This window comes from Nocardia sp. JW2, assembly GCF_051843015.1.
Lineage (GTDB): Bacteria > Actinomycetota > Actinomycetes > Mycobacteriales > Mycobacteriaceae > Nocardia > Nocardia coubleae.
Genome location: NZ_JBPXLK010000027.1, coordinates 1 through 54,727, shown reverse-complemented (window position 1 = coordinate 54,727; position 54,727 = coordinate 1). Strand labels below are relative to the sequence as shown.

Annotated in this window: 60 protein-coding genes (1 of these 60 cut by a window edge); 26 read left to right on the top strand and 34 right to left on the bottom strand. The window is 69.2% G+C overall.

Annotated elements, in window-relative coordinates:
* On the top strand, positions 1-35 hold the end of the coding sequence (locus ACSVDM_RS26830) for a carboxymuconolactone decarboxylase family protein (protein WP_439268591.1). It extends 436 nt beyond the left edge of the window; the window shows 35 of its 471 coding nt (coding positions 437-471); its start codon lies off the left edge, out of view; it ends in the stop codon at positions 33-35.
* A gap of 12 nt (positions 36-47) precedes the next feature.
* Here the strand turns inward: ACSVDM_RS26830 and ACSVDM_RS26825 are convergent, their stop codons facing one another.
* Positions 48-851, bottom strand: a complete 804-nt coding sequence (locus ACSVDM_RS26825) for an NmrA family NAD(P)-binding protein (protein WP_439268590.1) — start codon at positions 849-851, stop codon at positions 48-50.
* A gap of 297 nt (positions 852-1,148) precedes the next feature.
* Here ACSVDM_RS26825 and ACSVDM_RS26820 point away from each other — a divergent pair, with 297 nt between their 5' ends.
* From ACSVDM_RS26820 to ACSVDM_RS26805, 4 genes are all read left to right on the top strand, one after another.
* Positions 1,149-2,237, top strand: a complete 1,089-nt coding sequence (locus tag ACSVDM_RS26820) for a 3-deoxy-7-phosphoheptulonate synthase (protein WP_357147690.1) — start codon at positions 1,149-1,151, stop codon at positions 2,235-2,237.
* 74 nt (positions 2,238-2,311) lie between these two features.
* Positions 2,312-2,536, top strand: coding sequence for a CopG family transcriptional regulator (locus tag ACSVDM_RS26815; RefSeq protein ID WP_181701128.1), 225 nt, complete (start codon positions 2,312-2,314; stop codon positions 2,534-2,536).
* Positions 2,537-2,541: 5 nt separating this feature from the next.
* Positions 2,542-2,949 carry a type II toxin-antitoxin system VapC family toxin gene (locus tag ACSVDM_RS26810; RefSeq protein WP_439268589.1) on the top strand — a complete coding sequence of 136 codons (408 nt, stop codon included), beginning with the start codon at positions 2,542-2,544 and terminating at the stop codon, positions 2,947-2,949.
* Between the two features lie 66 nt (positions 2,950-3,015).
* Positions 3,016-5,820: an ATP-dependent RNA helicase gene (locus ACSVDM_RS26805; protein WP_439268588.1), complete on the top strand. Its 2,805-nt coding sequence runs from the start codon at positions 3,016-3,018 to the stop codon at positions 5,818-5,820.
* Between the two features lie 137 nt (positions 5,821-5,957).
* Here the strand turns inward: ACSVDM_RS26805 and ACSVDM_RS26800 are convergent, their stop codons facing one another.
* Positions 5,958-6,500, bottom strand: coding sequence for a class I SAM-dependent methyltransferase (locus tag ACSVDM_RS26800; protein WP_439268587.1), 543 nt, complete (start codon positions 6,498-6,500; stop codon positions 5,958-5,960).
* 48 nt (positions 6,501-6,548) lie between these two features.
* Positions 6,549-7,133: a GNAT family N-acetyltransferase gene (locus tag ACSVDM_RS26795; RefSeq protein ID WP_439268586.1), complete on the bottom strand. Its 585-nt coding sequence runs from the start codon at positions 7,131-7,133 to the stop codon at positions 6,549-6,551.
* 112 nt (positions 7,134-7,245) lie between these two features.
* On the opposite strand from ACSVDM_RS26795, the gene ACSVDM_RS26790 reads away from it, so the two are divergent.
* Positions 7,246-8,142: a sigma-70 family RNA polymerase sigma factor gene (locus ACSVDM_RS26790; RefSeq protein WP_067640925.1), complete on the top strand. Its 897-nt coding sequence runs from the start codon at positions 7,246-7,248 to the stop codon at positions 8,140-8,142.
* Positions 8,143-8,182: 40 nt separating this feature from the next.
* Here the strand turns inward: ACSVDM_RS26790 and ACSVDM_RS26785 are convergent, their stop codons facing one another.
* A complete protein-coding gene (locus ACSVDM_RS26785; protein ID WP_067492380.1) occupies positions 8,183-8,398 on the bottom strand; it encodes a hypothetical protein in 216 nt (71 codons plus the stop codon).
* A gap of 173 nt (positions 8,399-8,571) precedes the next feature.
* On the opposite strand from ACSVDM_RS26785, the gene ACSVDM_RS26780 reads away from it, so the two are divergent.
* Complete coding sequence (locus tag ACSVDM_RS26780) at positions 8,572-9,750, top strand: pyridoxal phosphate-dependent aminotransferase (protein WP_439268585.1); 1,179 nt, start codon at positions 8,572-8,574, stop codon at positions 9,748-9,750.
* Positions 9,751-9,766: 16 nt separating this feature from the next.
* On the opposite strand, the gene ACSVDM_RS26775 is transcribed toward ACSVDM_RS26780, so the two are convergent.
* Positions 9,767-10,426, bottom strand: a complete 660-nt coding sequence (locus tag ACSVDM_RS26775) for a trimeric intracellular cation channel family protein (RefSeq protein ID WP_067492568.1) — start codon at positions 10,424-10,426, stop codon at positions 9,767-9,769.
* Positions 10,427-10,555: 129 nt separating this feature from the next.
* Entirely contained in the window at positions 10,556-11,200 is a 645-nt protein-coding gene (locus ACSVDM_RS26770) for a LysE family translocator (RefSeq protein ID WP_439268584.1), read from the bottom strand.
* 285 nt (positions 11,201-11,485) lie between these two features.
* Here ACSVDM_RS26770 and ACSVDM_RS26765 point away from each other — a divergent pair, with 285 nt between their 5' ends.
* The 3 genes from ACSVDM_RS26765 (at position 11,486) to ACSVDM_RS26755 (ending at position 15,368) form a co-directional block, all read left to right on the top strand.
* Positions 11,486-13,156, top strand: a complete 1,671-nt coding sequence (locus ACSVDM_RS26765; protein ID WP_067640929.1) for a DNA repair helicase XPB — start codon at positions 11,486-11,488, stop codon at positions 13,154-13,156.
* A 96-nt stretch (positions 13,157-13,252) separates the two neighbouring features.
* Positions 13,253-13,918 (top strand): DUF3239 domain-containing protein, encoded by a 666-nt coding sequence (locus tag ACSVDM_RS26760; RefSeq protein WP_067492389.1) that lies wholly within the window; start codon positions 13,253-13,255, stop codon positions 13,916-13,918.
* 58 nt (positions 13,919-13,976) lie between these two features.
* Positions 13,977-15,368 carry a M1 family metallopeptidase gene (locus tag ACSVDM_RS26755; RefSeq protein ID WP_439268583.1) on the top strand — a complete coding sequence of 464 codons (1,392 nt, stop codon included), beginning with the start codon at positions 13,977-13,979 and terminating at the stop codon, positions 15,366-15,368.
* Between the two features lie 2 nt (positions 15,369-15,370).
* Here ACSVDM_RS26755 and ACSVDM_RS26750 read toward each other — a convergent pair whose 3' ends face one another.
* Positions 15,371-16,222, bottom strand: coding sequence for a hypothetical protein (locus ACSVDM_RS26750; RefSeq protein ID WP_439268582.1), 852 nt, complete (start codon positions 16,220-16,222; stop codon positions 15,371-15,373).
* A 99-nt stretch (positions 16,223-16,321) separates the two neighbouring features.
* On the opposite strand from ACSVDM_RS26750, the gene ACSVDM_RS26745 reads away from it, so the two are divergent.
* On the top strand, positions 16,322-16,828 hold the full coding sequence (locus ACSVDM_RS26745; protein WP_133733952.1) for an LppU/SCO3897 family protein: 507 nt from the start codon (positions 16,322-16,324) through the stop codon (positions 16,826-16,828).
* A gap of 4 nt (positions 16,829-16,832) precedes the next feature.
* Here the strand turns inward: ACSVDM_RS26745 and ACSVDM_RS26740 are convergent, their stop codons facing one another.
* Positions 16,833-19,133 (bottom strand): helicase-associated domain-containing protein, encoded by a 2,301-nt coding sequence (locus tag ACSVDM_RS26740; protein WP_439268581.1) that lies wholly within the window; start codon positions 19,131-19,133, stop codon positions 16,833-16,835.
* A 39-nt stretch (positions 19,134-19,172) separates the two neighbouring features.
* Here ACSVDM_RS26740 and ACSVDM_RS26735 point away from each other — a divergent pair, with 39 nt between their 5' ends.
* Positions 19,173-19,364: a hypothetical protein gene (locus ACSVDM_RS26735; protein ID WP_067492396.1), complete on the top strand. Its 192-nt coding sequence runs from the start codon at positions 19,173-19,175 to the stop codon at positions 19,362-19,364.
* A gap of 64 nt (positions 19,365-19,428) precedes the next feature.
* Here the strand turns inward: ACSVDM_RS26735 and ACSVDM_RS26730 are convergent, their stop codons facing one another.
* Together ACSVDM_RS26730 and ACSVDM_RS26725 are read right to left on the bottom strand one after the other, a co-directional pair.
* Positions 19,429-20,037, bottom strand: a complete 609-nt coding sequence (locus ACSVDM_RS26730; RefSeq protein ID WP_067492397.1) for a transglycosylase family protein — start codon at positions 20,035-20,037, stop codon at positions 19,429-19,431.
* A gap of 368 nt (positions 20,038-20,405) precedes the next feature.
* Positions 20,406-20,633 (bottom strand): hypothetical protein, encoded by a 228-nt coding sequence (locus tag ACSVDM_RS26725; protein ID WP_439268580.1) that lies wholly within the window; start codon positions 20,631-20,633, stop codon positions 20,406-20,408.
* Between the two features lie 162 nt (positions 20,634-20,795).
* On the opposite strand from ACSVDM_RS26725, the gene ACSVDM_RS26720 reads away from it, so the two are divergent.
* The gene (locus ACSVDM_RS26720; RefSeq protein ID WP_174550347.1) at positions 20,796-21,218 is read left to right on the top strand and encodes a cold-shock protein; all 423 of its coding nucleotides are present in this window, start codon (positions 20,796-20,798) and stop codon (positions 21,216-21,218) included.
* A 186-nt stretch (positions 21,219-21,404) separates the two neighbouring features.
* Here ACSVDM_RS26720 and ACSVDM_RS26715 read toward each other — a convergent pair whose 3' ends face one another.
* From ACSVDM_RS26715 to ACSVDM_RS26705, 3 genes are all read right to left on the bottom strand, one after another.
* Positions 21,405-21,923: a DUF2771 family protein gene (locus ACSVDM_RS26715; protein ID WP_067492403.1), complete on the bottom strand. Its 519-nt coding sequence runs from the start codon at positions 21,921-21,923 to the stop codon at positions 21,405-21,407.
* Positions 21,920-23,740, bottom strand: a complete 1,821-nt coding sequence (locus ACSVDM_RS26710; RefSeq protein ID WP_439268579.1) for an MFS transporter — start codon at positions 23,738-23,740, stop codon at positions 21,920-21,922. Before ACSVDM_RS26710 ends, ACSVDM_RS26715 begins: the two co-directional genes overlap by 4 nt.
* A 107-nt stretch (positions 23,741-23,847) precedes the next feature.
* Positions 23,848-24,630: a glutaminyl-peptide cyclotransferase gene (locus tag ACSVDM_RS26705; RefSeq protein ID WP_439268578.1), complete on the bottom strand. Its 783-nt coding sequence runs from the start codon at positions 24,628-24,630 to the stop codon at positions 23,848-23,850.
* Between the two features lie 17 nt (positions 24,631-24,647).
* Between ACSVDM_RS26705 and ACSVDM_RS26700 the strand changes: the two genes are divergently transcribed.
* Positions 24,648-26,051: a DUF3027 domain-containing protein gene (locus ACSVDM_RS26700; protein ID WP_439268577.1), complete on the top strand. Its 1,404-nt coding sequence runs from the start codon at positions 24,648-24,650 to the stop codon at positions 26,049-26,051.
* A gap of 77 nt (positions 26,052-26,128) precedes the next feature.
* A complete protein-coding gene (locus ACSVDM_RS26695) occupies positions 26,129-29,158 on the top strand; it encodes a sacsin N-terminal ATP-binding-like domain-containing protein (protein ID WP_439268576.1) in 3,030 nt (1,009 codons plus the stop codon).
* On the opposite strand, the gene ACSVDM_RS26690 is transcribed toward ACSVDM_RS26695, so the two are convergent.
* Complete coding sequence (locus ACSVDM_RS26690; protein WP_084457265.1) at positions 29,155-29,781, bottom strand: TetR/AcrR family transcriptional regulator; 627 nt, start codon at positions 29,779-29,781, stop codon at positions 29,155-29,157. The genes ACSVDM_RS26695 and ACSVDM_RS26690 overlap by 4 nt on opposite strands.
* A 119-nt stretch (positions 29,782-29,900) precedes the next feature.
* On the opposite strand from ACSVDM_RS26690, the gene ACSVDM_RS26685 reads away from it, so the two are divergent.
* Positions 29,901-31,934: a neutral/alkaline non-lysosomal ceramidase N-terminal domain-containing protein gene (locus tag ACSVDM_RS26685; RefSeq protein ID WP_439268575.1), complete on the top strand. Its 2,034-nt coding sequence runs from the start codon at positions 29,901-29,903 to the stop codon at positions 31,932-31,934.
* On the opposite strand, the gene ACSVDM_RS26680 is transcribed toward ACSVDM_RS26685, so the two are convergent.
* Positions 31,931-32,191, bottom strand: coding sequence for a DUF2530 domain-containing protein (locus ACSVDM_RS26680; protein WP_439268574.1), 261 nt, complete (start codon positions 32,189-32,191; stop codon positions 31,931-31,933). The genes ACSVDM_RS26685 and ACSVDM_RS26680 overlap by 4 nt on opposite strands.
* A gap of 68 nt (positions 32,192-32,259) precedes the next feature.
* On the opposite strand from ACSVDM_RS26680, the gene ACSVDM_RS26675 reads away from it, so the two are divergent.
* Positions 32,260-32,691 (top strand): MarR family winged helix-turn-helix transcriptional regulator, encoded by a 432-nt coding sequence (locus tag ACSVDM_RS26675; protein WP_067492414.1) that lies wholly within the window; start codon positions 32,260-32,262, stop codon positions 32,689-32,691.
* Here ACSVDM_RS26675 and ACSVDM_RS26670 read toward each other — a convergent pair whose 3' ends face one another.
* Positions 32,692-33,078 carry a YccF domain-containing protein gene (locus ACSVDM_RS26670; RefSeq protein WP_067492416.1) on the bottom strand — a complete coding sequence of 129 codons (387 nt, stop codon included), beginning with the start codon at positions 33,076-33,078 and terminating at the stop codon, positions 32,692-32,694. It abuts the gene before it with no gap.
* Between ACSVDM_RS26670 and ACSVDM_RS26665 the strand changes: the two genes are divergently transcribed.
* Together ACSVDM_RS26665 and ACSVDM_RS26660 are read left to right on the top strand one after the other, a co-directional pair.
* A complete protein-coding gene (locus ACSVDM_RS26665; RefSeq protein ID WP_439268573.1) occupies positions 33,077-33,907 on the top strand; it encodes a TrmH family RNA methyltransferase in 831 nt (276 codons plus the stop codon). The genes ACSVDM_RS26670 and ACSVDM_RS26665 overlap by 2 nt on opposite strands.
* On the top strand, positions 33,904-34,194 hold the full coding sequence (locus ACSVDM_RS26660; RefSeq protein ID WP_439268572.1) for a DUF2537 domain-containing protein: 291 nt from the start codon (positions 33,904-33,906) through the stop codon (positions 34,192-34,194). The genes ACSVDM_RS26665 and ACSVDM_RS26660 overlap by 4 nt, the downstream gene beginning before the upstream one ends.
* Here ACSVDM_RS26660 and ACSVDM_RS26655 read toward each other — a convergent pair.
* From ACSVDM_RS26655 to serC, 3 genes are all read right to left on the bottom strand, one after another.
* Positions 34,168-34,884: a DUF6928 family protein gene (locus ACSVDM_RS26655; RefSeq protein ID WP_439268571.1), complete on the bottom strand. Its 717-nt coding sequence runs from the start codon at positions 34,882-34,884 to the stop codon at positions 34,168-34,170. The genes ACSVDM_RS26660 and ACSVDM_RS26655 overlap by 27 nt on opposite strands.
* Positions 34,885-35,010: 126 nt before the next feature.
* Complete coding sequence (gene sepH, locus ACSVDM_RS26650; protein WP_439268570.1) at positions 35,011-36,069, bottom strand: septation protein SepH; 1,059 nt, start codon at positions 36,067-36,069, stop codon at positions 35,011-35,013.
* A 386-nt stretch (positions 36,070-36,455) separates the two neighbouring features.
* Positions 36,456-37,577: a phosphoserine transaminase gene (serC, locus tag ACSVDM_RS26645; protein ID WP_067492426.1), complete on the bottom strand. Its 1,122-nt coding sequence runs from the start codon at positions 37,575-37,577 to the stop codon at positions 36,456-36,458.
* A 292-nt stretch (positions 37,578-37,869) separates the two neighbouring features.
* Between serC and ACSVDM_RS26640 the strand changes: the two genes are divergently transcribed.
* The gene (locus tag ACSVDM_RS26640) at positions 37,870-38,505 is read left to right on the top strand and encodes a hypothetical protein (RefSeq protein WP_439268569.1); all 636 of its coding nucleotides are present in this window, start codon (positions 37,870-37,872) and stop codon (positions 38,503-38,505) included.
* A gap of 366 nt (positions 38,506-38,871) precedes the next feature.
* On the opposite strand, the gene ACSVDM_RS26635 is transcribed toward ACSVDM_RS26640, so the two are convergent.
* Positions 38,872-39,993: a citrate synthase 2 gene (locus ACSVDM_RS26635; protein WP_067492434.1), complete on the bottom strand. Its 1,122-nt coding sequence runs from the start codon at positions 39,991-39,993 to the stop codon at positions 38,872-38,874.
* A 181-nt stretch (positions 39,994-40,174) separates the two neighbouring features.
* Between ACSVDM_RS26635 and pdxH the strand changes: the two genes are divergently transcribed.
* The 4 genes from pdxH to ACSVDM_RS26615 all read left to right on the top strand — a co-directional run bounded on the left by pdxH (position 40,175) and on the right by ACSVDM_RS26615 (position 44,187).
* The gene (pdxH, locus tag ACSVDM_RS26630; protein WP_439268596.1) at positions 40,175-40,831 is read left to right on the top strand and encodes a pyridoxamine 5'-phosphate oxidase; all 657 of its coding nucleotides are present in this window, start codon (positions 40,175-40,177) and stop codon (positions 40,829-40,831) included.
* A gap of 64 nt (positions 40,832-40,895) precedes the next feature.
* Positions 40,896-42,179 carry an MFS transporter gene (locus tag ACSVDM_RS26625; RefSeq protein WP_174550340.1) on the top strand — a complete coding sequence of 428 codons (1,284 nt, stop codon included), beginning with the start codon at positions 40,896-40,898 and terminating at the stop codon, positions 42,177-42,179.
* Positions 42,180-42,473: 294 nt separating this feature from the next.
* Positions 42,474-43,787 carry a citrate synthase gene (locus tag ACSVDM_RS26620; RefSeq protein WP_225281769.1) on the top strand — a complete coding sequence of 438 codons (1,314 nt, stop codon included), beginning with the start codon at positions 42,474-42,476 and terminating at the stop codon, positions 43,785-43,787.
* A 40-nt stretch (positions 43,788-43,827) separates the two neighbouring features.
* On the top strand, positions 43,828-44,187 hold the full coding sequence (locus ACSVDM_RS26615; protein ID WP_067492438.1) for an FKBP-type peptidyl-prolyl cis-trans isomerase: 360 nt from the start codon (positions 43,828-43,830) through the stop codon (positions 44,185-44,187).
* 54 nt (positions 44,188-44,241) lie between these two features.
* On the opposite strand, the gene ACSVDM_RS26610 is transcribed toward ACSVDM_RS26615, so the two are convergent.
* Positions 44,242-44,718, bottom strand: coding sequence for a hypothetical protein (locus ACSVDM_RS26610; RefSeq protein ID WP_439268568.1), 477 nt, complete (start codon positions 44,716-44,718; stop codon positions 44,242-44,244).
* A 284-nt stretch (positions 44,719-45,002) separates the two neighbouring features.
* On the opposite strand from ACSVDM_RS26610, the gene ACSVDM_RS26605 reads away from it, so the two are divergent.
* Positions 45,003-45,626 (top strand): hypothetical protein, encoded by a 624-nt coding sequence (locus ACSVDM_RS26605; protein WP_439268567.1) that lies wholly within the window; start codon positions 45,003-45,005, stop codon positions 45,624-45,626.
* A gap of 49 nt (positions 45,627-45,675) precedes the next feature.
* Here the strand turns inward: ACSVDM_RS26605 and ACSVDM_RS26600 are convergent, their stop codons facing one another.
* The gene (locus ACSVDM_RS26600; protein ID WP_439268566.1) at positions 45,676-46,257 is read right to left on the bottom strand and encodes a Uma2 family endonuclease; all 582 of its coding nucleotides are present in this window, start codon (positions 46,255-46,257) and stop codon (positions 45,676-45,678) included.
* A gap of 35 nt (positions 46,258-46,292) precedes the next feature.
* Positions 46,293-47,453, bottom strand: a complete 1,161-nt coding sequence (locus ACSVDM_RS26595) for a hypothetical protein (protein ID WP_439268565.1) — start codon at positions 47,451-47,453, stop codon at positions 46,293-46,295.
* A gap of 239 nt (positions 47,454-47,692) precedes the next feature.
* Here ACSVDM_RS26595 and ACSVDM_RS26590 point away from each other — a divergent pair, with 239 nt between their 5' ends.
* Complete coding sequence (locus ACSVDM_RS26590; protein WP_439268564.1) at positions 47,693-48,346, top strand: hypothetical protein; 654 nt, start codon at positions 47,693-47,695, stop codon at positions 48,344-48,346.
* A gap of 73 nt (positions 48,347-48,419) precedes the next feature.
* Here ACSVDM_RS26590 and ACSVDM_RS26585 read toward each other — a convergent pair whose 3' ends face one another.
* From ACSVDM_RS26585 to ACSVDM_RS26535, 11 genes are all read right to left on the bottom strand, one after another.
* The gene (locus ACSVDM_RS26585; RefSeq protein WP_439268563.1) at positions 48,420-48,995 is read right to left on the bottom strand and encodes an alkaline shock response membrane anchor protein AmaP; all 576 of its coding nucleotides are present in this window, start codon (positions 48,993-48,995) and stop codon (positions 48,420-48,422) included.
* The gene (locus ACSVDM_RS26580; protein ID WP_439268562.1) at positions 48,992-49,528 is read right to left on the bottom strand and encodes a DUF6286 domain-containing protein; all 537 of its coding nucleotides are present in this window, start codon (positions 49,526-49,528) and stop codon (positions 48,992-48,994) included. Before ACSVDM_RS26580 ends, ACSVDM_RS26585 begins: the two co-directional genes overlap by 4 nt.
* Positions 49,525-49,878, bottom strand: a complete 354-nt coding sequence (locus ACSVDM_RS26575) for an Asp23/Gls24 family envelope stress response protein (protein ID WP_439268561.1) — start codon at positions 49,876-49,878, stop codon at positions 49,525-49,527. The genes ACSVDM_RS26580 and ACSVDM_RS26575 overlap by 4 nt, the downstream gene beginning before the upstream one ends.
* On the bottom strand, positions 49,875-50,063 hold the full coding sequence (locus ACSVDM_RS26570) for a hypothetical protein (protein ID WP_067492453.1): 189 nt from the start codon (positions 50,061-50,063) through the stop codon (positions 49,875-49,877). Before ACSVDM_RS26570 ends, ACSVDM_RS26575 begins: the two co-directional genes overlap by 4 nt.
* A 1-nt stretch (position 50,064) precedes the next feature.
* On the bottom strand, positions 50,065-50,535 hold the full coding sequence (locus ACSVDM_RS26565) for an Asp23/Gls24 family envelope stress response protein (RefSeq protein WP_439268560.1): 471 nt from the start codon (positions 50,533-50,535) through the stop codon (positions 50,065-50,067).
* A 73-nt stretch (positions 50,536-50,608) separates the two neighbouring features.
* Complete coding sequence (locus ACSVDM_RS26560; RefSeq protein ID WP_439268559.1) at positions 50,609-50,944, bottom strand: hypothetical protein; 336 nt, start codon at positions 50,942-50,944, stop codon at positions 50,609-50,611.
* Positions 50,941-51,309: an Asp23/Gls24 family envelope stress response protein gene (locus tag ACSVDM_RS26555; RefSeq protein WP_439268595.1), complete on the bottom strand. Its 369-nt coding sequence runs from the start codon at positions 51,307-51,309 to the stop codon at positions 50,941-50,943. The genes ACSVDM_RS26560 and ACSVDM_RS26555 overlap by 4 nt, the downstream gene beginning before the upstream one ends.
* A gap of 5 nt (positions 51,310-51,314) precedes the next feature.
* A complete protein-coding gene (locus ACSVDM_RS26550; protein ID WP_439268558.1) occupies positions 51,315-51,887 on the bottom strand; it encodes an Asp23/Gls24 family envelope stress response protein in 573 nt (190 codons plus the stop codon).
* On the bottom strand, positions 51,878-52,441 hold the full coding sequence (locus ACSVDM_RS26545) for an RNA polymerase sigma factor (protein ID WP_067640979.1): 564 nt from the start codon (positions 52,439-52,441) through the stop codon (positions 51,878-51,880). Before ACSVDM_RS26545 ends, ACSVDM_RS26550 begins: the two co-directional genes overlap by 10 nt.
* A gap of 119 nt (positions 52,442-52,560) precedes the next feature.
* Positions 52,561-53,883, bottom strand: a complete 1,323-nt coding sequence (locus tag ACSVDM_RS26540) for a sensor histidine kinase (protein WP_439268557.1) — start codon at positions 53,881-53,883, stop codon at positions 52,561-52,563.
* Between the two features lie 41 nt (positions 53,884-53,924).
* Complete coding sequence (locus ACSVDM_RS26535) at positions 53,925-54,629, bottom strand: response regulator transcription factor (RefSeq protein ID WP_439268556.1); 705 nt, start codon at positions 54,627-54,629, stop codon at positions 53,925-53,927.
* Between the last annotated feature and the right edge of the window lie 98 nt (positions 54,630-54,727).

The window sequence follows — 54,727 nt, the reverse complement described above, 5'->3', positions numbered from 1 at the left end:
CGGCGGGCGACTACGTGGCAGGCCAGTTCGGCTGAGAATCCGGGTGCTCAGGCGAATCGGTGCCCGTATTCGGCCGCCCACTGCGCGAAGGTGCGCGCTGGGCGGCCGAGCACGTTTTCGACCGTCGGGTCGACGGTGCGGGACTCCGGGCTGGACTCGGCGTACCAGCCGATCACGTACTCGGCATCCGCGCGCGACACCCCGGTCGCCGTCAGCCGTTCGATCGCCTGCTCATGGCTGATGGTCACGAACGTGATCTCCCTTCCGGCGGCCTCGGCGAGTACGGCCAACCGTTCCTGCGGCGTGAGCGCCTGCGGGCCGGTGAGGTTGTAGGCGCGCCCGGCGTGCCCGTCCTCGAGCAGCGCGACCGCGGCCACCGCACCGATATCGGCCTCGTGCACCAGCGCGCTCGGATGCGCGTACGGTTCGCGCACCACGCCCTCGGCCCGGATCGAATCGGCCCAGGTGAGCGTGTTCGACATGAACTCCTGCGGTTCCAGCCGCGTCCATTCCACGCCGGAACGCTCGATCGCCTGCTCGACGGGACCGACGCCGCCACCCCAGACCGCCGTGATGCGCCGCACGCCCGCCGCCACCGCCCGGTCGACGAGTTCCTGGCCCACCTCGGCCAGACCCGCCGTCACGGTCACGTGCAATCGGTCGACACCGCTCCAGTCGAGCGTGCCCGGCTCGGTGTGCGTTCCGCCGACCAGTTCCACCTCGGGGCCGAGGAGTGCGCGTGCCCTTTCGGTATCGCGGGTGAGTGCCTTGACCTTCTCGCCGCGCTCGACGAGTTCACGAACCACCTGGCGCCCGGTATTGCCGGTCGCGCCCGTAACCAGTGTTGTCACAGTCGATTTCCTTTCCTCGGCACCCACGCTAGGAACTCAACAGAGGTTGAGGTCAACCGGCGCGGCGGTGTGATCGTGCGCACTTCGGGCAACCACGCGCGGGTCCGCGACGTTTCACCGGTGGTACAGTCCACGGCATGCAGCGCGCATATTTCTGGTTTAGCGAGCCGGCCCTGGGTGGGCCGGTCTGCGACCCTGCGCGCTGACTTCCTCCACCCCGAGCCGGATACCTGACCGGCTCGACGGGTAGCGAAATTTCCGTGGGTCGGCCTTCAACCGAAAAGGACCCACATTCTCATGACCACCGCAGTTGACGTAGACGCGCGGCACTCCGATCTCGACGATCAGCGCACCCTCAGCGTGAGCCCCTTGCGCTCGCCCGCCGAGGTCCGCCTCGTGCACCCCATCACCGACGAGCTGGCCGACACCGTGCGCTCGGGTCGCAAAGCCACCGTCGACGTGCTCAACGGCGACGACGACCGCCTGATGGTGATCGTCGGCCCGTGCTCGGTGCACGACCCCGTGGCCGCCCTCGACTACGCCCGCAAGCTCGCCGCCAAGGCCGAGGAACTCGGCGACCGGCTGCACATCGTCATGCGCGTGTACTTCGAGAAGCCGCGCACCACGCTGGGCTGGAAGGGCCTGATCAACGACCCGCACCTGGACGGTTCGTTCGACGTGAACACCGGCCTCGGTATCGGCCGCAAGGTGCTCGTCGACATCACTGCCCTCGGCCTGCCGGTGGCGTGTGAGTTCCTCGACCCGATCACCCCGCAGTACATCGCGGACCTGGTCTCCTACGGCGCGATCGGTGCGCGCACCGCTGCCAGCCAGGTGCACCGTCAGCTGTCCTCGGCGCTGTCGATGCCGGTGGGGATCAAGAACGGCACCGACGGTGACGTGCAGGTCGCGGTCGACGGTGTGCGGGCCGCCGCCGCCAGCCACGTCTTCCCCGGCACCGATCTCGACGGCCGTTCGGCGCTGATCCGCACCTCGGGCAACCCGGACTGCCATGTCATCCTGCGCGGTGGCAGCAACGGCACCAACTACGACGCCGCCTCCGTCGCCGAGGCCAAGCTGCGCCTCGAGAAGTCGTCGCTGCCCCAGCGCGTGGTGGTCGACGCCAGCCACGGCAACAGCAACAAGGACCACAACCGTCAGGTCGACGTCGTCACCGACATCGCGACCCGGCTCGCCGCCGGTGAGCAGGGCGTGGTCGGTGTGATGCTCGAGTCGTTCCTCGTCGCGGGCCGCCAGGACCTCACCCTCGGCAAGGCCGCCGACCTCACCTACGGCCAGTCCATCACCGATGCCTGCATCGACTGGGAGACCACCGCCACGCAGCTCGACCGCCTGGCGCAGGCTGTCGCGAAGCGGCGCGGGTAGCGCGACGAGCCCGAGAGCCCCGGATATTCCGGGGCTCTGGCCGCAGAGCCTGCCGGAAGGTATGCTGGCATACCATGAAGCGTACGACCATCAAGCTCCCCGACGACCTCGACAGCCGCGTCCGGCACGAGGCCGCGCGTCGTGGCATGACTGTGTCGGAGTGGACCAGAGAAGCGCTGGCTGCGCAGCTTCCCGGCCACGGTGTTCGCCGATTCGGTGCCGCGGGTGCGGGTCGCAGTGGACGCTCCGATATTTCCGAGCGGATCGAGGAAATTCTGCGGGGAGAGTGGGACCGATAGCGCGATTGCTGGTCGACGCGGGCCCGCTCTATGCCTACGTCGACGCGGACGATGCCCACCATCGGGCCTGTTTGGATCTACTCCAAAGCCACCGTGGCCCGCTCATCGTTCCAACGCTCGTCATCACGGAGGCTGCCTACCTCATCGGCACGCGGTTGGGCGCGGAAGCCGAGGTGCGCTTCCTCGGGGACTTCGCCGAGGGGTTGTTCGAGGTAGAGCCGGTGCGCCCCGGCGACTGGCTGCGAATCGCCGAACTCGTTGCGCGTTACCGTGACTGGCCACTCGGGACGGCGGACGCGTCGGTGGTCGCCACCGCCGAGAGATTGGGCATCACCGAGATCGCGACAGTCGACCGCCGGCACTTCGGAGCGATCCGCCCTGCTCATACCGAGGCTTTCCACCTTCTCCCGTGAGATCGGCATCGTCGGTGCGGTAGGCCGATGTCGGGTGCCGTCTCGCGGGCGGCACACTTGTGGTCGATGAGACTTCCCGAACTTCCCGATCTTCCGGTGCGGCCCGCGCTGGGGGAGATCACGCGCACCCTGGCCGATCGGGGTGTCGCGGTGCTTGTTGCGCCGCCGGGCACCGGGAAGACGACGCTGGTCCCGCTGGCCTTGGCTGCGGACGAGTACGTGGGGTCGGGGAGGGCGGTGTCGTCGGCTTCGGCGGCGGGCGGTGGGCGGGTTGTGGTGGCCGAACCGCGGCGGTTGGCGGCGCGGGCGGCGGCCGCGCGCATGGCCGGGTTGCTCGGGGAACGGGTCGGGGAGACCGTCGGGTATGCGGTCCGTGGGGATCGCAAGGTGGGGCCGCGTACGCGGATCGAGGTGGTGACCTCCGGTCTGCTGGTCCGGCGGTTGCAGCAGGACCCGGAGCTCGCGGGGGTCGGCACGGTGATCCTCGACGAGTGCCACGAGCGGCACCTCGACGCCGATCTGTTGCTTGCCCTGCTGCTCGACGCGCGGTCCGGTTTGAGACCAGACCTGAAGGTGCTCGCCACCTCCGCGACCGTCGCGGCCGATCGCCTCGCCGAGCTGCTCGGCGGCGGCGATCGGGCGCCGGTGCTGGAGGTACGGGGGCGGACGTATCCGGTGGAGGTCGGATATGTGCCCGCAGCGCCTCGGGAACGGGTCGAGGGGCATGTCGCGCGGGTGACGCGGATCGCCGTGGCCGAGTCCGACGGGGACGTGCTGGTCTTTCTGCCGGGTGTCGGCGAGATCAACCGGACGGCCGCGCTTCTGCGTGATCTCGATGTGGATGTCGTGCCGTTGCACGGCCGGCTGGCCGGGGCGGCGCAGGACAGTGCGCTACGGCCGGGTGCGCGTCGCCGGGTCGTGTTGTCCACTGCCGTAGCGGAATCCAGCCTCACGGTGCCCGGTGTGCGTGCCGTCGTCGACTCCGGGCTGTCGCGGGTGTCGCGGGTCGATCATCGGCGTGGGTTGTCCGGCCTTGCGACAGTGCGTGTTTCGGCCGCGGTCGCCGAACAGCGTGCCGGGCGTGCCGGTCGTGAGGCGCCCGGTCGTGCCTGGCGTTGCTGGCCCGAATACGAACACCACACCCTGCCCGCCTACCCCGACCCGGAGATCCGCACCGCCGAATTGACCCGCCTCGCACTCGAATTGGCCTGCTGGGGCACCCCCGACGGTTCCGCCCTCGCCTGGTGGGACGCCCCACCCGAAGGCGCGCTCGCCGCCGCCCGCACCGTCCTGCACGCTCTCGGCGCCCTCGACGGCAACGACCACATCACCGCCCGCGGCCGCGCCATGGCCACCCTCGGCCTGCACCCCCGCCTGGCCCGCGCCCTCCTCGACGGCGCCGCCCACCTCGGCCCGAAACTGGCCGCCGAAATGGTCGCCCTGATGGACGACGACACCCTCGCCCCCGGCACAGACGCCACCGCGGCCCTGCGCACCCTCCGCACCGAACGCCCACCCCGCTGGACCCGAGAGGTCACCCGCCTCACCCGCCTCGTCGGCGAATCCGATGGCGCGGCCGTGCCCGGCGAGAGTGCTTATGGCGCAATCGCATCGGGCGCGGAGACCGGCGGCGCGGTGCTGACCGGCGAGGAAAGCCGTTCTGCGGCGACATCGTTCGATGTCCGAGCCAAGGCGCGATCGCAAGGTGATGGTCGCGCTGAGGGCAGTTCGCCTGCGGGAAGCCATGGTGATCGGCAGGCGGACGCGAGGCGTGGCAGTGGCGGCTCGGATGCGGGGAGGCGTGACTCGGTCGGGTCGGATGCGGGGAGGCGTGACTCGGTCGGGTCGGATGCGGGGAGGCGTGACTCGGTCGGGGCGGGTGTGGGGGTGCTCGAAGAAGGGGTGGCGTTGATGATCGCGTTGGCGCAGCCGGAGCGGTTGGCGCGGCGGCGGGGGAGTGGGTCGGGGTCGTATTTGATGGCGGGTGGGACGGCGGTTTCGTTGCCTGCGGGGTCGGGGTTGACGGCGGCGGAGTGGTTGGCTGTTGCCGTGGCGGATCGGGATCCCGGGCGGGCGGAGGGCCGAATTCGGCTGGCGGCCATCGCGTCTGAGGATTTAGCGCGGGAGGCGGCGCCTGGGCTGGTCAGCGTGCGGGAGGAGGTGCGGTGGGACGGCGGGGACGTGATCGCGCGGCGGGTCGAGCGGTTGGGTGCGATCGTGCTGTCCGAAAAGCCACTGCGCGAACCGGACTCGGCGTTGGTCGGCGCGGCGTTGCGGGAAGGACTGCGCGCGGAAGGGATCGGTCTGCTCCGCTGGTCCGACGACGCACGCAACCTGCGTGATCGCCTCGCCTTCCTGCACCGCACGCTCGGCACACCATGGCCCGATGTCGACGACGACGCCCTCCTCGCCGACCTCGACTCCTGGCTCGGCCCCGAACTCACCACCGCCCGTCGCCGCGCCGACCTCGCCCGCATCGACGCGGGAACCGCCCTGCGCCGCCTCCTACCCTGGCCCGAAGCCGCCCGCCTCGACGACCTCGCCCCCGAGCGCCTCGAGGTCCCCTCGGGCAGCCGCGTCCGCGTCGACTACAGCGCCGACCAGCCGGTCCTCGCGGTGAAGGTCCAGGAAATCTTCGGCTGGACCACCCCACCGACCCTCGCCGACGGCCGCGCCACCCTCCTCCTGCACCTGCTCTCCCCAGCCCAGCGCCCCGTAGCCGTCACCGCCGACCTCCCGTCCTTCTGGCAAACCGGCTGGCCCCAGGTCCGCGCCGACCTCCGCGGCCGCTACCCCAAACACGCCTGGCCCGAAGACCCCACCCGAACCCCCGCCCACCGAGGCACCGCCCGCCGCCTCCGCCCCACCTGACCACCCTCGAGACCGGCGCCTGTCCCGCCTGCCCTCGCTTCAGGCCAGCGGCCACCCATCGAGCTGGACGTGATCACCACGCTCTGATGACGGCATCGACCGAGAAGCGAACGCCACCAGTGCGTGGTGATCTCGGTTCAGTGGGTGGGGGTGAGGTGGACGGCGAGGAGGTCGCCCGAGGTGGTGGGTTCGCAGGTGAAGCCGGCGGCGGCGCAGCGGTCGGTGAGACGGGTGGGGGTGGGTTTCGGGGAGGTGGGGGTGTCGGTGGGGGTGCCGTAGCCGTAGCAGAGCCAGAGGCGGCCGGTGGGGGACAGGCAGGTGCGGAGCGTTGCCCAGGCCTGGGGTGCGGGGGAGGTCCAGAAGAGGTTGACGTTGACCGCGTAGATCAGGTCGAAGTGTTCGCCGGGACCGAGTTCGCCGAGCAGGCGGGCCGGTGCGATCTTTCCGATCTCGCCCTCCACCAACCGGATTCGGCCTGCCGCGATCTCGTCGGCACACCGCTGCCCGGCTCGCGCCAGCGCGGTCGCCGAACGCTCCACACCGACGATCCGCCCGTCGCCGAGCCGCTCCGCCATCCGGGCCAACGACGCGCCGTTACCGGGCCCTATTTCGAGGACCCGCTCACCGGCCCGCACCCCCATGACATCGGCGAACCACTCGAACCGCGCATCATCAGGCACCTGCCGCGTCCCTTCCGCGCTCCGAGAACCACCAGCACTCAGCCACGATCATCCTTCCGGAGGAAAGGTTTCCGCAGGCCATCCATCCACCGGCCCGGGCGAATCGTCGGCCAACCGCGCCGCATACCACTCGTCGACCCGAACCCCACGCTGCACGCCACCCAACCGGGCCTTCCCCTCGTAGTGGAATCCGTTGCGCCGAACGGCGGCGGCCGAAGCGTGATTGCCGACCATCGCGCGCCACGTGATGCGTTGCAGACCAAGCCCTTCGGGAGCGAAGGCGAAATCACAGACCAGGGTGATGGTGCGTGACATCAGGCCCCGACCTCGGTGTTCGGGGCTGAGCCAGAAACCGATCTCGCACGCGCCGGGACCACGGGCGTGCAGGCCGACCATCCCCTCGACCCGGCCGTCGGCTGCGGTACGGATGGACCAGATCGGCTCGTTGTTGAGCCACCCTCCCGCCACGTTCCGGTCGAGGAACTCCTCGGCGTCGGTGCGGCCGTACGGCACGGGGATGGTGGTCCAGCGCCCTACGGCGGGGTCTTGGCAACACTCGACGATGCGGTCGATGTCGGCGGCGGTCGGCCGGATGAGCCACACGGTGCCGTCGGTGAGCGTGTGCTGGTACATCAGCCCATCCTGGCAGGGCGGGGGCCTGGTTCTCACCGCATTTTCCGCGGGCGAAGGCAAAACCGGTACACCCGTGCAACCAGCGTGAACCCACTCCGTAGGATCAGCGGCGATGGTTTCCCCGCTTCTCGCCGACCTGTTCGAATCGCATCGAGCACATCTCATTTCGGTGGCCTACCGGCTCACCGGAAGCGTCGGCGACGCCGAGGACGCGGTGCAGGAGAGCTGGCTGCGGATGGCAGGCGCCCACCAGTCCGAAATCGAGGACCTGCGTGCCTGGCTCACCACGGTGGTGAGCCGGATCTGCCTCGACCATCTGCGCAGCGCGGCGGTGCGCCGGGAAACCTACGTGGGCCAGTGGCTGCCGGAGCCGATCGTCACGGGGCAGGCCCGTACCGACGACCCGCTCGAGGTGGTCGTCCGCAATCAGGACAACCGGATGGCGGCGATGGTGGTGCTCGACGCGCTCACCCCGCAGCAGCGGGTGGCGCTGGTGCTGCACGACAGCCTCGCCGTCCCGTTCGACGAGATCGCCGACATCCTCGGCGTATCACCCGATGCCGCACGACAATTGGCGGTGCGCGCCCGCAAGACTGTCGCCCGCACCCCACCACCGGTGACCGACGACGTGCACGACGAGGCGGTGCAGCGTTTCCTGGCCGCCCTGGCCACCGGCGATATCGCCGCGGTGGCCGCCACCCTGCATCCGGACGTGAATTTCATCGCCGACGCGGGCGGCACGGCACGCACGGCGCTCAATGTCGTCGAGGGTGCGGAGAAGGTGGCGCGGCTGGCGGTCGGCCTGTGGCGCAAGCAGCTCGAGGAGCCGGCGCTGGAGATCGGTTTCGCCGCAGTGAACGGGCAATCGGGTCTGGTACTCACCGATCCGAACTCGCCGTTCGGCCGGGCGGTTCGGGTGCTCGCGTTCTCGGTGCGCGACGGGCTGGTCTGTGCCGCTTACGATTTCGCCAATGTGGCGAAGCTGTCCGGCGCCCGGCTGCGCACCTAGCCGGACCGGACCCGCGCGATCCGATCCGGCGCTGCGGTGTCTACGGGTAGGTGGACCCCCACTGGTGATCACCGGTGGACGAGCCGAGGTTGTGGTCCCCGGTGGACGAGCCCATGTTGTTGTCCGGCGTGGCCGACCCGGTGAAGAAGTCGACGATCGGGCTGGCTTCCAGCTGTTCCTGGATGAAGCGAAGTGCCGAACCGGCGACCTCCGACGCGGCCGGTTGCAGGATGAAGTCGAGCAGAGGTGAGGCCATGCGAGCCCCTTTCGATATGCCACCACGCTGTGGTGTGTGAGGTAGAACACGGCGAGGCTAGCTGAGGTTGAGTGATCGCACAATACCGCAGGTCAAAGGCCAAAAACGTTTGTGAAACATAGGTGTTCGCTATCGTGCGGCAACGGCTGGGAAAGGTGGGATACGCTGCGGAGATGTCGTCTGTGCCGCCCACCGTCGCCCGCTTGCGCCCCTTCGGCTCGACCATTTTCGCCGAGATGACCGAACTGGCCGTGCGCCACGACGCGGTGAATCTCGGACAGGGATTCCCCGACACCGACGGTCCGGCGAGCATGCTCGAGGTCGCCCGCACCGCCATCACCGAGGGCCACAACCAGTACCCGCCGGGCCGAGGGGTGCCCGCCCTGCGTCGCGCCGTCGCCGACGATCGCGCCCGCCGCTACGGCACCCGCTACGACCCCGACACCGAGGTCCTGGTCACCGTCGGCGCCACGGAAGCGATCAGCGCGACGCTGCTCGGCCTGGTCGAACCCGGCGCGGAAGTGGTGCTCATCGAGCCCTACTACGACTCCTACGCCGCCGCGGTCGCCCTGGCGGGTGCGCAGCGACGGACCGCGCGACTGGTTCCCGACGGCGACCGCTTCGTTCTCGACCTGGACAGCCTGCGTTCCGCGATCACCCCGAAAACCCGCATGCTGGTGATCAATTCACCGCACAACCCCACCGGCTCGGTGCTCTCGCGCGGCGAACTCACCGCGATCGCCGAGCTGGCGCGCGAACACGATCTGCTCGTGCTGGCCGACGAGGTGTACGAGCACCTCGTGTACGACGGCGTGGAGCACATCAGCATCTCGACGCTGCCGGGGATGCGCGAGCGAACCATCGTGGTGTCCAGCGCGGCGAAGACTTTCAATGTCACCGGCTGGAAGATCGGCTGGGCGTGCGCGCCCGCGCCACTGCTGAATGCCGTGCTCACGGCGAAGCAGTTCATGACCTTCGTCGGTGGCGGGCCGTTCCAGCCCGCCGTCGCCCACGCGATCGACACCGAGCTGGACTGGGTGCACGGCATGCGTGACGGCCTCGCCGATAAACGTATCCGGCTCTCGGACGCGTTGCGCGACACCGGCTTCGCCGTGTCGTCCACCGCGGGCGGCTACTTCGTGTGTGCTGATGTGCGACCGCTCGGCATCGACGACGGGTTGACGCTGTGCCGGGAGATGCCTGCTCGGCTCGGCGTGGCCGCCGTACCGGTGAGCGCGTTCGTCGACCATCCCGACGAGTGGAAACACCTGGTGCGCTTCACCTTCAGCAAACGGGACGAAACCATCGACGAGGGCGCCCGCCGGTTGCGTGCGGGAGTCGCGACTCGCTGATCGGCGAGACTGCCGGTCAGTCCCGGGCGTGGCGGGCGGTCGGTGCGTGCCAGCCGTAATGCCTTGCGAGCAAACGAAATCCGACGGCGCCCGCGGCGGCGAGCAATCCTGTCCAGGTCTGGTAGATGTCCAGGTGCAGCAGGACGGCGGTGGTCGCGGCGCCGAACAGGGCGGGGATCGCGTAGAGGTCCTGGTCGGGTCGCAGGACCAGGGGTACCTCGCCGCTGAGCACGTCGCGCAGCACGCCGCCGCCGATGGCCGTCGTCATGCCGAGCAGGGCGGCGGTCGGCGCGCCGAGCCCGACCGAGTCGGCGATCACGGTGCCGGTGACACAGAACAGTCCGAGCCCGATGGCGTCGGCCACTTCGAGCGGGCCCTTGGTGAGCCGTGGCGAGGGCGCGATGAAGTACAGGATCAACGCGGTCACGATCGACGCGGTCAGGAAGGTCAGGTCGGTGAACGCGGCGGGCGGGGTGCGTCCGATGAGCAGGTCGCGCACGATGCCGCCACCGAGCGCCGTCGCGCAGCCGAGCACGACCATCCCGAACAGGTCGAGCCGCTTGCGCACCGCGACCAGCGCACCCGACGCGGCGAACGAGATCACCCCGAGCAGCTCGCCGCTGCGATGCACCACGGTGACCGCCTCGTCGAGCTGCGCCGCCAGCGCGCCCGCCATCACCACACCACTCACCACCCGCTCCTTTCCGCTGCAAGCAGGGTGGCACGGCGACCCCCGGCGACCGCACACCCGCCCATGTGTCGCAGCGCACGCCCTCCAGCGCACCGGGGCCGGTCGGTGCGCGCCTTACACCGGAGCGGGGCGGGTGCGGTCGGTGGCGAGGAGGATCGCGATGCTGCCGAGGGCGGTGCCCATCAGATAGCGCTGGATGCGCAACCACAGCGGGCGGGCGGTGAGGAAGGCGGCCAGGCCCGCGGCACCGAGGACGATCAGCGCGTTGACCGTGAGGGCCACGGTGATCTGGATCGCGCCGAGCGACAGGCTCTGCAACCACAGCGAACCGAGGGCCGGGTCGATGAACTGCGGAATCAGGGCCATGTACATGATCGCGATCTTGGGATTGAGCAGGTTGGTGAGAAAACCCATCGTGAACAGGCGCCGAGCCGGATCGGCGGGCAGCGCGGCGGGCGCGAACACCGAGACTCCACCGGGCCGGACCGCCTGCCACGCCAACCACAGCAGGTAGGCGGCACCAGCCAGCTTGAGCCCGAGATACAGCCCGGGAACCACCGCGAACAACGCCGTGATCCCCGCCGTCGCGGCCAGCAGATACACCCCGAACCCGGCCGCCACACCCGTGAGCGAGATCATGCCCGCCCGGCGCCCCTGCGCGACCGTCCGCGAGACCAGGTACATCATGTTGGGCCCCGGCGTGAGCACCATCCCGAGCGCCGCCGCCCCCACACCGAAAACCGCCGCCGTCTGAAGCATGAGTCGAGTCTGACCTGGTCAGCGAGGCATGTCGCGGTCCAGTCGACGATCGCTGGACCGCTGTCACCGGCTTCTGTCCGAGATCCGCACCGCCTCGGTCACGAGCCACAGAGCGGTGGTTCGCGGCCCTGCGCTCAGCAGCCCGCCATCGCGACGCCGAACCCTGTCACCGCAGGTCCGTACAATCGATCGAGCTGCCGAACCTCCCCGGAACGGCTCACCAATCCCGACAAATCCCGGCCGAACGCAACCCCGCACCCGCGGCCCCGGCCGCCAAGGAGTGCTGTGACAGACGGTCCGTTGATCGTGCAGAGCGACAAGACCCTCCTGCTCGAGGTCGACCACGAGCTGGCAGGCACCGCGCGTCAGGCCATCGCGCCGTTCGCGGAGCTCGAGCGTGCCCCCGAGCACGTGCACACCTACCGCATCACCCCGCTGGCGCTGTGGAATGCCCGCGCGGCCGGTCACGACGCCGAGCAGGTGGTCGACGCGCTGGTGAACTTCTCGCGCTACGCCGTGCCGCAGCCGCTGCTGGTCGACATCGTCGACACCATGGGCCGCTACGGCCGGTTGCAGCTGGTCAAGCACCCCGCGCACGGCCTGTGCCTGGTGAGCCTGGACCGCGCGGTGCTCGAGGAGGTGCTGCGGCACAAGAAGATCGCGCCCATGCTCGGGGCCCGCATCGACGACGACACCGTGATCGTGCACCCGTCCGAGCGCGGTCACATCAAGCAGATGCTGCTGAAGATCGGCTGGCCCGCCGAGGACCTGGCCGGGTATGTCGACGGTGAGGCGCACGACATCGGCCTCGACTACACCGAGGGCAAATGGCACCTGCGCGACTACCAGGAGATGGCCGCCGACTCGTTCTGGGCGGGCGGTTCGGGTGTGGTCGTGCTGCCGTGTGGCGCGGGCAAGACGATGGTCGGTGCCGCCGCGATGGCCAAGGCGAAGGCGACCACGCTGATCCTGGTGACCAATACCGTCGCGGGCAGGCAGTGGCGGCGTGAGCTGCTGGCGCGCACCACCCTCACCGAGGACGAGATCGGCGAGTACTCCGGTGAGCGCAAGGAGATCCGTCCGGTCACCATCGCGACGTACCAGGTCATCACCCGTAAATCGAAGGGTGAGTACAAGCACCTCGAGCTGTTCGACAGCCGCGACTGGGGTCTGGTGATCTACGACGAGGTGCACCTGCTGCCCGCCCCGGTCTTCCGGATGACGGCGGATCTGCAGTCGCGCCGCAGGCTCGGGCTCACCGCCACGCTGGTGCGCGAGGACGGCCGCGAGGGCGACGTGTTCTCGCTGATCGGCCCGAAACGCTACGACGCGCCGTGGAAGGACATCGAGGCACAGGGCTGGATCGCCCCCGCCGAGTGCATCGAGGTGCGCGTCACGCTCACCGACGCCGAACGCATGGCCTACGCCACGGCCGAACCGGAGGAGCGCTACAAACTGTGCTCCACCGCGCGCACCAAGATCCCGGTCGTCGAGTCCATCCTGGCCAGGCACGAGGGCGCACCCACCCTGGTGATCGGTGCCTACCTCGACCAGCTGGAGGAACTCGGCATCGACCTGAACGCTCCCGTCATCACCGGGGCGACGAAGAACCGCGAACGCGAGGCCCTCTTCGACGCCTTCCGCTCCGGTGAGATTCCCGTGCTCGTGGTGAGCAAGGTGGCGAACTTCTCCATCGACCTGCCGGAAGCCTCGGTGGCGGTGCAGGTTTCGGGCACCTTCGGTTCACGGCAGGAGGAGGCCCAGCGTCTCGGTAGACTGTTGCGGCCGAAACAGGATGGGGGACAGGCACATTTCTATTCGGTGGTCGCCCGCGACACCCTCGACGCCGAATACGCCGCGCACCGTCAGCGTTTCCTCGCCGAACAGGGGTATGCCTACCGCATCACCGATGCCGACGATCTGCTCGGGCCGGCCATCGGGGACAGCGGCGTGTAGCGCCGTTTCCCCGCTCAGGTGCCGGTAGCGTGCGGGTCGGAACCCCCGGCAGATAAGTGGAGGCAACACCTCCGCAACTTGTGCTAGGAAGGAAACGTGCGCCGCTTCGAATTCGAGGTCGACCGTGAGCATGCTCATGCGGTCAACGAGACCTTCACCGGATTACGCAGGATGCGGGTGCTCGCCCTGCTCGCCGCCGGGCTGGCCGTCGCGGCCACCGCCGCGTTCCTGTGGAGCGGGCAGGCCTGGGGGTATCTGCTGGCCTTCGTGTGTGCCCTCGCCGCGGTCATCGCCCTGTGGGTCGCGCTGTGGACACCGCACCGCTCCGATATCGAAAAGCTCTACCGCGACGGGGTTCTCGTGCCCGCCGTCGTCTGCGCGGCGGAACCGAACGGGATCATCCTGCTCGCCCTGGTCGACACCGCCGAAGCCACCGCGTCCGCGCGGGGCTGGGCACTGGTCACCCGCAAGGTGCGCGCGCTGCCCGGCCACGAACCGACACTGGGGGAGCGGGTGCCGTCGGTCGCGGTGCGCACCGACGGCGCACCCCGTCAGGTCGGCGAACGCTGGCAGCTGGTGACGGCCATGCCGATCGCCTGGGGCACCCGCGACCGCACGGTGATCGAGCGGGCCCGCGACACCATCTCCGACCTCGAATGGCGCCTGCTCGCCGACAATCTCGCCCTCGCCGCGCGAGTGCGCCGCACCGCGACCAAGCGGCTGATGCTCGACCCGCAACACCTGCCGCCGGAACTGGCCTGAACGACGCTCGCCTGCGACGATACTCGGATCCGAGTCGGCGAGAATGGGGGTCCGCGGCATGCGATGGTCGGCAGGTTCGGTGGTGGTACTGGCGCTCCTCGCACTGGGAATCCTGCCGGTAGCAGCGGATCCGGGCCTGGTCGGTGCGCCGGGGCTCGGCGATCCGTACTACCCGCTCGACGGCAACGGCGGCTACGACGTGAGCCATTACGACATCACCGTCGACTACGACCCACCGACCCATCGGCTGCGCGGCACCGCGCGCATCGATGCGCGGGCGAATCAGCCGCTGGCGCAATTCGATCTGGACTATCGCGGTCCCGATGTGCTCATGGTGACCGTCAACGGCCAGCCTGCCGGGTTCGCGCGTGAGGGCGACCACGAACTCGTCGTCTCCCCACTGCTGCCGCTGCTGCCCGGGCTGCCGATGCGCATCGTCATCGACTACGCGGGCGAGGCGGCCGACACCGAGGGCGAGGGGTGGACGTACGCGCCGAGCGGTGGCGCCTTCGCCATCGGCCAGCCGCACAGCGCGAGCAGCTGGTACCCGCTCAACGACACACCCTTGGACAAGGCGACTTTCACGTTGCACGCCACGGTGCCCGCCGAATGGGAGGTGATGTCGACCGGTGCGCGCACCCGCCACGAGGCGCGCGACGGCAAGCTGCACACCAGCTGGGAAACCCGCAGCCCCGTGCTCGGCTACCTCACCACCATCGCCGTGGACCACTTCACCTTCCTCGAACAGCGCCGTGCCGACGGCACGCCGGTGCTGAGCGCGTTCGCCCCTGATTCCGACGACAATCGCGCCGACGAACAACGCCTCCCCGAGATCCTCGACTTCCTCGAAAACCTCTACGGTCCTTACCCGTTCGAGGTAGCCGGCGGCATCTATGTAGACGCCGAAGTGCCGTTCTCGCTCGAAACCCAGACCCGGCCCACCTACGCGCCGTGGGCCGATCTCAATACCGTGGTGCACGAGCTGGCGCATCAGTGGTGGGGCGACACCATGTCGGTACGACAGTGGTCCGATATCTGCCTCAACGAGTGCTTCGCCAGCTACACCGCCGACTACCTGTGGATCGAGCGCGTCGACGGTGCCGATGTGGATGCGAAGTACCGCGAGGACATCACGAAATACCGGTGGGAACAAGACTTCTGGACGTACCCGCTGGCCGACCCCGGCGCCGGTAGCGAGTTCACCTCCGTCTATTGGCGTGGCCCCCTTTTCCTGCACGCCCTGCGCAAACTGATCGGTGACGACGTGTTCTTCACGGCCGTCAAGGATTTCGTGAACGCCCACCGCGACGGCCATGCCTCGATGCCGGAATTCCGCGCGTTCGTCCAGAGCCGGACCTCGATGCCACTCGGCGAATTCCTGTCCGAATGGCTGGACGGTACGACCCCACCGCGCGAAACATTCCTGTTCCCGGGGACATTGCGCCGATAGGGTCAGTTCTCCTCGAGGCGGGAGCGTGCCCGCTCGACCCACCGCTGCATTCGCTCGAATTGCGTTTTGGCCGAAGTCAATTCACCACGCGCGCGGTGCTCGGCGGTCCGCAGGAAATGCCGTTGCTGCTCGGCGTGCTCGAGGTCGGCGCGCAACTGATCGATCCGCTGCTCGACCTCGTCGAGTTCGGACTTGGCCTGGGCCGCAGCCTCTTCCGCTTCCTCGCGGGCGGCCTCGGCCTCGGCCAGTCCGGACTCCGCGTCGTCGAGTTCCTGCTTCGCCTCGGCGCGCCGGGCCGCCTCGGCGTCGTCGGTCGACTTCTTGGGACGAGCCTTCTTCGCCGGAGCCTTGCCCTTGCCGCCCGTGATCGCGACCAGCCCGGCCGGACCGAAACCGTCGTAGGTGACCGTGGCGGGCAGCACCCCGGCTCGGACCTGGTCGGCGACATCCGGGTCGGCCAGCGCGGCCGTGAGCGTCTGACCGACCTCCCGCAACACCTGCTCGCTGGCGGGTCGGTCGTGCTCGGCGGCCAGCTCACCCGCCCGCTTGGTCATGGCGTTCACCACCTGCTGACGTTGCGCACCGAGCGCGCGCAACTTGTCACCGGAGAGCTGACGCTGTGCCGACCGCAGCGCGTCACCCAGATCCAGCAGCGCCGCGATCTCCTTCGGCGCGTGCCGGGCCAGCAGATTCACCGTCCACGCCGCGACCGTCGGCTTGCGCAGGGCACCGATGGCCTTGGCCAGCTCGCGATCGCCGTCGTCACGGGCCTGGGCCGCACGCTCGGTGCGTGTCGCGACGAAGTCGGCCGGGTCGAGACCGTACAGCTCGCCCGCGACATCGTCGATGGTCATCCTCCGATCGTATCCATCGGGGGAGCGGCGGAGGTGGGCGTTTGGGTATCGTCACCGGCGGTCATATCGGCTGAACCGTTCGGTGAGTGAGGTTTTGGAGTGTTTTTCCCAGGAAAGCGGCTGCTTGTCCGGCTCGTGTTCGCGCCAGTGGCGGCAGTCGCGCTGGTCGGGGCGGTAGCGGCGTGCTCGGGTGACAGCGAGGCGTCGTCGGCGCCTGCCGTCGGCTCGTGTGTCGAGGTCACCGACAACGCGGTCGACGCGATGAAGGCCACCGTCGGCGACTGCTCGTCGGCGAAGTCGAACTACCGGATCGCGCAGGTCGGCGCCGCGCCGCTGAACTGTACGGCCCAGAACGCCACCTTCAACGGCACGGTGGGCGACACCAAGACCGGCCTGTGCCTCTCGCCCAACTTCGCCGAAGGCGCCTGCTACGCCGACGCGGGGACCCGCCCGGTCGAGGCGGTGGACTGCACCGCGCCCGAGGCCACGTTCAAGGTGGTCAAGCGCATCGACGGCGAGACCGACGAGATGTTGTGCGGCATGGACGCGACGCTGTACCGCACGGTCCCGGACCCCAAGACGACGTTCTGCATGGCCAAGCCCTGACGGGTCAGTCCAGGAGAGCCACCGACGCGATGCGGTGGAGGGTGAAGTGGCGGGTGGCTCCGGTCACCGGGTCGACGGCGTCCAGTTGCCCGTTGCCGACCCGGACCGGTTCGACCACCCGCTGACTCGCCACGCCCTGGGCATCGACGTAACCGATGTTCACCGGGCGGCCCACCCGGGCGGCCAGCTGGAGTAGCGCGAGGGTGGCCTGGGTGCCCGTGCGGGTGCCGTCGGCACGGACCGACTGGGACGTGCGGGCACCCGCCGCCCGCTCGCCCGCGCGCAGTTCGGTGACCAGCTGAGCGAGCTGATCGTCCGACGGCGGGTTGGGCCGGTAGGGCCTGCGAGCCAGCGGACGAACGGCGATGCGCGCGCCACGCGGCCGCAGGTCGACGATGGCGCCGCCGGAATCCTCGCCCGCGGGCGTGAAGCCCGCCGCCCGCAACCGCTCGAGCAGTTCGCCGAGCGGCGCCTGCGCGATCGCGACCGTGGGGGCGATCGCGCGCAGTGCCAACGTCTCGGCCACGGGGGCCGACAGCACCTGGGCGAGCAGCGCCGGGTCGTCGCTGCGCAGGAACGATTGCGCCATCCCCGCGCGCAGCTGCCCGTGCCGACGGGCCACGTCGTCGATGAGATAGGTCAGCGACTGGGGAACCGGCGTGCGGGAGTGGTTGGCGAACAGGGCGTGCAGCTCGGCGGCGGTGAGTCCGGCATCGAGCGCGCGACGGACCGAGGCGTCCCCCACGCGATACACCGTCGCCGCACCCGCGGATTCCACATCGGCGACCAGCGCGATCCGGCTGCGCAATTCGGGCACGAGCGGACCGGGTGCGATCACCGTGAGGTCGGCCTGCACGAGGACATGATCGACGGGTTCCGGTAGGGCGGCGGCCATCTCGGCCTCGGCATCGGCCACGCTGGTCGGGCTGCCGTGCAGCAGGGCACGGGCGGCCGAATCGAGCGCACCACGTCCGAGTAACCCGACGGTCGCCGCCTCGGCGAGGGTCGCGGTCACCACGTCGAGCCGGAAGTACCTGCGCCGCCGCGGCATTCGCCAGGCGAGCAGTTTCCCGAGATCGGCGGGCGACACCTGGGTGCCGCTGGGGTATTCGGCGAGCAGGCCGAGGATCGCATGCCGGTCGCGCACCGCGTGCGGGATCCGCAACTCGGCCGACAACGCCGCGATCGGCTTGTCGGCGGCGTCGCGCAACCCGATCATCCACGGCATCCGGTCCAGCTCGAGCCACGCCTGGGCGAGCGTCACCCAGCGCGTCGCGGGTGGCGCGTCGAGCCAGGCGTCGGCGGCGGGTGTCGGCGCCCAGAAGTCGTCGGTGGAATCCAGGTCGGGCGGCGGTTCGGGCAGACCCTTCTCGACGAGCTTCGCGGCGGCGAGCAGTTCGAGAAGGAGGCCGGTGCGCTGCTCGTCCACGCCGGTCTGCTTGGCCAGCCTGCGCAGCTCGCGCACCCCGAGTCCACCGGCGCGCAGCGCGGGGGCGGGAAGTGTGCCGAGCGCGTCGAGCAGGTCGGCGCAGTCGCGCAGCAGCTCGCCCACCTCACCCGCACCGACGGCGTTCACCTCGGCGGGCGCGTGCTTGGTGAGTGCGGGCTTGGGCGGGGCGAGAGCATGCGGATCGGTGACGGGTTCGCCACGCAACACCTGCCCGACGGTGACCGGCAGTTCGACGGTCTCGTCATCGATCCAGCGCAGCAACCGCGCCGCGAGCAGCCGCTGCACCGGGCGGTCGGCGGGCGCGTCGGGCGCGGCGTCGCGCGTGCGCCCACGCGGACCGGTCGTCGCCAGTTTGTCCAGCAGCGCCCGCTCGGCGGGGCCGGCCGCGTTCAGCGCCGTGCGTACTTCCGGCTCGGTGAGCGCGTCCGGTAGCGCCGTCGTCGCCCCGAGCGGCCACGGGAGGGCCTCCACGGCACTCGGCGCCAGGTGTAGGCCGTCACCGGTCTCCCACACGAGCGCGCGGTCGAGCAATCGGGTGAGCGCGGCGGTGAACGCCGTCTTGGTGACCCGGTCCTTCAGCTGCGCGTGCAGCGCGGTCCGGGTGAGTGGGGTGTGCGCGGTGCCGATCGTGCGCGCGTCCTCATGGGCCGCCAGCGCCTCGATGATCGCGAACTCGAGGGTGTCCAGGTCGTCGGCGGCACGCAGCACCGAGGCCCGCTGCTGAGCCCGCACCGCGAGCACCGACATCGACGCGGGCAGCGGCACCGCCAGATCGGGCCGCAACTGCAGCAGTTTCACCAGCTGGGCGTCGGTGCGCGCACCTAGCCAATCGGCGAGAGAGTCGGTCGCGATCATCGGATTCAGCGTACGTGTTCGATATGCCAGAATGAGCCCGTGGTCAACAAATCGAAGAAACCCTACGTCGACAACGGCTGGCCCGAGGTGGCCGACGGCGAGCACGCCGTCACCGAACTGTCGGCGACCCGCGCCGGTAATCTCTCGCCTTTCGGTGAGGACACCGAGTTTCCCGTTCCGGCCGCGACGCTGCCGTATGTGCACCCGCACACTGTCATCAATCGGGTGTAATTCGAACGGGAAAGACAAGAGCCCGCATCCTGGACAAGGATGCGGGCTCTTGTTGTAAGGCGGATCAGGAGGGCAGCAGGCCCTTGTTCGCCTCGAAGAAGTCGATGACCGCCGGGTCCAGCTGGGTGCCCTTGGCGTTGTTGACGAAGTCGATGGCCGCCTGCGGCACGGCGACGCCCTGCTGCTGGGCGACGGTGAGGGCGCGATCGACGGCCGAGAAGACTTCCTGGCTCGGATCCTGCACCTGCGGCACGCTGACCTCGGGGACCCAGCTCGGGGTCGAGGGCACGGCGCGCTCGGTCGGACCGCTGCTCAGGCCCAGCTTGGCCGAGCAGGAGGGCCAAGCGCCCCAACCCTGGGAAGCGAGAACCTTTTCGGCGACCGCGATCTGCTGTTCGCGGGTGGCCTGGTTTGCGGTGGCGGCGTACTCCCCACCGCCGTGTGCGGCCCAGGTGGAGGGCGAGAACTGCAGCCCACCCTGGTAGCCGTTGCCGGTGTTGATACCCCAGTTGCCGCCGGCTTCACACTGTGCGAGGCGATCCCAGTCGGAGTCGGGGGCCGCGCTGGCGTTTCCGGCGAGGGCAGCGGTTGCGGTGCCGAAGATCGCGCCGGTGACGGCGACCTTGGCAGCAGTGCGCCCGGTGGAAGTCGGCTTGCGGTGGCGTCCACTCATATCGGGTTTCTTCCTCTCGTTCGCACCTGCATGTGGTCCGGACTGAGAGGTCTCCCGGTCCGCCCTCACCCCTTGATTCCAATCGGGGTCCGGTACCCGCGGGGTGAGGTTCGGTGCGGCGGGCCGGTGGTTCCGGGGGCCTGCCCCGGCTGAGAGAAACGGTACGACGGTCAGCGGGGAAAGTCACTATTTGGTAACCGGCGTGTGCGGGTGGGTATCAGGGTGGTCTCAGGGTTGTCCCGGAGGCGTCCGCGCAGGTAGTCGCGGCGCCGGGTGTGCGTGACCGTTGCACGCACAGTTCGTTACCCAGCTGTTATGTGACGAGGATCACACAAGAGATTGGGTATCGAACCTTCGGGATAACCGGTTCACCGTGCCCGTCGACCCGACCACAGGGCGAACACGATCGCGAGCAGGAAGCCCACCGGCGCGAGCATCGCGAGCAGATACAGCCACAGGCCCGGTTCCGAGTCGGAGACGATCGGCGTCACGAAGATGGCGACGACGGCGAGAATCCCGATGCCGAACAGCGCCACCGCCACTTGCAGCAGCCGATCACTGGAACGTCGCGCGGGCGGTTGAGATGAGTTGGTCACGGGTGCACCGTAAAACTGATGTGCTCGCGGTATAGCCACCGGGGTAGACTCTGACCACATCGCGTCCTGCCTTGTTGTGGGGCGCGTTCTTTTCGCGACAAGCAGCAGGTAGTAACCCGGGCCACAAGGGTTCGGGTATCGAATGATGAACGGGTGAGCGCAGTGCCGACCGGCCGGGTGAAGTGGTACGACGTCGAAAAGGGCTTCGGCTTCCTTTCCCAAGACGAGGGCGAGGACGTCTACGTCCGTTCTTCCGCGCTGCCCGAAGGAGTCGAGGGCCTCAAGCCGGGCCAGCGGGTCGAATTCGGGATGGCCGCCGGTCGTCGCGGTCCGCAGGCGCTGAGCCTCAAGTTGCTCGAGGCGCCCCCGACCGTCGCCCGCGGTGAGCGTGGCGCGCAGCCCGCCCGCAAGGACGCGGGCCCGCGCAAGTCGCCCGACGAGCTGCACGGCCTGGTCGAGGACATGATCACCCTGCTGGAGACCAAGGTTCAGCCCGACCTGCGCCGCGGCAAGTACCCGGACCGCAAGATGTCCCAGCGCATCTCCGAAGTGGTCCGCGCGGTAGCCCGCGAACTGGATCACTGAACTTTTGGAGCGCTGGCGCGCTCGAGTTCGCGGCCCCGCAAGTCCCGACGATCAGGCACCGTTGCTTGCTCCTTCGTCGCCTACGCAACGGCACCTGATCGTCGGGACGGCCGCGAACCGCCGCTTCGCGGCGGACCCTCCTCGAGGTCGGGTCGTGGTGGTCCGGAAGCGGCGGGATCCGTGCGATCAGGGCTGCGGGGTGCCGACGCGCCAGAGGCCGTGCACGTCGTACATCTCCTGGCCGGTGGCCGGGTCGGTGTAGACGATCGGCAACCGCACCTCGAATCCCGCCAGGCGCAGCTCGGGCTCGGGCTGGGTGTCCAGGCTCAGGAAACGCGTCTCTGCCGGGTAATCGATGAAGCTCAGGATGCGTTCGAACTGCTCGCCGTTGGGGCGTTCGTAGACGGTGACGACGATCCACGGCGCCTCGGCGACGCTGGTCGGCAGCGACACCTGCACCGGCTTACCCGAGGTGGCCGGGATGTAGTAGGTCGACTCGTCGTTGACGCACTCCCCGTTCGACAGCTCGCAGTACCCGTACGGCTCGACGACGACGGACTCGCCGTTGGCGAACACGGTGAGTTCGGGATAGTGCTTCGGCGCCTTGGACACGGCGTAGGCCACCACACCTGCGGTCACGGCGGCCAGGGCCAGCAGGCCCACCGCGACCAGCGCGAAGATCGTGCGGACGTTGGGCTTGCTCACCAGTGCGGGTCTCCTGTTTCGCGGGGATGGGTCGGCACTTCCTGCTCGGCGTGCTGCGGGCGGTTGCCGCCGAAGCCCGGCAGCAGGGTGTGCCCGGTATAGCTGACGAAGGTCTGCGCGAGCCCGGCAACCAGGATCACGCTGATCACCGCGAAACCCTTCCAGAACTCGGTCGGCAGCAGCACACCGGCCGCCCCGCCGATCACCCAGCTCAGCTGCAGAACGGTCTCCGACCGGCCGAAACCGGAGGCGATCGACTCCGGTGGCAGGTCGTCCTGGATGGCCGCGTCCAGCGACACCTTGGCCAGCGCGCTGGCCGCCGACGCGACGAGCGCGGCCACCGCGGCGCCGAACAGATTGCCGGTGAACACCGCGAACAGCGCGACCGCCACACACGCCGCGGTGCACCCGAGCACCACCAGCGCGGGCCTGCCGAGCTGCAATCGCGCGCCGGTGGCGTTGCCGCCGAAATTGCCGAAACCGGCCGCCACCCCGACGAGACCGAGCATGGCCGCCTGCTCGGTCGGGCTGCCACCGGAACCCTTGGCGACGAAGGCGATGTAGAAGGTCAGGAACCCGGTGAGCACTCGGATGGAACTGTTCCCCCACAGTCCGGTGACCACCGCGCGGCCAAGCGGTTGCCTGCGTTTCCTGGCGGGCACGGCCGATTCCTCGCCCGGCTCGAGCACCTCGGTACGCGCGTCGGCGCCGTGATAGGTCAGCGTGGCGGGCACCTCACCCTCGGTGACCTCCACCCACGACGGGATTCGCAGGCTCAGGTAGGCGCCCGCGATCGCGATGCCCGTGGCGAACACCAGCGCACCCGTGGAGCCGGCGGCCAGCGCGGCCAGCGCGGCCAGCGCACCCGCCCCGATCGTGCCGCCGACCAGGCCGAATACCGTGAGCCGCGAATTCGTGCGGACCAGGTCGATGTCCGGTGGCAGCACGCGCGGCGTCACCGCGCTCTTGAGTACCGCGAACGATTTCGAGCCGACCATCATGCACAGGGCGAGCGGATACAGCCCCCACGTGTCGATATTGAAGATCAGCAGCACCGCGAACAGCGCCCGCAACCCGAAGGTCGTGGCCAGCGCCAGCCTGCGACCGCGTTGCAGCCGGTCCAGCAGCGGCCCGATCAGCGGGGCGATCACCGCGAACGGCGCGATGGTGATGAGCAGATACAGCGCGACCTTGGTTTTCGACTCGGCGGTCGCGCTCGCGAAGAACAACGTGTTGGCCAGGGCGACGGCGATCGCGGCGTCGAGCGCGAAGTTGGCCATCGTGGCGTAGGTGAGGGCGGTGAGCCCGGACTGGTCTGCGCCGTCGGCCTTGGCCGCGCGCTGGAAGGTGGCGATACCGCGTTCGGTGAGTTCGCGGCTGCGCATCGCGGCCACGCGGGTGACCGTCAGTTTGCGCGGCACCCGCTGCTTGGGCGGTTTGTCGGCGGGTTCGTCGGCCCGCGGGAGCGGGCGGGTTCCTGCCGGTCCGTCGAGTGGATCCGGGTGTGGGTGGCTGCCTGCCGGTCCGTCGTGGTCGGGGTGCGGGCGGCCGCCTGCCGGTGTGCCGGGGCGCGGGGGACCGGCGCCGTTGCGTTTCGGGCTCGCCAACGGCGTGGTGGCGCCGGGGTCGGGATCACGCCCGAACCGGCCGCGCGAACGGACCGGCGCGGTCGGTGGCTCGATGTGCGGGAAGACCTTGCGCGGCGGGGATGGGGGCGGGTAATGCCCGAAGCCGGGGTGCCGACCGGGTGGTGCACCCGAGGCACTGCCGTCCCGGCGACCACGGTCAGGACCGGATGGATCGCGGGGAGTAGTCACAGCCCAATTCTGTCGTACTCGGGCTTTCGGCGTTCACTCGCGGGCGAGCAGTGTCGGACACACTTGGTTGGACGGGTCGACCTGAACGGCCCCGACGACCGCGCCCGTCACCTCAGCGGGGGCACGAACCGCACCTCGAACAGGTGCGGCCAGTACTTCCCGGTGAGCAGGAACCGGTCGGTGCCCGGCAGGTGGGCGATGCCGTTGAGGACGTCGGTGCCCTGGCGTTCGGCGGGGGTGAGCAGGCCGCTCGCGTCGATGATCGCGGTGATGTGGCCCGTGTTCGGGTCGATGCGCAGGATGTCGTCGGTGGGGAAGTTGTTGGCGTAGACGGTGCCGTCGGGTGCGCAGTCGAGTTCGTTCGGTTTCGGGTCGTCGAGGCCCTGCAGGGTCACCGACCCGGTTTCGGCGAAGGTCAGCGGGTCGCGGAAGGTGAGTTCCGGGGTGCCGTCGCTCATCACGAGGCGGCCGGGCTGGGCGCACAGCCCCCAGCCCTCGCCCTCGTAGGTGGCGCGGCCGGTTTCGGCGAGGGTGTGCGGGTCGCGGGCGAAGGCGACGCCGTCACGCCAGGTCAGTTGCCAGACGATGTCGCCCGCCCGGGTGAGTCCCTCCCCGAACATCCGGCCGGGCAGGTCGACGCGCGCCCGCTCCACCCCCGAGACCTGGTCGCTGACGCGGACGTTCGACACGCCCCACATGCCGGTGCCTTCGTAGCGCAATCCGTCGACCACCTCGAGCCCCTGGGTGAACGCCGACGGATCGTGCGGTGACGAGCCGATCACCTCCACCCGCCAGCGCGGCGGACCGGACTCATCCTGGCCCCCGCAGGAGCTCACGCCGAGCACGCTGACCAGCACTGCGACGGCCAACGAACTCCGATTGCACTTCATACGGCAAAATGTATGCCGTGAGCGCAGTATCTGTTTCGGAGTCCGGCGTGCGTCCCGTTCTGGCCCAGGCGGCCGAGGTCGCACTTCGTGCGCTCGTCGAGCTGGAACCCGACGGGGTCGGAGCCCATCTGGGGGTGACCGCCGAGGACGACTCGTCGGCCACCCACCGGTTCGAGGCGACCCTGCCCGGCTACCGGGGTTGGCAGTGGGCCGTCGTGGTGGCCGCGCCGCCCGGTGCCGACCACGCGACCGTCAGCGAGTCGGCCCTGCTGCCCGGCCCCGACGCCCTGATCGCCCCCGAGTTCGTCCCGTGGGAGCAGCGCGTGCGCCCCGGCGATCTCGGCCCCGGCGACCTGCTCGCCCCGCCCGCCGACGACCCGCGCCTGGTCCCCGGTTACGTCGCCACCGGCGACCCGGTGATCGACGAGGTGGCCCGCGAGGTCGGCCTCGGCCGCACCCAGGTGCTCAGCCTCGAGGGTCGCCTCGAAGCCGCCCAGCGCTGGTACAGCGAATACGGCCCCGACACCGAGATGGCCAAGGCCGCGCCCTCCACCTGCGGCCTGTGCGGCTTCTTCCTGCCCCTGGCAGGCGCCCTGCGCGAAACCTTCGGCGTGTGCGCCAACGCGATGGGTGCCGACGGCCACGTCGTGCACGTCGAATACGGCTGCGGCGCCCACTCCGACGTCGTCGCCCCCTCCGGCAACGGCTCCCCCCGCTACGAGGCCTTCGACGACCACGCCGTCGACTACATCGACATCACTCCGCAGGAAACCGCCGAAGCCGAAGCCGTGGACGCGGCGGCCGCCGCCCGCAAGGCCCGCGCCGAAGGCGAGCTCCCGGAATCCCCGGAAGAGGTGATCGCCGCCGAAGCCAACACCGACCTCGCCGCGTTCGCCCCGCTCGTCGGCCTCGCGTCGGTACCGGCGACCACCGACCCGGCCGAGTCGTCGAGCAACCCTGAATCCGTCGCGGACACAGCGGCTTCCCCTACGGCAGCCGAACCCACCACGGAGGCGGCCGAGTCGACCTCGACCGCGGCCGCCGCTGAGGCGACCGACCCCGCTGCGGCCGAAGGTGTTTCGGCTGAAGCGGTTGCCGATGGGCCAACCGACAATGTCGAGGCGGATTCCTCGAACGGCGCCGACGCCGGTGTAGATACCTCGGCCGACGCCGCTGCGGCGAATGCCGAGTCCGATAGCGGTGTGGCGCAGGAGTCTCCGGCTGCCGGAGCTGCGCACCGGCCCGAGTCGGCCGTGGCGGAAGGTTCGGGTGTGGAGACTGATGACGCCGGGGCTGATTCGTCGGGAGGTGCCGAAGCGGGCGCGGCGGATTCGGCCGCCGATGCTGCTTCTGCCGAGGGTGATTCCGGTGTGACGCAGGTCGTGGGCGCCGGGGAGCGCGGATCGTCGGTGGGGCGCTGAACGCTGGGGCGGACCCGTTCGGTACCGCGGGGCTGCGGGCCGGAGTTCTTGCCGCGTGGCGGGATTCGCCGACGCGGTTGCGGGAGGACAGTGCGGGTGAGGCCGATCTGGTCGCCGCGGGCTATCGGGACCGGGTGCTCACCGAGCTGGCGCAGAACGCGGCCGATGCGGCGGTGCAGGGCGGTGTGCCCGGTGAGCTGACGGTGCGGATCGTGGACCGGCGGTTGCACGTCGCCAATACCGGTGCTCCGCTCAGTGTTTCGGGTGTGCACGCGCTCACGGCACTGCGTGCCTCGGGCAAGGACGACGGCGCGCAGGTCGGCCGTTTCGGTGTCGGCTTCACCGCGGTGCGTTCCGTGGGTGACGAAGTGGAGATCCGCTCCACCACAGGTTCTATCCGCTTCTCCCTCACCGCCACCCTGAACGCCCTGCACGACAACGGCATCACCCACCCCGAGGACCTCACCCCACCGGCCCTCCGCCTGGCCTGGCCCATCCCCACCACCCCACCCGCGGGCGCCGACACCGAAGTCGTCATCCACCTCCGCGACGACATCGACCCCACCGCCCTCCTCACCTCGATGCGCGCCGAGGCCACCGACCTCCTCCTCGAACTCCCCGCCCTCCGCCGAATCCGCATAGCGGACCGCGAATTCACCAGCGTCACAACCCTCCTCGACCACCCCGCCCCGCCACACGGCAGCGCGAACGCCACACCTGGCGCCGATTTCGCGGCCGAGGCCCACGTCGATACGGCCCCACGCCCTGACACGGAGCCGGGCAACGAGATCTCGATTGCCGCGCCGACGTCCGAAGGGGGCGCGGAAATCGCCCATGCTCCTGGACTCGATACGAAGGCCCATGTGGGCCCGCCGGTGAGCACCCTCACCAAGCTGACCATCACCGGACCCGACGGCACCCAACACTGGTGGCAGTACCGCACCGCCCGTGCGCGCTGGCTGCTCCCGCTGACCAACGGTCGCCCGGTCCCCGCCGCACCGGATGTCCTGCGCGCGCCAACTCGTTCGGACGAGGAGCTGTCCCTCCCGGCGATCCTCGTAGCCGACATCGCCATGCAACCCGACCGCCGCAGGCTCCTTCCCGGCGCTCGCCTGCACGAAGTCGCCTCGGGTTACGCCGATTTCGCCCGCGCCTTGCCGCCGAAGGACCGCCTCGTCCTCGTCCCGACCCCCGCTTTCGCCCGCAGCGAGGCCGACGCCCTCCTCCGCGAAGCGATCATCACCGAACTCCGCACGAACCCGTGGCTCCCGGTCTGCCCGACCCGCGACCGCTCAGACCACGAATTCGATCCGAACCAAGCGGAATTCCATCCCCTCACCGTCGGAGTCGACCAGGACGCCTTCGGCAAGGACATGGTCACCGCCGAGGTATCCGCCCTCGACAACTCGTCCGTCGGCACCGCGCAGCACCCCGGCACCTTCGAGCTCGCCGGACCCACCCGCTCGGCAAGTATCGAAATCCCCACTCGCGCCTCCGTATTCCCTGACTTGACGCCGGAACTGGCCGCAATCCTCGCCGATCTCACCGGCCCCCTGGTCATCCCGGAACTATCGACCCGCTCCGCCCAGGAAAAGCTGACAGTCCTCGACGTCCACCGCCTGTCATCGGCGGCCCTGGCCGACCTCACCACCGGCCTCGAACGAGACCCGCACTGGTGGCGCACCTTCTACTCCACGCTGGAACCCTTCGTCACCGATTCGAGGACAGCCGAGGAGTTCGGCGCCCTGGCCGTCCCCCTGGCCGACGGCCGCCTCGTCACCGGCCCGCGCACCGTCGTCCTCGACGATCAGCTCACCGTCGCCGTCCCGGTCCACTGGGCCCGCCTGGTACACCCGGACGCCACCCACCCGCTGCTGGCCCGCCTCGGCGCCCGCAGCGCCTCGGCCACCGACCTGCTCACCGATCCCGGCTTGCGCGACCTCCTCGAACACGACCCGGCCGACCCGGACACGGTCACCGCGGTCCTGCATCTGGCCCAGTTCGTGAGCGCCGACGAACTCCCCGACTGGCTCGGCCTGCTCGAATTGCCCGACGACACAGGCGAACTGCGTCCGGCCGACGAACTCCTCCTCCCCGGCGCACCGCTGGCCGAGGTGCTGGTCGACGACTCACCCTTCGGTACGGTCGCCGAGGCGACGGTCGCCGAGTTCGGCGAACAGGCCTTGCGCGCGATCGGTGTCGGCTGGGATTTCGCCGTCGTCACCGATCCCGACCCACTCGGCCCCGACCACGACCTGGACGACGAATCCGCCTGGTGGAACGGCCTTCCCGAAGATCCGCGCGAACTCGTCGCCGTCCGCGACCTGGACCTGGTCGACGACACCCGCTGGCCGCAGGCCCTGCGAACCCTGCTCGCGGAACCACGCAGCCGCGCCCTCCTCGCCGACCGCGACGGCTACACCACCTGGTGGTTGCACCGCCACGCCCACATCGACGGCATCTCCCTCGGCCGCTACCGCCACCCGGACGACACCGAATTCGCCGGTCTGCTCCCGCCTTTCACAGCAGCCGACCCCGACGTCCTACGTCAGGTCCTCGTCCGTCCCGACGTGATGACCCCCGAGCTGGCCGAGGAACTCCTCGACGCCCTCGCCGACCCGTCGAAAACCCCGACCCCCGAAACAGTTTCGCGCACTCATGCCCGCCTGGCGGCCGCCGTCGCGTCCGGCGCGCTCGACCCACGCGAACTCGACCTCCCCGAGCAGGTCAGGACACTCGCGGGAACAGTGGTCGACGCCGAGACCGCCATGGTCCTCGACCGGCCATGCTTCGGCCTCGTCATCCCGGCCGAGCGCCTGGTGGTAGGCGACCCGGAACATGCCGAGGCCCTCGCCACCCTGCTCGACCTGCCGCTGGTGTCCGACCAGGTGAGCGCCGAGGTGCTCGGTGCCGGCAGGCAGAGCACCTGGGCCACGGAACCGCTCGGCGTGGTGCTGCGCCAGCTGTGGTCACCGCCGCTCACCACCGGCGCCCTCGTGCTGCACGAAGTCCTCGAGGTATTTCTGCGCGGCGAGTTCTCGGGCACGGTGCGGGTGCCGTGGTGGGATGCCGACGGCACCGTGCACGTGCAGGTGCCGCGCGGTTAGTTCGCGTGCGCGGTGACCATCTCGGCGAGCAGGTCGAGCTGGGCCTGCACGGCGTCGCTGTCGTCGTCGACGAGCCAGCGCAGCACGATGCCGTCGATGACGCTGAGGATGAAGCGGCTCAGCTGGGGCAGCGGGATGTTCCAGTCGCAGCCGGTGGCATCGCGGCAGTGGTCCATCACGTCGGCGACGGTGCTGTCGTTGAACTTGTACTGCTCGCGGGCGATGGCGAGTTTGGCCGGGGTCGACTCACCCTCGCGCAGCGCGTAGGTGGTGGTCTCGTAGGTGAGCAGCTGACGTTCCGGAGTGGCCTCGATGTTGCGCCACATCAGTTCCAGCCCCTGGCGAACCAATTTGTGAAGCGCTTCTTTTCCTGTTCCGGTATCGGCCCAGACAGTTTCATCCGCATCAACGGAATCGCGTAATTCCATCGAGAGCGCTTTGACCAGCTCGGTCATCAGCGCGTCCTTGTTTTCGAAACAGTAATGCACCACACCGAGCGAGACGCCCGCCGCTTGGGCGACATCGCGTGTGGTCACGCCCGCCACGCCCTTTTTCTCGGCGAGACCGATCGCTGCCTCTATCAGGTGGGCTCGTCGTTCTTCGACGCTCAATCGGGAGGACACCTGTGCGAGTTAAGCGCTCACGTCGCGAACAGTCAATTCGCCGAACCGCGCCGAATTCCTGGACAGGCGACCAGTTGTATGGTTGTCTGCGTCACATCACCCGTGAAGGAGCTGTTCGGATGCCTGTGAACCGTCGTACCGTGCTGGCCGCCTCGACGCTGGGGGTACCCCTCGTCGCGGCCATGGGAGCTCACGGAGCGTCGAAGGCGCACGCCGAATCCGCGCGCGGTGGATTCGAATTCGGGCTCGGTATCGCCGATCTCACGGGCCCCGCCGCGGAATGCGGCATGATGGGCTACTCACAACTCGAACAGACCACCGCGGGAATTCATCTGCGGCCGCGAGCGCGCGCGTTCGTGATCGAATCGGGCGGAAATCGGGTCGCGTTCGTCGCGGTGGAGAACGGTGCGTTGTTCCAGTCCGTGCACCGGGGTGTACTGCTCGCGCTGGCGCGCCGATTCGGTGATCGGTATACCGAACGAAATGTCGTCCTCACTTCGACTCACACGCATTCCAGTTGTGGCGGTTCCGCGCACGATTACGCCTATACGCTCGCGACGCTCGGATTTCAGCAACAGGTCTACGACACCGAAGTCGACGGCATCGTCGAGGCGATCGCCGCGGCCGACGCCGACCTCGCGCCGGGCACGGTGGCGCTCGGCCGCGCCGAATTGCGCGACGCGAGCGTGAACCGTTCGCGGGTGGCCTTCGACCGCAATCCGGCGGAAGACCGCGCGGCTTTCCCGGACGCGATCGATCCGGCGGTCACCACACTCGTCTTCCGCCGTGGCGCGAAGGAGGTCGGCGCGCTCACCTGGTTCGCCACCCACAACACGTCGATGACCAACAAGAACCGGCTCATCAGCTCCGACAACAAGGGCTACGCCAGCTACGCCGCCGAGCACCTGGAGCACGGCGTGCGCCATCTCGACGGCGAGCCGTCGTATCTGGCCGCGTTCGTGCAGACCAACGCCGGTGACATGTCCCCGAACCTCGCGCTCGCACCGGGCATCGGCCCGACCGACGACGAATTCGACAACACCCGGATCATCGGCGAACGCCAGTACACCGCCTCGCGAGCCGCCGCCGACCACGCGGCACCGATGACGAGCGCGATCGATTCGCTGCTGTGCTACGTCGACCTCGCGGCCGTGACGGTCGAGGGCCGCTTCACCCCCGACGGCGCACCACACCGCACCGCACCGGCCGCCGCGGGCCTCTCGCTGGCGGCGGGCAGCGTGGAGGACGGCCCCGGCCTGCCCGGCGGGCCCATTCCCGAGGGCGTACGTAACCCGCTGGTGGACTTTCTCGGTGGAATCGACCATCCCCACCCGGCGTGGCTGGCCGACGCGCAGGCGCCCAAGGCGATCTTCGCCCCGCTCGGGTTGATGCCGCCGGTGCCGTGGGTACCGAATGTTGTTCCGCTTCAGCTGATCCGGCTGGGTGATCTCTACGTGGCCGCCGCCGGAGCCGAGTTCACCATCGTCGCCGGCTTGCGCGTGCGGCGCGCGGTCGCGCAGGCGCTCGGCGTCGGCGTGGAACAGGTGCTGTTGCAGGGCTATTCGAATGCCTACCACCAATACGTCACCACACCGGAGGAGTACGACGCGCAACAGTACGAAGGCGCGTCGACACTGTTCGGCCGCTACACGTTGTGCGCGTATGTGCAGGAATTCACCAGGCTGGCAGAGGCTTTCGCGGCGGGCGCGGTCCCGGGGCGCGGCCCCGCACCGCGCGACGTCTCCGCCTTGCAGCCGAATCTCGCCGCCGCGCCGGGCCCGGACGCGACACCGTCCGGCCGGAATTTCGGTGATGTCGTGCGCCAGCCCGGGCGCACCGCTCGCGGCAGCCGGGTGGAGGCCGAATTCGTCTCGGCCCATCCGAAACACAATCCGCGTCGCGGCGGCACCTTCCTCGAGGTGCAGCGCCGAACCGGGAACGGCTGGGTCCGGGTGGCCAATGAGGGGGAGTGGGATGTGCGATTCCACTGGCGGAAACAGGACGCCGCGGTCTCGATCGCCCGTTTCGTCTGGGACATCCCGGCCGGCGCGGAGCCGGGAACGCACCGGTTCGTGCACTTCGCCGACGCGCTCGGCGCCGACGGCGTGCTGCGCCCGTTCACCGGGACCAGCGACGAATTCGAGGTGGTCTAGTCCTCGGTGAGACCCACCTGGGCGCCCTTGTCGCCCCGCAGGGCCGACCGCCGCTGTGCCAGCCAGATCGCCGAGCCGAGCACGCCGACGAACAGGCCCATCAGGCACACCGGCCGGGCATCGGCCCAGGCCGGGACCACGAAAGCCAGCACGGTCGCCACCGCCCAGGCGGCGAAACCGATCAGCACCACCGGGCGCGGATCGACCAGGCTTCGCGGCAGGTGCGGCATCTCGCGGCTGACGGGTCCGGCATCCATACCCAAACAGTAGCGCCCTGAAACCCATCAGGGTGCACAGCCGTACCGTAGAGTTCTGCACTGTGACAGTGCCATCCGACGTCCGTGCCCTCGCCGGTGATCTCTCGCTGGCGGTTGTGCGGCTCACGAGACACCTGCGCGGCCGCCGTGCCGAAGCGCAGATCTCGCTCACCCAGCTGTCGGCTCTGGCCACCCTCGCACGCGACGGCGCGATGACGCCCGGCAATCTCGCGGGCAAGGAGCGCGTGCAGCCGCCGTCGATGACCCGCGTGATCGCCTCCCTCGCCGACCTCGAGCTGGTCCAGCGCAGACCGCATCCCACCGACGGACGCCAGATCATCGTGTCGCTGTCACCGGCCGGCCGGGCGCTGGTCGCCGACGAGACGCACGCGCGCGAGGCCTGGATGACCGAGCAGCTGTCCAACCTCAGCCCGGAACAGCTCGCGGTGCTCGATCAGGCCGTGGCGATCATGAACCAGATCATCGCGGGTTCGGAGTAGTCAGCCCTGCTGCGGTACCACCTCGTGGCCGAGCGGGAACAGCGACAGCGGAACCAGTTTGAGATTGGCCCAGGCGAACGGCAGCCCGATGATCGTCACCGCCAGCGCCACACTGGTGAACACGTGGCCGAGCGCCAGCCACCAGCCGGCGAAGACGAACCAGATGATGTTGCCGAGCAGCGATCCCGCCCCGGCACTCGGTTTGTCGACGACCGTGCGCCCGAACGGCCACAGCACGTAACCGGCCAGCCGCAACGACGCGATGCCGAACGGGATCGTGACGATCAGGACGAAGCAGATCAGCGCCGCGAACAGGTAGCCGACTGCCATCCAGAACCCGCAGAGCACCACCCACAGAATGTTCAAGATCAACTGAACCAGCTTCATGCTTCCAGCATGCCAGGATGATCCGGTGGCCGAAGTAATTCCCCTCGACGATCCCGCCGACCCGCGTGTCGACGACTTTCGCGACCTGTCCTCCGCCGACCGCAGGCCCGACCTGCCCGGCCGCAAGGGACTGGTCATCGCCGAGGGGGTCGTGGTGGTGCAGCGCATGCTCGACTCGCGTTTCATCCCGAGTGCGCTGCTCGGTGTCGCCAAGCGCTACGAGGCCCTCGCCGCCGACCTCGCAGGGCTCGATGTGCCGTACTACCAGGCGACGGCCGAGGTGATGGCCCAGGTGGTCGGCTTCCACCTCAATCGCGGTGTGCTCGCGGTCGCGCCGCGCCCGGCCGAGCTGACGGTCGACGAGGTGCTCGACGGCGCGCGCACGGTGGCCGTGCTGGAGGGCGTCAACGATCACGAGAACCTGGGGTCGATGTTCCGCAACGCGGCCGGGCTGGGCGCCGACGCGGTGCTGTTCGGCGACCGCTGCTCCGACCCGCTCTACCGGCGTTCGGTCCGAGTCTCGATGGGACACGTGCTGCGGGTTCCGTTCGCCCGGATTCCGCAGTGGCCGGGTGGGCTGGAGTTGTTGCGGGAGCGCGGCTTTCAGATCATCGCCCTCACCCCGAACCCGGCGGCGGTGAACCTGGCGACCGCGATGACGGGCGAGCGGGTGGCCCTGTTGCTCGGCGCCGAGGGCCCCGGCCTGACCGAGGAGGCCATGCGCGCCACCGATATTCGCGCACGTATCCCCATGTCGCCCGGCACCGATTCGCTCAATGTCGCGACGGCTGCCGCGATGGCCTTCTATGAACGAGTCCGCACGTCATGAGCCCGGACGGGTCCTATCGGGCGGGTTCGGTGCCGTGGGCGTTGGGCGGCACGGTGATCGCGCTCGTCGCGGCGCTCGGCGCGGTGGCGGTGTACGCGTTCGGTGTCGCGCTGGCCGATGTACATCCGCTGCTCGCGATCGCGGTGAACGTGATCGCGGTGGTCGGTGTCGCGCCCACGGTGTGGCGGTGGCGGTGTACGCCGGTCGTGCGCTGGGTGCTCGCGGGGGCGGTGGTCGGCGTGGCGCTCGGCTGGATCGCGCTACTGGTCTACCTGGTCGTCGGCTAGCCGACCGGGTCTGCGCAGCCAGCGGGACAGACCGCGCCGGGGAGGCGCGGTCGACACAGGTTCGGGTGCCCGGCCTTTCGGGTACAGCGTGAATCCGCAGACATGCAGGTCGCCTAGCCTGGGTGCCTCGAGGTAGCGGAAGCCGAGCCAATGAGCATTGGCCGCATCGGCGAAATCGGGTGGATCGAAGGGCAGCGACTGCGGGCCCGGCCGGTCGTCCCGATCCCACGGCACCGGATGGTCTCCCGCCCAGAACTCGCGTTCCCACACCATGGGCAGTCCCTCGTTCTCCAGGATGTCGACCCTGGTCGAGCTGAACGAGCGCCGGAATCCCCCACGTTCCCAGTGGGCGAACGCACCCCAGTGCACGGTGGTGTCGAACGAGATCAGATAGGTGTGTTCGGAAGCGAGCGGGCGCACGAGCAGATCGGGCAATCTGGTCGGCTCGATCAACGCGGCCTCGGCGGTGCACACGACCGTCACTCCGGGATAACAGCCGATGTAGACCTCGTCGCGATCCGGACCGGCGCAGCCGTCGAGTGTTCCGACCACGATCGGGCGCACATCGTTGTCGGCGTACAGCTCACCCGCCAGTGCCTGCGCGGCAACGGGATCGGACGCGGGCCGCTCGCGCAGGACGGCGGCGGGATCAGCGGTATCGACATACCAGAGCGTGGAAGCCGACTTCACGTGTCACCTCCGACTGTTATCGGAACCCGTGGTGCGGTGGCTGCCGCCGCGCCGGCCGTGCGCTCGACCCCGCTCGACCAGCACGGCCCCGAGTTCTCGGGAGAACTCGGGGCCGCCGGTGCACAGTCAGTTGCCGGAGCTGCGTACGCCCAGGAGGACGTCTTCCCAGGACGGCATCGGTGCCTTACCTCGCTTGTTGCGTGCGGGCTTCGGCTTTTCCGGCTCGGGCTTGGCGGCGGGCTTGTCCTGCTGCGCGGCGGGCGGCGCCGGTGTGGCGGGCTCGCTCGGCGCAGCGGGGGCCGTCGCCGCCGGAATCGGTGCGGCAGGCTTGGGGGCCGCCGGGATCGGTGCGGTAGGCATCGGCGAGGCAGGCATCGGCGCGGCGGGCATGGCCGTCGGCGCAGGCTTGGCCGGAATCGCCGCCGTCCCACCGCCTGCCGCGACCTGACGCTGCTCGTAGTACTCGTCCAGCGCGGGCTGCGGACGGCTCTGCGGGCGCGGCGCAGCCGTCATCGGCTCACGCGGACGCGGCTCCACCGGAACCGGCGCCTCGACCACCGGGGCCGACGGTGCGGGCATGGTGGCCAGACCACGCAGGGCGCGACCGAAATCCGGATCGATCAGGTCGTTGGCCGGGTCGTCGAGCGGGGAGACGGAACCGCCGTGCGCGTCGGGCTGGTAGCGCCAGTGCGCGGCGATCTCGGAGTGCCCGTGCCGCCACTGCAATTGCGCGACCCAGAACCCCTTTTCGTCTTTCCAGGCATCCCATTCGGCGTGTTCGATGGTGTGCCCGCGCTCGGCGAAGGCCGCGGTGACGATCTCGTGCAGCGTTTCCAGCGCCGGGCCGTCCGGCCGCACCGGATGGGCTTTCTGCGCCAGTTCGGCGGCGCGAGCACGCTCGAGCAACACCGGATAGGCGAACCGCTCGACTTTGCTCGCCGGCATGCCGGACTCCGCCGTGACCTGCTCGACGGACGCGCCGGCGCGAATACGGGCCTGGATATCTCTAGGACGCATAGACGCTTCCATTTCGATCTCGATCTGGCCGAATCGTGCGAGGTCGCCGCGCGCCGCCGCGCGGAGCTTGTCGTCGGCGGGCAGCCGGAACTTGGTGCCGGACTCGAGGTCGCTGCACACGATGTGCGTGGAGTCGGGCGTCACCCCGATCACTCGAAGTTCACGCACCGTTACCTCCCTATCGCGTCGGCTCCGTCTGTTAGGACACCGCCCACTTTCCTAGACAGTAGTGCACATTACTTGGCCGCGGCAGCAGACACGCACGCCCAAATCGCGCACGCGGGCACCCCGGACGGCTAATCTGATCAGCTCCCCGCGCGAATCCTGGTCGTGTACAGGCGTTTTGGTGATAGATCAACGGCTCGGCGCCGGATGGAATGTCGCGAAGAATGCGAACTTTGCGAAGCGTGTCAACGCTGGCGAATAGCTGAATGGGGTTTGCGCCGACCGGGAGTTGCGGGTGCGATTTTTGCGACGAAGGAACAAAAATCGTGCCCGCAACTCCCGGTCTTACAGGGCGCAAACCCCCGCGGCGCCGCAGACGCCGCAAAAAATTACAGCTGACCGACGACCCAGTCGATCGAACGGGTCAGCTGGGAGACATCTTCCGGGTCGATCGCCGGGAACATGCCCACACGCAGCTGGTTGCGGCCCAGCTTGCGGTACGGCTCGGTGTCGACGATGCCGTTGGCCCGCAGGATCTTCGCCACCTGGGCGGCGTCGACCGAATCGTCGAAGTCGATGGTGCCGACCACCTGCGAACGGTGCGCCGGGTCGGTGACGTACGGGGTGGCGAAGGAGCTCTGCTCGGCCCAGGTGTAGAGGCGCGAGGACGAGTCGAGGGTGCGCTTCACGGTCCAGTCCAGGCCGCCGTTGGTGTTCATCCACTCGATCTGGTCGGCGAACAGCAGCAGGGTGGCGATGGCCGGGGTGTTGTAGGTCTGGTCCTTGGTGCTGTTGTCGATGGCGACGGGCAGCGAGAGGAACTCCGGGGTCCAGCGACCCGAGGCCTTGATCTCCTCCACGCGGGCCAGCGCGGCCGGGCTCATGATCGCGACCCACAGGCCACCGTCGGCGGCGAAGCACTTCTGCGGGGCGAAGTAGTAGACGTCGGAGTCGGCGATGTTCACCGGCAGACCGCCCGCGCCGGAGGTGGCGTCGATGGCGATCAGCGCGTTCTCCGAACCGGCCGGGCGCGACACCGGGATGGACACACCGGTCGAGGTCTCGTTGTGGGCCCAGCCGATGAGGTCGACGCTGGGGTCCGACACGGGCTCGGGCGCGCTGCCCGGCTCCGACGACACCACGATCGGGTCACCGATGAACGGGTTGCCCTTGGCGACGGAGGCGAACTTCGAGGAGAACTCGCCGTTGGTCAGGTGCAGCGAACGCTCGCGGATCAGGCCGAAGGCGGCCGCGTCCCAGAACGCGGTGGTGCCACCGTTACCGAGCACCACCTCGTAGCCCTCGGGCAGCGAGAACAGCTCGCGCAGGCCGTTGCGCACCCGCGCCACCACGTCCTTGACCGGCTTCTGGCGATGCGAGGTGCCGAAGACCGAGGCGCCGACAGTCACCAGCGACTGCAGCTGCTCCGGGCGGACCTTGGACGGGCCACAGCCGAACCGTCCGTCGGCGGGCTTGAGGTCGGCGGGAATTGTCGGGAACGCACTGGTCATGCGGGGGAGTTTAGTGGTGGGCGGATGACGGTGGTCGCGGTGGGTGCGGGTCTGTGAGCCGCCCCACGTCGGACCGGCGATCCCGCACCTGCGGCGGTTGCGGCCCGCGCTTCGCCGCCGATCGACCGGGCGCGATCCGCGCCGTGCCTTGCCCGCTGTGTGCGCGGACCATGGGTCTCGGTGACGCCCCGAGCCGAGGCGGTGCCGCTTGGCGTTGATGCCGGATGCGCGGCCGGTGCCTTGTGCGGGGAATTTGCCCTGGCGCCAACGTAGTTGGCAGTACTCTTCCGCTATGACTCTGCTCGCGGTCGATTCGGGACGGAACCTGCTCGACCGGTGGCTGTGGGTTTTCGGGCGGCGGCCGGGCTTGCTGTCGGAGGGGGCACGCCGGGAACTGCTGCTCAGGGGGCTGCCGGCGAGTGCCACCGTGCTGTCGGTGTGGTCGCGCCGGGGCGAGGGTGGCTACCGGTTCAGTGTGCGGGTCCAATTGCCCGACGAGCTGCCCTACGACGTGCGCGTACGGCAACGGATCCGTAGCCAGGACCTGGAATGGATGCGCCCCGGCGACACCATCGGCTGTCGCGTCGACCCCGGCGACCCCGACCGCGTCGTCCTGTACCTCCCCGAACAAACGAAATCCACCCCCGGCTCCACCGCCAAGATCCTCGCCAACGGCCGCCGCGCCGAAGCCACCGTCCTCGCGGTAGCCCCCATAGCCACCGACTACACCGCCCGCGAAGACCCGGTCCTACGCCTCGACCTGGAACTCCGAGCCCGGGACGAACCGACCCCCTGGCGAGTCCGCCTCATCCAACCCGTCCCCTTGACCGCCGTCGGCCAAATAGAACTGGGCACCCGCCTGGAAGCCGCCTTCTTCACCGTCGACCGAGGAAAGTCCGTAGCCCTCGACTTCACCTCCCTGAGCTGACCGTCGTCATCCGCGTTTATAGTCGCGCACAGCGCAATTGAGCTTGCACGCGGAGAGCACCACGTTCACTGTGGGCGGCGCTCGCTTTGTCGGTGATCCAGTATTTCCGTTCCCTTTGGTCGCCGCCCCTATGAGGAGCGATTTTCACGTACCGCCGCGAAGATTGGTTCGGTTTCTCGCAGCGAACGCGCCTCATCGTGTGTGGGGGTGCTTCACAGTGCGGACTTCTAGAAGTCCTTGCGAACCGGAGAAGTCCTTGGGGTTCACCGTCGCTGATGCCGGGTGTGCAATCAGATCCGCTACGGGTGTTCAGCGAATAGAAAACCGGGCACCGATGAGTCGGTGCCCGGTCGGGGGAGTGGGGGGTCAGTCGGCGATGGCGGACCAGCCGGCGACTTCCTCCGGCTTGCGGGGGCCCGGGCCGGTGTAGATGGCGGCGGGGCGGACGAGTTTGCCGAGCTGCTTCTGTTCGAGGATGTGGGCGCACCAGCCTGCGGTGCGGCCGCAGGTGAACATGGCGGGCATCATGTGGGCGGGGACCTCGGCGAAGTCGAGGATGACCGCGGCCCAGAATTCGACGTTGGTTTCGATGGCGCGGTCGGGGCGGCGTTCGCGCAGTTCGGCGAGGGCGGCCTGTTCGAGGGCGGCGGCTACTTCGTAGCGGGGGGCGGCCAGGCGCTTCGCGGTGGCGCGCAGCACGCGGGCGCGGGGATCCTCGGCGCGGTAGACGCGGTGGCCGAAGCCCATCAGCTTCTCTTTGCGGTCGAGGATGCCCTTCACCAGAGCCCGTGCGTCACCGGTCTTTTCGACTTCCTCGATCATCGGGAGCACGCGGGCGGGCGCACCGCCGTGCAGCGGGCCCGACATGGCGCCGATCGCGCCCGACAGCGACGCCGCCACATCGGCGCCGGTGGAGGCGATCACGCGGGCGGTGAAGGTGGAGGCGTTCATGCCGTGCTCGGCGGCCGACACCCAGTAGGCGTCGATGGCCTCGGTGTGGCGCGGGTCCGGGTCACCCTTCCAGCGGGTCATGAACCGCTCGGTGACGGTGGAACACTCGTCGATCTTGCGCTGCGGTACCGCGGGCTGGTAGATGCCGCGCGCGGACTGCGCCACATACGACAGCGCCATCACCGAGGCGCGCGCGAGGTTCTCGCGGGCGGTCTCGTCGTCGATGTCGAGCAGCGGCTCGTAACCCCAGATCGGGGCGAGCATGGCCAGGCCTGCCTGCACGTCGACGCGCACGTCGCCGGTGTGCACGGGCAGCGGGAACGGTTCGGCGGGCGGCAGGCCGCGGCCGAACTGCCCGTCGACGAGCAGCGCCCACACGTCACCGAAAGTCACCCGGTTGGCGACCAGATCCTCGATGTCGACGCCGCGATACCGTAGGGCGCCACCGTCCTTGTCGGGCTCGGCGATGTCGGTGGTGAAGGCCACCACGCCTTCCAATCCGCTGACGAAATCCTGTGGTACCGAGCTCGCGGTCATGGTGACTCTCCTTGCAGGGGCAGGCCGATCTTTCGCAACGATAGACCCGCTGGTACTGCGGAGTAACGTCGCCCCTATGCGTGAACTCGACCCGTCCTCGGCGGCCGCGACCGAGCCCGCCGCGCAGCCTTCCGTAACCCTGTCCGACGCCGCGATTTCCGGCGCTGTCGACCTGAGCACGATGCGTGTCGACTACGGCGATCCGCGGGCGGTGCGCACCACCGAACCCGATCTGGACGAGTCGTGGGTGGCCGGTGGCTGGGAGCCGCTGCTGCGCCGCTGGATCGAACAGGCGGGCACCCTCGGGGTGGCCGAACCGAACGCGATGGTGCTGGCCACCGTCTCGCTCGCCGGACCGGCGCCACGGCCGGTAGCGCGCACGGTGCTGTGTAAAGGCCTCTCGCCCGAAGGTGTCGCCTTCTATACGAACTACGACTCGGCCAAGGGCAATCAGCTCGCCGCCGACCCGTACGCGGCCGCCACCTTCGTCTGGCCGTCGCTGGCCAGGCAGGTGCACGTGCGCGGCGTGACCGAACGTGTCGCACCCGAGGTCACCGAGGCGTACTGGCAGACCCGGCCGCGCGAATCCCGGCTCGGCGCCTGGGCCTCGCAGCAGTCGCGGCCCGCGGCCACCCGCGCCGACCTCGATCGCGCCCTGGCCGAGACCACCGCCCGGTTCGCCGATGTCGACGACATCCCGGTCCCACCGCACTGGGGTGGTTACCTGCTGCGACCAGACGAGGTGGAGTTCTGGCAGGGCAGGCACGGACGGCTGCACAACCGGATCGTCGTCCGCATCGACGGCGAACAGACGACGGTTCTGCGCCTGCAACCCTGACGGTGGGATATCTCACCGAGCGCAAACATGGGACGTTTCAGCGCAACTGGCTAATCTCCGGCGCGTGAAACTGCTCGCCGATACCCGGCCCCTGCGTAATCGCGACTATCGCAGGCTGTGGACGACCAACATCGTCACCGTCATCGGCGCGCAGCTGTCGGTAGTCGCGGTGCCGCAGCAGATCTTTCAGATCACCGGCAGCTCCGGGTACGTGGGCCTGGCCGGACTGTTCGGCCTGATTCCGCTGGTGGTGTTCGGGCTGTGGGGCGGCGCGCTGGCCGACGTGATGGACCGGCGCACCCTGCTCGTCATCACCACCGCGGGCACCGGGGCGACGGCCGTCGCGTTCTGGGTGCAGGCCGCGCTCGGCCTGAACAACGTGTGGCTCGTGCTCGGGTTGTTCGCCACCCAGCAGGCGTTCTTCGCGGTCAACCAGCCGACCCGCAGCGCCCTGATCGCCCGGTTGCTGCCGCCCGAGCAGATCGCCGCCGCCAGTTCGCTGAGCATGACGGTGCAGAACGTCGGCATGATCGCCGGACCGGTCCTCGCCGGTGTGCTGATCCCCGTGCTCGGTCTGCCGACGCTGTACCTGCTCGACGCGATCGCGCTGCTCGCCACCCTGTGGGCGGTGTGCCGCCTGCCCGCCTTCCCGCCGAGCGGTGAGCAGCGCCGGGCCGGTCTGCGCGCCGTCATCGACGGCTTCCGCTACCTCACCGGCCAGCGGATCCTGCTCGCCTCCTTCGTCGTCGACATCATCGCCATGGTGTTCGGCATGCCGCGCGCGCTGTTCCCGCAGATCGCGCACGAGACCTTCCACGATCCGGCCGAGGGCGGGGTGGCGCTCGGTCTGTTGTTCGCGGCGATCTCGGCGGGCGCGGTGCTGGGCGGGGTGTTCTCCGGCTGGGTGCCAAGGGTGCGCAGACAAGGGCTGGCGGTGATCGTGTGCATCGCGATCTGGGGCGTGGCGATGGTCGGTTTCGGCCTCGCGGTCGGCCTGGCCGGGCACCTGTTCGGGCTGGGGGTGTGGTTGTGGATCGCGCTGGCGTTTCTGGCGCTCGGCGGTGCGGTCGACATGGTGTCGGCGGCGTTCCGGACGGCGATGTTGCTCAACGTGTCGACCGACGAGATGCGCGGTCGGCTGCAGGGGGTGTTCATCGTGGTTGTCGCCGGTGGACCACGGGTCGGTGATGTTGCCCACGGTTTTGCCGCCGCGAGCCTGGGTACTGCTGTTGCCGCCGCGGGTGGTGGCGTCCTCGTGGTGATCGGGGTACTTCTCGCCGCCCTGGCCTTCCCCGCTTTCGTTCGCTACCGCGTGGCTCGCGCGCACGCCGAGGTTGTCGCCGAATAAGTTGGGGGACAAGGAAATACATGGTCGACGCGGGTGGTGGGCGAGTTCGGGCCGTGACCACCGGTTCCGGCCTCGCCGTGCGCCGTGTGAACCCGGATCCGCGCAGGTGGAGCACCTCACCACGGATTCGCCCCGGTGTGAGCACAGCCCAGGCCAACCCTGATTGCTCATCCACGGCCGACAAGAGTTAGCGTTACACCAAGCGCGCCGTCTGCCGACCGCAAACGGCGCACGGTTCGGCGCCGGGTTTCAGGGCTCGGCGAGAATCTCAACTAGCCTGAGAGGGATCCTTCCGTGCCCGCTGAGAACATCACCAACGTCGCCGATGACGCCAAGGCGGTACTGCAGTACCCCGGTGGCGAGTTCCCGATCTCGGTCACCAAGGCCGCGGAGGGTAACGACGGGCTCGACTTGGGCAAGCTGCTGGCCAGCACCGGTTACGTCACCTACGACCCCGGTTTCATGAACACCGCGTCGACCAAGTCGGCCATCACCTACATCGACGGCGAAGCGGGCATCCTGCGCTACCGCGGCTACCCGATCGACCAGCTCGCGGGCCGCTCGACCTTCATCGAGGTCAGCTACCTGCTCATCTACGGCGAGCTGCCGACCCAGGCCCAGCTCGACGACTTCACCGATCGCATCCGCCGCCACACCCTGCTGCACGAGGACCTGAAGCGGTTCTTCGACGGCTTCCCGCGCAACGCGCACCCCATGCCGGTGCTGTCGTCCGCGGTGAACGCGCTGTCGGCGTACTACCAGGACTCCCTCGACCCGCGCGATCCCGAGCAGGTCGAGCTGTCGACCATCCGCCTGCTGGCGAAGCTGCCGACCATCGCGGCGTACTCGTACAAGAAGTCGGTCGGTCAGCCGTTCCTCTACCCCGACAACTCGCTGTCGCTGGTCGAGAACTTCCTGCGGATGACCTTCGGCTTCCCGGCCGAGCCCTACGAGGTCGACCCCGAGGTCGCGGCCGCGCTCGACATGCTGCTGATCCTGCACGCCGACCACGAGCAGAACTGCTCCACCTCCACGGTGCGCCTCGTCGGCTCCTCCGACGCCAACCTGTTCACCTCGGTGTCCGGTGGCATCAACGCGCTCTGGGGCCCGCTGCACGGCGGCGCCAACCAGGCCGTGCTCGAGATGCTCGACGAGATCAAGGCCAACGGCGGCGACGTCAAGGAATTCATCCGCAAGGTCAAGAACAAGGAAGACGGCGTGAAGCTCATGGGCTTCGGGCACCGCGTCTACCGCAACTACGACCCGCGCGCCACCCTGGTCAAGCAGGCCGCCGACAAGATCCTGTCGAAGATCGGCGGCGACGACCAGCTGCTCGACATCGCCAAGCAGCTCGAAGAGGCCGCCCTCACCGACGACTACTTCGTCTCGCGTCGCCTGTACCCGAACGTCGACTTCTACACCGGCGTCATCTACCGCGCGATGGGCTTCCCGACCCGTATGTTCACCGTGTTGTTCGCGATGGGCCGGCTGCCCGGCTGGATCGCGCACTGGCGGGAAATGCACTCCGAGCCGCTCAAGATCGGCCGCCCGCGCCAGATCTACACCGGCTACGGTGAGCGTGACTACCGCGCTATCGACAACCGCTAGTCATCTGGACAACGCACACTATCGAAGGGGATAGCCCGCAATGACCAAGCCGGAAATCGAATTCCAGGAGGGCCCGCCGCCCTCTCAGCTCGTCATCAAGGACATCATCGAAGGCGAAGGCGCCGAAGCTGTGCCCGGCGGCACCGTGGAGGTCCACTACGTCGGCGTCGAGTTCGAGACCGGCGAGCAGTTCGATTCCTCCTGGGACCGTGGTGAATCCATCACCTTCCCGCTGCGCGGCCTGATCCAGGGCTGGCAGGACGGTATCCCGGGGATGAAGGTCGGCGGCCGTCGCCAGCTGACCATCCCGCCGGAGCTGGCCTACGGTCCGGTCGGTGCGGGTCACCACCTGTCGGGCAAGACCCTGGTCTTCGTGATCGACCTGCTCGACGCCAACTGAGCTGAGTCACCGACGGCCCGTGTTTCCCTCAGGGAGACACGGGCCGTCGACGTTTCACATGGGATCGGCTTGGGCGCACAACCACCGGACGCCGACTTTGCGCATGGCTAGGGCGAAGGTGGTCTTCTGCGGCATACCCACCGGGTCGGTGAAGGACGTGCGGTGGGTGGTGAGGAAGACAACGATGACGTACTCGTCTCCGGCGCCGGACCTCACCAGGCACTCCGGTTCGCCGACGACCGCCGAGGTCGATCCGAGCGGTTCCATCATCTGGCGCAACGAGTCCGTGCTCGTGGCGAAGTCGTCATGCATTGTGCCGGTGGTTCCGGCCTTCATACTGTCGAAATAGGGCCCGAGATCGCTGTAATGGTAGGTGGCCATCGCGTGCGCGAAGTCGCAGGCCGCCAGGCGCGCGGCTTCGTGCGGGGTGAGCACGGGTTCGCCGGGCAGGGCGGTGGGCGTCACCGGGTCGCGTTGCAGGGTGACAGCGCCCGCCGTGCCGCCGATGACCAGTGCCAGGCCGAGCAACACTCCGAAGACTATCCAGCCGGCGTGCGAGCGGGTCGCCGGTTGTGGCGCGACAGTGTCTGTACCAGAGCCGGTTTCGATCATCGTGCCCCCCTTCCCGCGCGTCAGCTTACGGGCTGCGGCGACCCGTGGCGCGGCGCGGTCGGGCACCGGGGTAATGTGCGGCGAGTGTGACCGGAGCCATAGCTCCCGTGTGTCTCGTTTCCAATGCGTTGTCCATGACAGTGACTTGTTCGATTCGCCCGGGGCCCGGCTGCCCGGGTGATTCGGGAGGGAGATTCTCGATCATGTTCCACCACAAGGTTGTCCGTCACGCGCTGGCCGCCGTGCTGCCCGTCGCCGTCGCGGTGAGCGTGGTCGGTGCCGGGACGGCTTCGGCCGAATCCGATCAGGTGCGCTTCGCGCAGGGGCTGGCCAGCACCGGCGAAGGGTTCAGCACGACTGTCGCCCCGGATCTGCGCACCGTGTCGGCCTCGCTGTCCGACGGTCGTTTCGTGCTCGGCCCGCAGGGTGTCGTCGTCGAATCGGCCGCGGGCGAGCAGACCGGGCAGATCCCCACCTCGTTCACCACGGCGGGCGGAAACCTCATCTCCCTCGCCACCGAGATCGCCGCCGACGGTCACAGCCTCACGGTGACCCCGCAGCCCACCCCCGCCGCGACGGCCGAACTGCGCACCATCGCCACCAACCCCGCCGCCCAGTTCCCCGACCCGGTCCAGAACGCCGCAGCCATCGGCGCGGGCATCGGCCTCATCGCCGCCGCCGTCGTCTGCATCCCGATGATCACCACGATGATCCTCTACCTGCCCTGCGTCGGCCTCGTCGGCCTCCCCAACGCCCTGGTCGGTGCCCTGATCGGCGCCATCGTCGGCGTTGCGGCACCGGATGTGATCCCCCAGGTCCTGCCCTGAGCGTGAAAAATCCTGCGGTCCGGTCGACTTCGACCGGCCCGCAAGGTTTTCAGCGCGTCAGTTCCTCGAACGATATGTCCCCGACGATCACGTGCTCGAGCCGAAGCAGCCCGTTCCGATGGATCTGATGTAGCCGATACTCACGGGCGTGGGCGTCGAGCCGGAATTCGAGTACCTCGGCGATCCCGAATTTCGTATCGAGCATGACGACCAGGTAGAGCGGAATGCCGACTCGCGCGTACTGTGCCTTCTTGTCGAGGAGGTCCTCGGCGGCTGTCGACGGCGAGGACACCTCGACGACGATCAGCGCATCGCCCGCCTCCGGTTTGTCTCCTGGTTGCTCCAGGCACCGGTAGACCGTCACATCCGGTCGGCGGAAGGTGAATTTCGGGACCCGCCAGAGCACCAGATCGATGTCGGTCTCCACGCGAATGCACGGTTCGGTGCTCGGCAGGTCTTCCATGGCACCTGCCAGGCGGCGGGCGACGCGGTTGTGTTCGGGCGTCGGTGATTCGCAGAGAATGACGTGTCCGTGCACCACCTCGATCTCCCGCGAGATGTCCTCCGGAAGCTGACGGTACTGCTCTTCCGTCATCTGGTGGGGTAGCGAGTCCACGGCCTGGATCGTCATAGGCAGAGCTTACCGACTGGTGTGGTATCGGGCAGCTACTCGTGGACGACCTCGACAGGGTCGGTGAGGGCGAGGGCCAAGGCGGATTGTTGCGATTGGCCGCGTGGGGGGAGGGCTTCGAGGGCCTTGGCGGTTTGGGTGTTGAGGTTGCCGACGATGTTCTGCAGGGCGCCTACGCCGCCGGTGAGTTGTTCGATGGCCGAGACCAGTTGGGCGCCGCCCTGTTCGGCGAGGGTTGGGAGGTCTTTGGCGAGGGCGGCGCCCTGGGTGAGCTGGTCGCGGGCGCTGTTGAGGCGGGCGACGACCGTGCGCAGGAGCGTGCCGAGGTCGGTATTGGGATCTACTGCGGCGCCGGTCAATTCGCTCAGACCGGCCAACTGAGTGCCCGCCTGGTTCGAGACCGCTTGGAGCGCTTCGAGTTTGGTGATGATGCCGGCCAGCTGGGGGTCGGCGGCGAAGGGGAGTGCCTTCAGTGGCGGCAGGATCTGGTCGAGACCGGAGCCGAGGGCGGCCGCGCTGTTCTGCACGCCCGCGATGGTCACGCCGGTGGAGCTGAGAGCGTCGGCGAGCTGGGTGGCCTGCAGCGCCGCGCCGTCGACGGTCTGGTTCAGCAACTCGATCGCCGAAGTGAGCTGTCCCGCACCCTGTTTGGCGAAGTCGAGGAAGCCGAGCAACTGCTCAGCCCCACCGCTGAACTGGTCGGCCCCGTCGGCGGCCGCGTTCACGCCCGCGCTCAGGAGCTGGGCGGTGAACTGCACCGAGGTCATCTGATTGCGCGCCTGCGACACCGCCGCGAGCGCCGCATCCACGCCGGACGCGCCGATCCGATGAGTCACCACGTCGACCGCGCCGTTCACCGTGCCCTGGTCGGCGCCTTCGTGAGTGGTGACGGTGACCTTGGCGCGCTGCGGTGTCGGTGTGGCGAGGGTAGCCATGGCCGACGTGAGATCGGCGGGCAGCGTGATCACCGCGGCGTAGTCGCCGGGATCGACCTCGCCGGGCTTCGCGAGCGTCCACTCGTAGCCGCCCGCCTCCTGCACCGCCTTGGCGACCCGTTCACCGGTCGGCCCGGTGTCGGCGTTGACCAGTGCGATCCCGGTCGGCGCGGAATCCGTTGTGGCGCAAGCGGCGACGGTGGCACCGGTGAGCAGGACGGCGGTGAGCAGGCAGAGCAGGCGGGCGCGTGTGTGGATCACAGCCGCGACGGTATCGGGACAGTTCGGTGCGGGTCGTGGGGGTTGTCTGAGAGTTCGTTGAGGAACACTTGTTCCCACTCATCGGGACTGTTAACCCCCGAATGCTATGTGCTGTGTCACAGTTCCGGTTTCGCAGCTGTTCTGTTCGGTACAAATCTCGAGTCAATCGACATCGAGAATTTTTTCGATTCGTCCGGGGGTTCGGGGGTCACCGGAGGCATCGGGAGGGAGACATTTTCATGTTCCGTCACACCATCAGCCGTGCGGGTCGCCGCGCGTTCGTCGCCGCGCTGCCGCTGGCCGTCGCCACCTCGCTGGTCACCGCGGGCACCGCTGCCGCCGACGTGACCGAGCGTCAGGCGCAGATCGCCACGGGCCTGTCCAGCGTCGTGTCCGAGGGTGGTGTCGACTTCCGCAGCGCCGTCTCGCCCGACCTGCGCACCATCTCCGCGACCGTCGAGAACGGCCGCTTCGTGCTCACCCCCGACGCGCTGACCGTGGTCTCCGCCGAGGGCGTCACCGTCGGTGAGGTGCCGCTGAAGCTGAACACCGTCGACGGCAACGCCATCGCGGTCGCCTCCGTGATCTCGGCCGACGGCAAGAGCGTGTCGATGGCCCCCGCGCTGTCGGCCGACACCAGCACCGAGCTGAAGAACATCGCCACCGACCCGGCCGCCGCCAACCACGACCCGGTCCAGAACGGTGCCGCCGCGGGCGCGACGATCGGTGCGATCGCCGCCGCCATCCTGTGCGTTCCCGCCCTGGCCGCCTTCATCATCGGCTACGTCTTCTGCGCCATCCCCGGCGTGATCTCCACCGCCATCACCGGCGCGGTCATCGGCGCCGTCATCGGCCTGGTCATCCCGGAAGCCGTCCCCCAGGTCCTGCCCTGATGATCCGCACCCGCGGACGGTAGCCCTCGGCTCGACACACGAAAGCCCCGCACTGGCCGTGCGGGGCTTTCGGCTACCTGGTGCGCTTGGTTCTGCCGCGATCGGCGATCCGGAACTCGACGCTCACCGGAATCGCGCTGAGCTCCAAGGCCGTTCGCAACCGGGGAACGGCGTGACCGAGTATCTGTTTGCGCAATGCGGTCAGATCGGCGTCGGGGTCGGTATCGACCAGCAGATGCAGATCGGGTGCCAGCTTTGTGCCCGAGAGCCGGGCGGTAGCCGATCGGACCCCGTCGTAGGTCTCGATGTCGGCGGCAACCGGTTCGGCGGCGGCAGCGGAACCGAGGCGGGTGTACCCCTGCTCGGTGGAGTCTCCGAGCTGCCACACCGTCTGCTTGGGCAGGCGCGTGAATTGGGCGGCCAGCCACCGCAACGCGGCGAGCGCGAGGACGACGGCTCCCGCCACAGCGAGGAAGAAGACCCAGCGCGGTGGTTCCGCCGTTCCGGGTACCAGCGGTGAATCGCGCGAGATCCGGGCGAAGGCACCGAGGTGTGCCGCGATCAGCAGCCCGCCCGCCGTGGCGAGCGTGAGGCCGAGCAGCCCGAGCAGTCCGCGATTGAGCCGGGCGGGCCGGTTGACGACGGTCATCGCGTACCTCCTGGTCCGATCGTGCGCAGGCTGGTGCGCAGGCGGGGGACAACGGCCGGCCTGATCCGGTCCAGCCGGGCGGCCACGGCCGTGCCGAGGTTCTCAGCGGTCCGCTCGGCGGTGTGACGGGTGTGCCCCGCGATGTGGATCTTCTTGCGGCGCAACCGGACCCGCGCCTTCTCGACACCGTCGACGGCGCCCGCGGCATCAGCGAGCGCGTGCCGCAGGCTGCGGCGAGCGATCCCGGCCTCGAGATCGTCACCGGGTTCCAGCGCGAGCACCACCGGCTTGCCCGGTGTCACCGCGACCACGAGCAGCGCCGACCCCACCGCGGCGAGGACCGCACCCGCACCGAGCACCCACACGCTGTCCCACGACGTGTCGTGCAGTCGGGTGGCGAGGCTGTCGTAGGAAACCCATTCCTGTGACCCGGTGAGCCGCTGGATCAGCGACACCGCGACGAGCACGGCGGCGCCGAGCAGCGTCAGCGCGACGACGACGGCCGGGACGACCCGGCGGGGGCGACGCGTCATCGGACTCTCCTTTCCGGCGGTTCGGGAACCATGGCCGACACCTCGATGTCGACCCGTGGCACGGTCAGACCGGTGAGCGCCTCGGTCCTGGCGATGAGGTGCGCGCGGCACGCGTCGGTGACGCGCGCGACCGGCGACGGATAGCGGACCGGGAGCCGGACGTGCAGGGTGGCGCCGGTCCCGACGACCTCGGCGCGCACCCGCACATCCGGTTCGACCCCGGCCACCTCGGTCGCGGCCCGAGCGGCGATGCGCCGTACGACGCGCTCGTCGATCGTCGTCGCCCCTGGCAATTCGGTGGCCTCGGGACGCGCGGTGACGCCTGCGAGCCCGGTGGCGGCGCTGGTCACCGCCTGCTCCGATCCTGCGCCGACCGCAGCAGCCCGGACAGATCGACTTCACCGTCGAGCCAGCGCCCGATCAGCAGGCCGAGGCCACCGAAGATCAGCACCACGGCGAACGCGCCGAGCCCGCCGAAAGCGGCGGCGAACCCGAGGGACAGGCCCATGACGAGGCAGATCGTGGTGGCGTTCATGTCACTGCACCCGGTCGCGGGCCGGCTGCTGCTGGTCGTCGGACTCGTCTTCGATGTAGACGTCGTTGACGTTGATGTTGACCTCGACGACCTCGAGTCCGGTCATCTGCTCGATGGCCGTGATCACATTGCGGCGCACCGCGCGCGCCAATTCGGCGATGGCGACGCCGTATTCGACGACCAGTTCCAGGTCGACGGCGGCCTGCTTCTCGCCGACCTCGACCGAGACGCCCTGGCCGATGCTCGAGGAAGCGCCCGGAATGCGGTCGCGCAGTGCGCCGATCGCGCGGGCGGTGCCACCACCGAGGGCGTACACGCCGCGCACCTCACGTGCCGCGAGCCCGGCGATCTTCTGGACAACGGTATCGGCGATGGTCGTCGTGCCCTGGTCGGTCGCCAGCGCGCCCGTACCCTTGCCCGGTGCGCCGGTCTTCTCGACGGCCTTGCTGTTCTCGGTGCTCGTGCTGGTCATAGCTTCCTCCGATGGTGTTGTGCTCCAACATTTCTCGAACTGACACTGGTAGGACACCGTGGCCGGGGTTTCGTCACGGGCGGGGAACGTGATCTGGATCGCTCCCGCCGGCAACGGTTTCGGCGTGCAGGTCGACCACATGGATCCGCAACCCCGCGCCTGCCCACGGGGTTTCGTCGAGCAGCGGGCGAATCGCGGCTTCCAGCTTGTCGATCAGCGGACGCAGGGGCAAACTCGCGGCTACCACGCGCACCTGCACCGCCGTCTCATCGAGATCCACCGCCGAGCTGCCCGCGTTCCACGGCAACCAGCGGCTGTTCTCCAAGCCCATCGGGACAGCGGGATGTACCCCGTCGACGGCATCGATGGCCGCGACGATCCGGTCGATCAATTCGGTCTCACCGCTCACGATCGCCCCGGTTCGATATCGAGTACCCACACCGTCACCTCGTCGACCTCGGCACCGGTGTCTTCGGTGACCGCTCGCGCGACAGCCTGCTGCACCGCCCGGCCGACCTCGCCGACATGCGCCGACGCCGTCAGCGCCAGATCGACCTGGAGGCTGAGCAACCCGCCGGTGCGCCGCACCCGGACACCGGCCGAGGCGGCGGGTTCCTGTCCGATCCAGAGCTGGCGTCCGGTGCGGGCGAGCTGACCGACCAGGCCGAGTACACCGGGTTCGAGCCGGGCGACCCCGGACACCGCGGCCGCCGCCCGCGCGGCGACCGCGGCGATCACGGCGTCGCCGACGATCACTTCGGTTTCGGGGAGCATGCCGGTCACCGGTCCTCCTCGTAGATGTCGACAACGGTGAGGTCGAGCCTGCCCAGGTGCACGCCGACCCGTGCGGTGGCCGCGGCGCGCACCCGCTCGCGCACCAGCGAGACGACGTCCTCGATGCGCGGCACGCCGTGGCGCACGGCGATGGTCATGTCGACGGCGATCACCTGCTCGCCGTCCGCGCCGGGTTCGCTGCTCTGCACCCGGCAACCGCGGGCGCGCACGCCGTCGACGGTGTCGGCCGCGAACCGCAGCACAACGGCCACCGCCTGCTCGCTGACCTGGATGGCGCCGGGGTGAGGTGTGTCGAGTGTGAGGGTGCGGCCACGGCGCACATCGGCGCGCACGGCCGACATGATGCGCCCGAACAGGTCGGGTGGGGGTGGGTCGGGTTCCTCGATCAGCTCGCGGGTGGCCGTGCGCAGGGTCAGCAGGCTCTCCCTGGCCGCGGCGCACTGCGGGCACGTCGCCTCGTGGCTGCCGACGTCGTTGTCGTCGAGTCGTTCCCACACCTGTTCGAGACCGCGTCCGCACGGGAGCAGGTAGTCGTTGTCGTTGTGGGTCACCGCCATGGCTTCATCACCTCTGCCAGTTGGGCTCGGGCACGCGCGATCCGTCCGCGCACCGCAGTGCTGTTGGTGCCGACGATCTCGGCGATCTCGTCATAGGAACGGCCGTGCACTTCGCGCAGCAGCCAGCAGGCCCGCTGTTCGGGCGTGAGCAGTTGCAGCGCGTCGGTCAGCGCGGCCATCTGGCTGCTCACCTCGGTGGCGTGATCGGGTCGGGTGTCGGTGCGGGTCGACGCCGTGGTGTCGGGGTCGACCTCGGTGGAGGGGCGGCGCGCCCGGATGACGTTGAGGCACCGGTTGGTCGTCATCCGGTAGAGCCAGCTCGCGAACGCGGCGTCGTCCTGCAGGCGCGCGATCGTTCGCCAGGCCTTGAGGAACACCTCCTGGGTGACGTCCTCGGCCTCGGCGCGGTCGGCAAGCATCTTGGCGGCCAGCCGGAACATCGGTCCTTGATAGCGCAGCACCAGCTGCTCGTATGCGCGGACATCGCCGTCACGCGCCCGACCTGCCAGGGTCGCGTCGTCCAGCTCTGTCTCGGCCGCGGGTGACGTCGTCACACGCCCACCTCCTCCGCTGCTCCTGTGATGGACACCGACGCGCAGGACATCGTCACGGCGAATTATGAGTGATCGTCGTCTCTGTCCCGGTTCCCCGCGGTCGCGGGGGTGTCGCGATCTCAGACAGCGGGGCGGATCGGCAGGTCGAGGACCAGCCGTGCGCCGCCGAGGGAGCTGTTCTCGAAGTAGGCCCGGCCCCCGTGCAGCTGGGCCTGCTGGGCGACCAGAGCGAGGCCGAGGCCGGAGCCGATCTTCGTGGCGTTGGAACCACGGGCGAACCGCTCGAACACCCGGTCGCGTTCGGCGGCGGGAACGCCGGTGCCGTTGTCGTCGACCGCGATGACGACGCGGTCGACGCCCACGCGGTGAGCCGAGACGACGGCCTCGGTCGCGCCGCCGTGTCTCACCGAGTTGGTCAGCGCGTTGTCGACGGCCAGGCGCAGGCCCGCGGGCAGACCGCGGGTGATCAGTTCGGCGTCGGTATCGATGCGCACCGACAGGCCGGGGTTGTGCCGCATGGCGTCGTGCGCGGCCTGGTCGCACAGGTCGGCCACATCGGTGGCGACATGGTCGGCTTCGGCGGTGAGGTCACCACGGGCCAGCCGTTCCAGTGCCGAAAGCGTCGTCTCGACGCGGGTTTCGGTGCGCGCCAGATCGTCGAGGATCTCGCGGCGCTGGGCGTCGGTGAGATCGAGCGTGCGCAGTACCTCGAGGTCGGTGCGCATCGCGGTGAGGGGCGTGCGCAGTTCGTGGGCGGACACGGCGGCGAAATCGCGGGCGGTCTCCAGCGCGGCGGCGGTCTCGGCCTGGGCCTGATCGACGCGGGCGAGCATGGTGTTCACCGCCTCGGCGAGTTTCTCCGCCTCGTCCACACCGGAACCGTCGACCGGCTGGGCGGGGTGGTCGGGATCGGGGAAGGCGCTGCGCGCCGAGACCTGCCGGGTGAGTCGCACGATCGGGTCGACAGCCCGACCGGCGAGGAGCCAGCCGAGGGCAGCCGCCGCGGCGACCGCGATCGCGGCGCCCGCGAGTACCCAGCGCTGCTGATCGGCCGTCGCCTTCGCCGCCTCGGTGGTCGGAATGGCAAGCGACACAGTGCGACCCGCCGGCTGGTTCTCGGTGGTGGTGAGCACCCGGTAGGGCTGGTCGTTCACCTCGACGGTCTGCGAGCCGGGCGCGAGATCCGGCAGCTGGGTGGAGCTGGACGCGGTCACCTGGCCGTTGTCGCGCACGGTGAGCGCCATCGTGTTCTGCAGCCCGGTGAGATTCACGAAACCGGTGGCGAGCACCGGCTCGATCAGCACGATGCGCGAGGCGATTTCGAGTTGCTGATCCGTCTGGGTCACATTGTTGCGTTCGATCGCCTGAAAGCCGACGAACGCGGCAATGCTCACGATGATCACCGCACCCGCCGCCGCGGCCGCCGCGACCCGTGTTCGCAACGAAAACGATTGTCTGCGACGGACTTTCGGCGACCGCACGGTCATTTAGGTTCCCGCAACACGAAACCGACGCCGCGAATAGTGTGCAAAATCCTTGGCGTGTCATCTATTTCGAGTTTGCGCCGAAGGTATCCGACGAACACGTCGACCACATTCGTATCGGCTATGAAATCGTAGCCCCACACCAATTCCAGCAGCCGCTCACGCGTGAGCACCACACCCGCATTGCGCGCCAGGGTGGACAGCAATTCGAATTCCCTTTTGGTGAGCTCGATTTCCCGCCCGTGCAGCAGTGCGCGATAACCCGCGACATCCACCTGCAGCGGACCGACGGTGATCGCGCCGGGCGCGACCTGATCGGGAGTGTCGGTTCGCCTGCGCAGCAGGGCGCGGATGCGGGCGACCAGCTCGGCCAGCTCGAACGGTTTCACCAGGTAGTCGTCGGCACCCGACTCCAGCCCGGCGATCCGGTCGTCCACTGAAGCGCGGGCGCTGAGCACGCAGATCGGCACGTCGTTGCCCATGGCCCGCAGCGCCGTCACCACCCCGGCACCGTCGAGGACCGGCATGTTCATATCGAGCACCACCGCGTCGGGCGCGTGCTCGGACACCGCCCGCAACGCGGCGCCACCGTCGCGGGCGACGAGCACCTGGAACCCGGAGAGCCGCAGACCGCGCTCCACCGAGGCGAGCACGTCTTCGTCGTCGTCGACGACCAGCACAGTAGCGGCGGCACGTTCAGTCACGCTGTGACATTAGCGGCTGGCGCCGCGGTTCTCGGCGCTTGACTCCGCCTCTTCCCTCCCTCCGGGCACTCCTTCGTCGCACCCTCCGGTCAGTCCAG

What these genes read in the sequence shown, in the direction of transcription:
- ACSVDM_RS26820 (WP_357147690.1), top strand. Translation starts at nt 1,149, where the DNA reads ATGACCACCGCAGTTGACGTAGACGCGCGGCACTCCGATCTCGACGAT.
- ACSVDM_RS26815 (WP_181701128.1), top strand. Translation starts at nt 2,312, where the DNA reads ATGAAGCGTACGACCATCAAGCTCCCCGACGACCTCGACAGCCGCGTC.
- ACSVDM_RS26805 (WP_439268588.1), top strand. Translation starts at nt 3,016, where the DNA reads ATGAGACTTCCCGAACTTCCCGATCTTCCGGTGCGGCCCGCGCTGGGG.
- ACSVDM_RS26795 (WP_439268586.1), bottom strand. Translation starts at nt 7,133, where the DNA reads ATGTACCAGCACACGCTCACCGACGGCACCGTGTGGCTCATCCGGCCG.
- ACSVDM_RS26790 (WP_067640925.1), top strand. Translation starts at nt 7,246, where the DNA reads ATGGTTTCCCCGCTTCTCGCCGACCTGTTCGAATCGCATCGAGCACAT.
- ACSVDM_RS26785 (WP_067492380.1), bottom strand. Translation starts at nt 8,398, where the DNA reads ATGGCCTCACCTCTGCTCGACTTCATCCTGCAACCGGCCGCGTCGGAG.
- ACSVDM_RS26780 (WP_439268585.1), top strand. Translation starts at nt 8,572, where the DNA reads ATGTCGTCTGTGCCGCCCACCGTCGCCCGCTTGCGCCCCTTCGGCTCG.
- ACSVDM_RS26775 (WP_067492568.1), bottom strand. Translation starts at nt 10,426, where the DNA reads ATGGCGGGCGCGCTGGCGGCGCAGCTCGACGAGGCGGTCACCGTGGTG.
- ACSVDM_RS26770 (WP_439268584.1), bottom strand. Translation starts at nt 11,200, where the DNA reads ATGCTTCAGACGGCGGCGGTTTTCGGTGTGGGGGCGGCGGCGCTCGGG.
- ACSVDM_RS26755 (WP_439268583.1), top strand. Translation starts at nt 13,977, where the DNA reads ATGCGATGGTCGGCAGGTTCGGTGGTGGTACTGGCGCTCCTCGCACTG.
- ACSVDM_RS26750 (WP_439268582.1), bottom strand. Translation starts at nt 16,222, where the DNA reads ATGACCATCGACGATGTCGCGGGCGAGCTGTACGGTCTCGACCCGGCC.
- ACSVDM_RS26740 (WP_439268581.1), bottom strand. Translation starts at nt 19,133, where the DNA reads ATGATCGCGACCGACTCTCTCGCCGATTGGCTAGGTGCGCGCACCGAC.
- ACSVDM_RS26730 (WP_067492397.1), bottom strand. Translation starts at nt 20,037, where the DNA reads ATGAGTGGACGCCACCGCAAGCCGACTTCCACCGGGCGCACTGCTGCC.
- ACSVDM_RS26705 (WP_439268578.1), bottom strand. Translation starts at nt 24,630, where the DNA reads ATGAAGTGCAATCGGAGTTCGTTGGCCGTCGCAGTGCTGGTCAGCGTG.
- ACSVDM_RS26685 (WP_439268575.1), top strand. Translation starts at nt 29,901, where the DNA reads ATGCCTGTGAACCGTCGTACCGTGCTGGCCGCCTCGACGCTGGGGGTA.
- ACSVDM_RS26680 (WP_439268574.1), bottom strand. Translation starts at nt 32,191, where the DNA reads ATGGATGCCGGACCCGTCAGCCGCGAGATGCCGCACCTGCCGCGAAGC.
- ACSVDM_RS26665 (WP_439268573.1), top strand. Translation starts at nt 33,077, where the DNA reads ATGCTTCCAGCATGCCAGGATGATCCGGTGGCCGAAGTAATTCCCCTC.
- ACSVDM_RS26670 (WP_067492416.1), bottom strand. Translation starts at nt 33,078, where the DNA reads ATGAAGCTGGTTCAGTTGATCTTGAACATTCTGTGGGTGGTGCTCTGC.
- ACSVDM_RS26660 (WP_439268572.1), top strand. Translation starts at nt 33,904, where the DNA reads ATGAGCCCGGACGGGTCCTATCGGGCGGGTTCGGTGCCGTGGGCGTTG.
- serC (WP_067492426.1), bottom strand. Translation starts at nt 37,577, where the DNA reads ATGACCAGTGCGTTCCCGACAATTCCCGCCGACCTCAAGCCCGCCGAC.
- ACSVDM_RS26640 (WP_439268569.1), top strand. Translation starts at nt 37,870, where the DNA reads ATGACTCTGCTCGCGGTCGATTCGGGACGGAACCTGCTCGACCGGTGG.
- ACSVDM_RS26635 (WP_067492434.1), bottom strand. Translation starts at nt 39,993, where the DNA reads ATGACCGCGAGCTCGGTACCACAGGATTTCGTCAGCGGATTGGAAGGC.
- pdxH (WP_439268596.1), top strand. Translation starts at nt 40,175, where the DNA reads ATGCGTGTCGACTACGGCGATCCGCGGGCGGTGCGCACCACCGAACCC.
- ACSVDM_RS26615 (WP_067492438.1), top strand. Translation starts at nt 43,828, where the DNA reads ATGACCAAGCCGGAAATCGAATTCCAGGAGGGCCCGCCGCCCTCTCAG.
- ACSVDM_RS26605 (WP_439268567.1), top strand. Translation starts at nt 45,003, where the DNA reads ATGTTCCACCACAAGGTTGTCCGTCACGCGCTGGCCGCCGTGCTGCCC.
- ACSVDM_RS26600 (WP_439268566.1), bottom strand. Translation starts at nt 46,257, where the DNA reads ATGACGATCCAGGCCGTGGACTCGCTACCCCACCAGATGACGGAAGAG.
- ACSVDM_RS26590 (WP_439268564.1), top strand. Translation starts at nt 47,693, where the DNA reads ATGTTCCGTCACACCATCAGCCGTGCGGGTCGCCGCGCGTTCGTCGCC.
- ACSVDM_RS26585 (WP_439268563.1), bottom strand. Translation starts at nt 48,995, where the DNA reads ATGACCGTCGTCAACCGGCCCGCCCGGCTCAATCGCGGACTGCTCGGG.
- ACSVDM_RS26580 (WP_439268562.1), bottom strand. Translation starts at nt 49,528, where the DNA reads ATGACGCGTCGCCCCCGCCGGGTCGTCCCGGCCGTCGTCGTCGCGCTG.
- ACSVDM_RS26570 (WP_067492453.1), bottom strand. Translation starts at nt 50,063, where the DNA reads ATGAACGCCACCACGATCTGCCTCGTCATGGGCCTGTCCCTCGGGTTC.
- ACSVDM_RS26565 (WP_439268560.1), bottom strand. Translation starts at nt 50,535, where the DNA reads ATGACCAGCACGAGCACCGAGAACAGCAAGGCCGTCGAGAAGACCGGC.
- ACSVDM_RS26555 (WP_439268595.1), bottom strand. Translation starts at nt 51,309, where the DNA reads ATGCTCCCCGAAACCGAAGTGATCGTCGGCGACGCCGTGATCGCCGCG.
- ACSVDM_RS26550 (WP_439268558.1), bottom strand. Translation starts at nt 51,887, where the DNA reads ATGGCGGTGACCCACAACGACAACGACTACCTGCTCCCGTGCGGACGC.